Source organism: Moorena sp. SIO1G6, assembly GCF_010672795.1.
GTDB lineage: Bacteria > Cyanobacteriota > Cyanobacteriia > Cyanobacteriales > Coleofasciculaceae > Moorena > Moorena producens.
In genome coordinates, this window is the sequence record NZ_JAAHFZ010000010.1 from 1 (window position 1) to 56,997 (window position 56,997).

57 protein-coding genes and 2 pseudogenes (1 of these 59 only partly in view) are annotated in these 56,997 nt (G+C 43.0%); 28 read left to right on the forward strand and 31 right to left on the reverse strand.

Going from position 1 to position 56,997, the window contains the following annotated elements; genetic code table 11:
• Nucleotides 1-238: 238 nt before the first annotated feature.
• From F6K63_RS11450 to F6K63_RS11465, 4 genes are all read left to right on the forward strand, one after another.
• Nucleotides 239-406, forward strand: a complete 168-nt coding sequence (locus F6K63_RS11450) for a hypothetical protein (protein ID WP_287312143.1) — start codon at nucleotides 239-241, stop codon at nucleotides 404-406.
• A 42-nt stretch (nucleotides 407-448) separates the two neighbouring features.
• Nucleotides 449-733, forward strand: coding sequence for a hypothetical protein (locus F6K63_RS11455; protein WP_287312314.1), 285 nt, complete (start codon nucleotides 449-451; stop codon nucleotides 731-733).
• A gap of 216 nt (nucleotides 734-949) precedes the next feature.
• Nucleotides 950-1,897: a DUF4351 domain-containing protein gene (locus tag F6K63_RS11460; RefSeq protein ID WP_287312145.1), complete on the forward strand. Its 948-nt coding sequence runs from the start codon at nucleotides 950-952 to the stop codon at nucleotides 1,895-1,897.
• Between the two features lie 74 nt (nucleotides 1,898-1,971).
• Nucleotides 1,972-2,871, forward strand: coding sequence for a DUF4351 domain-containing protein (locus F6K63_RS11465; RefSeq protein WP_287312147.1), 900 nt, complete (start codon nucleotides 1,972-1,974; stop codon nucleotides 2,869-2,871).
• Between the two features lie 202 nt (nucleotides 2,872-3,073).
• On the opposite strand, the gene F6K63_RS11470 is transcribed toward F6K63_RS11465, so the two are convergent.
• Nucleotides 3,074-4,066: an N-acetylglucosamine kinase gene (locus F6K63_RS11470; RefSeq protein ID WP_287312149.1), complete on the reverse strand. Its 993-nt coding sequence runs from the start codon at nucleotides 4,064-4,066 to the stop codon at nucleotides 3,074-3,076.
• A gap of 33 nt (nucleotides 4,067-4,099) precedes the next feature.
• On the opposite strand from F6K63_RS11470, the gene F6K63_RS11475 reads away from it, so the two are divergent.
• Nucleotides 4,100-4,264, forward strand: a complete 165-nt coding sequence (locus tag F6K63_RS11475) for a hypothetical protein (RefSeq protein WP_287312151.1) — start codon at nucleotides 4,100-4,102, stop codon at nucleotides 4,262-4,264.
• Nucleotides 4,265-4,278: 14 nt separating this feature from the next.
• Here F6K63_RS11475 and F6K63_RS11480 read toward each other — a convergent pair whose 3' ends face one another.
• The gene (locus F6K63_RS11480) at nucleotides 4,279-4,491 is read right to left on the reverse strand and encodes a hypothetical protein (RefSeq protein WP_287312152.1); all 213 of its coding nucleotides are present in this window, start codon (nucleotides 4,489-4,491) and stop codon (nucleotides 4,279-4,281) included.
• Between the two features lie 162 nt (nucleotides 4,492-4,653).
• Between F6K63_RS11480 and F6K63_RS11485 the strand changes: the two genes are divergently transcribed.
• From F6K63_RS11485 to F6K63_RS11500, 4 genes are all read left to right on the forward strand, one after another.
• Complete coding sequence (locus F6K63_RS11485; protein WP_287312154.1) at nucleotides 4,654-5,313, forward strand: RNA polymerase sigma factor; 660 nt, start codon at nucleotides 4,654-4,656, stop codon at nucleotides 5,311-5,313.
• Nucleotides 5,314-5,349: 36 nt separating this feature from the next.
• Entirely contained in the window at nucleotides 5,350-6,279 is a 930-nt protein-coding gene (locus tag F6K63_RS11490) for a DUF1822 family protein (RefSeq protein ID WP_287312156.1), read from the forward strand.
• A gap of 274 nt (nucleotides 6,280-6,553) precedes the next feature.
• Nucleotides 6,554-7,504 carry a hypothetical protein gene (locus tag F6K63_RS11495; protein ID WP_287312158.1) on the forward strand — a complete coding sequence of 317 codons (951 nt, stop codon included), beginning with the start codon at nucleotides 6,554-6,556 and terminating at the stop codon, nucleotides 7,502-7,504.
• A gap of 157 nt (nucleotides 7,505-7,661) precedes the next feature.
• Nucleotides 7,662-7,826: a hypothetical protein gene (locus tag F6K63_RS11500; protein WP_287312315.1), complete on the forward strand. Its 165-nt coding sequence runs from the start codon at nucleotides 7,662-7,664 to the stop codon at nucleotides 7,824-7,826.
• Nucleotides 7,827-7,938: 112 nt separating this feature from the next.
• Here F6K63_RS11500 and F6K63_RS11505 read toward each other — a convergent pair whose 3' ends face one another.
• On the reverse strand, nucleotides 7,939-9,666 hold the full coding sequence (locus F6K63_RS11505; RefSeq protein ID WP_502708304.1) for an RNA-guided endonuclease InsQ/TnpB family protein: 1,728 nt from the start codon (nucleotides 9,664-9,666) through the stop codon (nucleotides 7,939-7,941).
• 556 nt (nucleotides 9,667-10,222) lie between these two features.
• Here F6K63_RS11505 and F6K63_RS11515 point away from each other — a divergent pair.
• A complete protein-coding gene (locus F6K63_RS11515; RefSeq protein WP_287312160.1) occupies nucleotides 10,223-10,390 on the forward strand; it encodes a hypothetical protein in 168 nt (55 codons plus the stop codon).
• A 408-nt stretch (nucleotides 10,391-10,798) separates the two neighbouring features.
• Here the strand turns inward: F6K63_RS11515 and F6K63_RS11520 are convergent, their stop codons facing one another.
• A complete protein-coding gene (locus F6K63_RS11520) occupies nucleotides 10,799-11,560 on the reverse strand; it encodes a bilin-binding protein (RefSeq protein WP_287312161.1) in 762 nt (253 codons plus the stop codon).
• 817 nt (nucleotides 11,561-12,377) lie between these two features.
• Here F6K63_RS11520 and F6K63_RS11525 point away from each other — a divergent pair.
• The gene (locus F6K63_RS11525; RefSeq protein ID WP_287312163.1) at nucleotides 12,378-12,746 is read left to right on the forward strand and encodes a hypothetical protein; all 369 of its coding nucleotides are present in this window, start codon (nucleotides 12,378-12,380) and stop codon (nucleotides 12,744-12,746) included.
• Between the two features lie 353 nt (nucleotides 12,747-13,099).
• On the opposite strand, the gene F6K63_RS11530 is transcribed toward F6K63_RS11525, so the two are convergent.
• From F6K63_RS11530 to F6K63_RS11540, 3 genes are all read right to left on the reverse strand, one after another.
• Nucleotides 13,100-14,605, reverse strand: a complete 1,506-nt coding sequence (locus tag F6K63_RS11530; protein ID WP_287312164.1) for a UbiD family decarboxylase — start codon at nucleotides 14,603-14,605, stop codon at nucleotides 13,100-13,102.
• 41 nt (nucleotides 14,606-14,646) lie between these two features.
• A complete protein-coding gene (locus F6K63_RS11535; RefSeq protein ID WP_287312165.1) occupies nucleotides 14,647-14,796 on the reverse strand; it encodes a hypothetical protein in 150 nt (49 codons plus the stop codon).
• A 141-nt stretch (nucleotides 14,797-14,937) separates the two neighbouring features.
• A complete protein-coding gene (locus tag F6K63_RS11540; RefSeq protein WP_287312166.1) occupies nucleotides 14,938-15,072 on the reverse strand; it encodes a hypothetical protein in 135 nt (44 codons plus the stop codon).
• Nucleotides 15,073-15,244: 172 nt separating this feature from the next.
• Between F6K63_RS11540 and F6K63_RS11545 the strand changes: the two genes are divergently transcribed.
• Nucleotides 15,245-16,660: an NYN domain-containing protein gene (locus F6K63_RS11545; RefSeq protein ID WP_287312168.1), complete on the forward strand. Its 1,416-nt coding sequence runs from the start codon at nucleotides 15,245-15,247 to the stop codon at nucleotides 16,658-16,660.
• A 550-nt stretch (nucleotides 16,661-17,210) separates the two neighbouring features.
• Nucleotides 17,211-17,909 (forward strand): HAD family hydrolase, encoded by a 699-nt coding sequence (locus F6K63_RS11550; protein WP_287312169.1) that lies wholly within the window; start codon nucleotides 17,211-17,213, stop codon nucleotides 17,907-17,909.
• A gap of 371 nt (nucleotides 17,910-18,280) precedes the next feature.
• On the opposite strand, the gene F6K63_RS11555 is transcribed toward F6K63_RS11550, so the two are convergent.
• Both F6K63_RS11555 and F6K63_RS11560 read right to left on the reverse strand, forming a co-directional pair.
• On the reverse strand, nucleotides 18,281-18,424 hold the full coding sequence (locus F6K63_RS11555; RefSeq protein ID WP_287312171.1) for a hypothetical protein: 144 nt from the start codon (nucleotides 18,422-18,424) through the stop codon (nucleotides 18,281-18,283).
• A gap of 30 nt (nucleotides 18,425-18,454) precedes the next feature.
• Nucleotides 18,455-19,081 (reverse strand): CPP1-like family protein, encoded by a 627-nt coding sequence (locus F6K63_RS11560; RefSeq protein ID WP_287312172.1) that lies wholly within the window; start codon nucleotides 19,079-19,081, stop codon nucleotides 18,455-18,457.
• Nucleotides 19,082-19,621: 540 nt separating this feature from the next.
• On the opposite strand from F6K63_RS11560, the gene F6K63_RS11565 reads away from it, so the two are divergent.
• Nucleotides 19,622-20,350 (forward strand): response regulator, encoded by a 729-nt coding sequence (locus F6K63_RS11565; RefSeq protein ID WP_008178873.1) that lies wholly within the window; start codon nucleotides 19,622-19,624, stop codon nucleotides 20,348-20,350.
• A gap of 273 nt (nucleotides 20,351-20,623) precedes the next feature.
• Here F6K63_RS11565 and F6K63_RS11570 read toward each other — a convergent pair whose 3' ends face one another.
• A complete protein-coding gene (locus F6K63_RS11570; protein WP_044492070.1) occupies nucleotides 20,624-20,926 on the reverse strand; it encodes a TatA/E family twin arginine-targeting protein translocase in 303 nt (100 codons plus the stop codon).
• 270 nt (nucleotides 20,927-21,196) lie between these two features.
• Nucleotides 21,197-21,400, reverse strand: coding sequence for a photosystem II reaction center phosphoprotein PsbH (gene psbH / locus F6K63_RS11575; protein WP_008178875.1), 204 nt, complete (start codon nucleotides 21,398-21,400; stop codon nucleotides 21,197-21,199).
• 1,277 nt (nucleotides 21,401-22,677) lie between these two features.
• On the opposite strand from psbH, the gene psbN reads away from it, so the two are divergent.
• Nucleotides 22,678-22,809 carry a photosystem II reaction center protein PsbN gene (gene psbN, locus F6K63_RS11580; protein WP_008180512.1) on the forward strand — a complete coding sequence of 44 codons (132 nt, stop codon included), beginning with the start codon at nucleotides 22,678-22,680 and terminating at the stop codon, nucleotides 22,807-22,809.
• A gap of 138 nt (nucleotides 22,810-22,947) precedes the next feature.
• On the opposite strand, the gene F6K63_RS11585 is transcribed toward psbN, so the two are convergent.
• Complete coding sequence (locus F6K63_RS11585) at nucleotides 22,948-25,380, reverse strand: sensor histidine kinase (RefSeq protein WP_081431866.1); 2,433 nt, start codon at nucleotides 25,378-25,380, stop codon at nucleotides 22,948-22,950.
• Between the two features lie 355 nt (nucleotides 25,381-25,735).
• Here F6K63_RS11585 and F6K63_RS11590 point away from each other — a divergent pair, with 355 nt between their 5' ends.
• Both F6K63_RS11590 and F6K63_RS11595 read left to right on the forward strand, forming a co-directional pair.
• Nucleotides 25,736-26,407 (forward strand): HEAT repeat domain-containing protein, encoded by a 672-nt coding sequence (locus F6K63_RS11590; RefSeq protein ID WP_008180506.1) that lies wholly within the window; start codon nucleotides 25,736-25,738, stop codon nucleotides 26,405-26,407.
• 121 nt (nucleotides 26,408-26,528) lie between these two features.
• Nucleotides 26,529-27,101 (forward strand): phycobiliprotein lyase, encoded by a 573-nt coding sequence (locus F6K63_RS11595; RefSeq protein ID WP_008180504.1) that lies wholly within the window; start codon nucleotides 26,529-26,531, stop codon nucleotides 27,099-27,101.
• Nucleotides 27,102-27,407: 306 nt separating this feature from the next.
• Here F6K63_RS11595 and F6K63_RS11600 read toward each other — a convergent pair whose 3' ends face one another.
• The 6 genes from F6K63_RS11600 to F6K63_RS11630 all read right to left on the reverse strand — a co-directional run bounded on the left by F6K63_RS11600 (nucleotide 27,408) and on the right by F6K63_RS11630 (nucleotide 31,417).
• The gene (locus F6K63_RS11600) at nucleotides 27,408-27,914 is read right to left on the reverse strand and encodes a hypothetical protein (protein ID WP_008180502.1); all 507 of its coding nucleotides are present in this window, start codon (nucleotides 27,912-27,914) and stop codon (nucleotides 27,408-27,410) included.
• A gap of 278 nt (nucleotides 27,915-28,192) precedes the next feature.
• Nucleotides 28,193-28,993 carry a hypothetical protein gene (locus tag F6K63_RS11605; protein ID WP_008180500.1) on the reverse strand — a complete coding sequence of 267 codons (801 nt, stop codon included), beginning with the start codon at nucleotides 28,991-28,993 and terminating at the stop codon, nucleotides 28,193-28,195.
• Nucleotides 28,994-29,383: 390 nt separating this feature from the next.
• Nucleotides 29,384-29,761 (reverse strand): S-layer homology domain-containing protein, encoded by a 378-nt coding sequence (locus F6K63_RS11615; RefSeq protein ID WP_008180496.1) that lies wholly within the window; start codon nucleotides 29,759-29,761, stop codon nucleotides 29,384-29,386.
• A 12-nt stretch (nucleotides 29,762-29,773) separates the two neighbouring features.
• The gene (locus F6K63_RS11620) at nucleotides 29,774-29,887 is read right to left on the reverse strand and encodes an S-layer homology domain-containing protein (protein ID WP_353736736.1); all 114 of its coding nucleotides are present in this window, start codon (nucleotides 29,885-29,887) and stop codon (nucleotides 29,774-29,776) included.
• The gene (locus F6K63_RS11625; protein ID WP_229414341.1) at nucleotides 29,839-30,438 is read right to left on the reverse strand and encodes an S-layer homology domain-containing protein; all 600 of its coding nucleotides are present in this window, start codon (nucleotides 30,436-30,438) and stop codon (nucleotides 29,839-29,841) included. The genes F6K63_RS11620 and F6K63_RS11625 overlap by 49 nt, the downstream gene beginning before the upstream one ends.
• Complete coding sequence (locus tag F6K63_RS11630; RefSeq protein WP_287312174.1) at nucleotides 30,368-31,417, reverse strand: DUF1565 domain-containing protein; 1,050 nt, start codon at nucleotides 31,415-31,417, stop codon at nucleotides 30,368-30,370. The genes F6K63_RS11625 and F6K63_RS11630 overlap by 71 nt, the downstream gene beginning before the upstream one ends.
• Nucleotides 31,418-31,591: 174 nt before the next feature.
• On the opposite strand from F6K63_RS11630, the gene F6K63_RS11635 reads away from it, so the two are divergent.
• Together F6K63_RS11635 and F6K63_RS11640 are read left to right on the forward strand one after the other, a co-directional pair.
• Entirely contained in the window at nucleotides 31,592-32,581 is a 990-nt protein-coding gene (locus tag F6K63_RS11635; protein ID WP_287312176.1) for an ABC transporter ATP-binding protein, read from the forward strand.
• A gap of 255 nt (nucleotides 32,582-32,836) precedes the next feature.
• Complete coding sequence (locus F6K63_RS11640) at nucleotides 32,837-33,634, forward strand: ABC transporter permease (RefSeq protein WP_008180488.1); 798 nt, start codon at nucleotides 32,837-32,839, stop codon at nucleotides 33,632-33,634.
• A gap of 55 nt (nucleotides 33,635-33,689) precedes the next feature.
• Here the strand turns inward: F6K63_RS11640 and F6K63_RS11645 are convergent, their stop codons facing one another.
• Entirely contained in the window at nucleotides 33,690-33,839 is a 150-nt protein-coding gene (locus tag F6K63_RS11645; protein WP_154659694.1) for a hypothetical protein, read from the reverse strand.
• A gap of 429 nt (nucleotides 33,840-34,268) precedes the next feature.
• Here F6K63_RS11645 and F6K63_RS11650 point away from each other — a divergent pair, with 429 nt between their 5' ends.
• A complete protein-coding gene (locus F6K63_RS11650) occupies nucleotides 34,269-35,204 on the forward strand; it encodes a pyridoxamine 5'-phosphate oxidase family protein (RefSeq protein WP_287312177.1) in 936 nt (311 codons plus the stop codon).
• A gap of 170 nt (nucleotides 35,205-35,374) precedes the next feature.
• On the opposite strand, the pseudogene F6K63_RS37770 reads toward F6K63_RS11650, so the two are convergent.
• Nucleotides 35,375-35,488 (reverse strand): annotated as a pseudogene (locus F6K63_RS37770) (toxin-antitoxin system HicB family antitoxin); the annotation flags it as partial.
• Nucleotides 35,489-35,576: 88 nt separating this feature from the next.
• The gene (locus F6K63_RS11655; protein ID WP_287312179.1) at nucleotides 35,577-37,493 is read right to left on the reverse strand and encodes a protein kinase domain-containing protein; all 1,917 of its coding nucleotides are present in this window, start codon (nucleotides 37,491-37,493) and stop codon (nucleotides 35,577-35,579) included.
• 789 nt (nucleotides 37,494-38,282) lie between these two features.
• On the opposite strand from F6K63_RS11655, the gene F6K63_RS11660 reads away from it, so the two are divergent.
• Nucleotides 38,283-39,857, forward strand: coding sequence for a GldG family protein (locus tag F6K63_RS11660; RefSeq protein WP_071107783.1), 1,575 nt, complete (start codon nucleotides 38,283-38,285; stop codon nucleotides 39,855-39,857).
• 197 nt (nucleotides 39,858-40,054) lie between these two features.
• Nucleotides 40,055-40,738, forward strand: a complete 684-nt coding sequence (locus F6K63_RS11665; RefSeq protein ID WP_287312183.1) for a restriction endonuclease subunit R — start codon at nucleotides 40,055-40,057, stop codon at nucleotides 40,736-40,738.
• Between the two features lie 64 nt (nucleotides 40,739-40,802).
• Here the strand turns inward: F6K63_RS11665 and F6K63_RS11670 are convergent, their stop codons facing one another.
• The 3 genes from F6K63_RS11670 to F6K63_RS11680 form a co-directional block, all read right to left on the reverse strand.
• Nucleotides 40,803-41,030, reverse strand: coding sequence for a hypothetical protein (locus tag F6K63_RS11670; RefSeq protein WP_071104197.1), 228 nt, complete (start codon nucleotides 41,028-41,030; stop codon nucleotides 40,803-40,805).
• Nucleotides 41,031-41,189: 159 nt separating this feature from the next.
• Nucleotides 41,190-42,173 carry an RpnC/YadD family protein gene (locus F6K63_RS11675; RefSeq protein WP_071104196.1) on the reverse strand — a complete coding sequence of 328 codons (984 nt, stop codon included), beginning with the start codon at nucleotides 42,171-42,173 and terminating at the stop codon, nucleotides 41,190-41,192.
• Between the two features lie 103 nt (nucleotides 42,174-42,276).
• Nucleotides 42,277-43,218, reverse strand: a complete 942-nt coding sequence (locus tag F6K63_RS11680) for an RpnC/YadD family protein (protein ID WP_287312185.1) — start codon at nucleotides 43,216-43,218, stop codon at nucleotides 42,277-42,279.
• 441 nt (nucleotides 43,219-43,659) lie between these two features.
• On the opposite strand from F6K63_RS11680, the gene F6K63_RS11685 reads away from it, so the two are divergent.
• From F6K63_RS11685 to F6K63_RS11695, 3 genes are all read left to right on the forward strand, one after another.
• The gene (locus F6K63_RS11685) at nucleotides 43,660-44,961 is read left to right on the forward strand and encodes a P-loop NTPase fold protein (protein ID WP_287312187.1); all 1,302 of its coding nucleotides are present in this window, start codon (nucleotides 43,660-43,662) and stop codon (nucleotides 44,959-44,961) included.
• A gap of 150 nt (nucleotides 44,962-45,111) precedes the next feature.
• Complete coding sequence (locus F6K63_RS11690) at nucleotides 45,112-50,016, forward strand: WD40 domain-containing protein (protein ID WP_287312188.1); 4,905 nt, start codon at nucleotides 45,112-45,114, stop codon at nucleotides 50,014-50,016.
• Nucleotides 50,017-50,403: 387 nt separating this feature from the next.
• Complete coding sequence (locus F6K63_RS11695) at nucleotides 50,404-50,604, forward strand: hypothetical protein (RefSeq protein WP_083373691.1); 201 nt, start codon at nucleotides 50,404-50,406, stop codon at nucleotides 50,602-50,604.
• A gap of 195 nt (nucleotides 50,605-50,799) precedes the next feature.
• Here F6K63_RS11695 and F6K63_RS11700 read toward each other — a convergent pair whose 3' ends face one another.
• The 6 genes from F6K63_RS11700 to F6K63_RS11720 form a co-directional block, all read right to left on the reverse strand.
• Nucleotides 50,800-52,581, reverse strand: a complete 1,782-nt coding sequence (locus tag F6K63_RS11700; RefSeq protein WP_287250960.1) for an ABC1 kinase family protein — start codon at nucleotides 52,579-52,581, stop codon at nucleotides 50,800-50,802.
• Nucleotides 52,582-52,930: 349 nt separating this feature from the next.
• A complete protein-coding gene (locus tag F6K63_RS11705; RefSeq protein ID WP_008180463.1) occupies nucleotides 52,931-53,170 on the reverse strand; it encodes a hypothetical protein in 240 nt (79 codons plus the stop codon).
• Between the two features lie 43 nt (nucleotides 53,171-53,213).
• Nucleotides 53,214-53,339: a hypothetical protein gene (locus F6K63_RS11710; RefSeq protein WP_267871993.1), complete on the reverse strand. Its 126-nt coding sequence runs from the start codon at nucleotides 53,337-53,339 to the stop codon at nucleotides 53,214-53,216.
• Nucleotides 53,327-53,743, reverse strand: a complete 417-nt coding sequence (locus F6K63_RS11715) for a helix-turn-helix domain-containing protein (RefSeq protein WP_008180461.1) — start codon at nucleotides 53,741-53,743, stop codon at nucleotides 53,327-53,329. The genes F6K63_RS11710 and F6K63_RS11715 overlap by 13 nt, the downstream gene beginning before the upstream one ends.
• A 535-nt stretch (nucleotides 53,744-54,278) precedes the next feature.
• Entirely contained in the window at nucleotides 54,279-54,617 is a 339-nt protein-coding gene (locus tag F6K63_RS37195; RefSeq protein WP_008180458.1) for an ISAs1 family transposase, read from the reverse strand.
• Nucleotides 54,586-55,467 carry an ISAs1 family transposase gene (locus F6K63_RS11720; protein WP_353813008.1) on the reverse strand — a complete coding sequence of 294 codons (882 nt, stop codon included), beginning with the start codon at nucleotides 55,465-55,467 and terminating at the stop codon, nucleotides 54,586-54,588. The genes F6K63_RS37195 and F6K63_RS11720 overlap by 32 nt, the downstream gene beginning before the upstream one ends.
• 481 nt (nucleotides 55,468-55,948) lie before the next feature.
• On the opposite strand from F6K63_RS11720, the gene F6K63_RS37775 reads away from it, so the two are divergent.
• The 3 genes and pseudogenes from F6K63_RS37775 to F6K63_RS11730 form a co-directional block, all read left to right on the forward strand.
• On the forward strand, nucleotides 55,949-56,137 hold the full coding sequence (locus F6K63_RS37775; RefSeq protein ID WP_438941757.1) for an IS1/IS1595 family N-terminal zinc-binding domain-containing protein: 189 nt from the start codon (nucleotides 55,949-55,951) through the stop codon (nucleotides 56,135-56,137).
• Nucleotides 56,138-56,482: 345 nt separating this feature from the next.
• A complete protein-coding gene (locus F6K63_RS11725) occupies nucleotides 56,483-56,605 on the forward strand; it encodes a hypothetical protein (protein ID WP_267871994.1) in 123 nt (40 codons plus the stop codon).
• A pseudogene (locus F6K63_RS11730) lies at nucleotides 56,599-56,858 on the forward strand (IS1 family transposase); the annotation flags it as partial. The gene F6K63_RS11725 and the pseudogene F6K63_RS11730, both read left to right, overlap by 7 nt.
• Before the next feature lie 60 nt (nucleotides 56,859-56,918).
• On the opposite strand, the gene F6K63_RS11735 reads toward F6K63_RS11730, so the two are convergent.
• Nucleotides 56,919-56,997, reverse strand: the 3' portion of a protein-coding gene (locus tag F6K63_RS11735) for a hypothetical protein (RefSeq protein WP_287312191.1). 59 nt of this gene lie beyond the right edge of the window; only the last 79 of its 138 coding nucleotides appear in the window; its start codon lies beyond the right edge, outside the window; its stop codon occupies nucleotides 56,919-56,921.

The window sequence follows — 56,997 nt, forward strand, 5'->3', positions numbered from 1 at the left end:
ACTGCGTCAATATCGGAATAGTTAGGAAATCGGGAATCGGGAATCGGGAATTGGGAATCGGGAATCGGGAATCGGGAATCGGGATTGGGAATGCGATCGCTTTTAGCGTGGCCTACGGCCAATCGCGTAGCGTGACCTACGGTCAATCGCTTTTAGCGTGGCCTACGGCCAATCGCGCAGGGGAGCCAATCCCTATGGCAATATTTATTTAACTGAGTTAATTAATTAATCATTAAGCTTGGTACACAGGATTTTGCCCCACTCCACTACTCCCTGCTCCCTGCTCCCTGCTCCCTGCTCCCTACTCCCTATTCCCTATTCCCTATTCCCTATTCCCGATTCCCTAAAAAAATTTGTTACAAAAGTTTTCAAAAAATGTTATAATGAAATATTTTTTGTGTTATAATAAAATTACCGTGGGCGCTAAAGCGATGCAGAGGTGCGACCCGTGGCGAATTTAATTCGCCAACGGAAAGCGCACCTAAGCGGTCTTGGGGGTTTCCCCCACTCGCTATTGCATCAAGAAACGTTCCACGGTAAGAGCCAGCCTATAGTTTCTCCAGGCTCTCAGGCTGGCTCTGGAGCCCCAGTTAAGGAGATACCTAATATTTTATGTCGTACTCTCAACGCCTATATCCATGGGCGCTCATTCGTCTATTGCCGAAGATGCAGCGAGTGGTTGTGCGTCGTTTTCGCAACCGATCAGATGCGGAGGGGCACTTGCAGGCTGTGAAACGACTGATGCCCGATGAAAAATTTATTATTATCTTCGATTTAGAAGACCCTATAGACGGCGATTCTATAGACGAAGAATCTTAAAAAATAGGAAGTTTGGGAAGTCTGAAAAGCCCAGATCTTCAGTAATCAAATTTTAGTCTGACCCCAGAAACAGCTCTGCAAACTGGGGTGCGTGTAACTCAAAAATTAGTCTTGATTTGGTCAATTGTCTATGGCAAAACGTGCAGATATTGGTAGCAAACGCCTCATCAGTCTCGCTCCTAATGCTTGGGTGCAATGGGTAACCGGCAATTCCCAAGTGCGGGCATCTCAGTTACTGGATGCTGAGTTTCAATGGATTAGTCGCGAAAGCGATGTGATTGTCAAAGCTTCTAGTCCTGAACACTCCGAATTTCTGATTCTCAATGAATTACAACTACGCTATGACCAGAACATGCCTCAGCGAATGCGCAATTATGTGGCTTTAGCTGAGGAGAAATACAACCTATCGGCTTATCCGGTATTAATTAACATCTTGCCGCCCCCAAGCACGGTCACCATTGAAAATTGCTACGAAAGCGAATTCATGGGATTAAAGGCGCGTCAAGATTATCGGGTAATTAATCTGTGGGAAGTAGATGCTGAATTAGTATTAGAACAACCATTACCTCCCCTATTTCCATTTGTACCGATCTTAAAAGGAGGTGGTAGTGAATCGAAATTGCGCTCAGCGGTGCAGGCGCTACGAGCGGATCAAACCTTGAATCAACTAGAGCCATTGTTAGCTTTCTTCGCTAGCTTTGTTTTAGAGATACCTTTAATTCAACAAATCATGAGGTGGGATATGACAGTATTACGAGAATCGCCCTGGTATCAAGAGATTTTACAAGAGGGTCTTGCTCAAGGCATTGAACAAGGAATCCAACAAGGCATCCAACAAGGGGTTGCTCAAGGCATTGAACAAGGCATTGAACAAGGGATTGAACAAGGCATTGAACAAGGGATCCAACAAGAACGTCGAGGCAGTTTAGAGCGCATCCTTAAACTGCGATTTTCCGAGATTCCTGTCGAGATATCCGTGAGAATTCAAGCCTTAACTCTCGAACAATTAGAAGAGTTGATGGCAACAGCATTAACGGTTAACTCCCTAGATGAGTTTACTCAACATTTGCCCAATTAATTAAATAAGGCCACACCCCACATCGACCGTGGGGTGGGCGTAAGTCAATAATTAGTCTTAATTGGATCAATTGTATGACAAAACGTGCAGATATTGGTAGCAAACGCCTCATCAGTTTAGCTCCTAATGCTTGGGTGCAATGGGTAACCGGTAATTCCCAAGTGCGGGCATCTCAGTTACTCGATGCTGAGTTTCAGTGGGTTAGTCGCGAAAGCGATGTGATTGTCAAAGCTTCTAGTCCTGAACATCAAGAATTTCTGATTCTTAATGAATTACAACTACGGTATGACCAGAACATGCCTCAGCGAATGCGCAATTATGTGGCTTTAGCTGAGGAAAAATACAACCTATCCGCTTATCCAGTATTAATTAACATCTTGCCGCCTCCAGCCACCGTAACCATTGAAAATTGCTACGACAGGGAATTCATGGGATTAAAGGCTCGTCAAGATTATCGGGTAATTAATCTCTGGGAAGTAGATGCTGAATTAGTATTAGAACAACCTTTACCTCCCCTATTTCCATTTGTACCGATCTTAAAAGGAGGTGGTAGTGAATCGAAATTGCGGTCAGCGGTGCAGGCTTTACGAGCCGATCAAACATTGAATCAACTAGAACCGTTGTTAGCTTTCTTCGCTAGCTTTGTGTTAGAGATACCCTTAATTCAACAAATCATGAGGTGGGATATGACAGTATTACGAGAATCACCCTGGTATCAAGAGATTTTACAAGAGGGTCTTGCTCAAGGGATTGAACAAGGAATCCAACAAGGTATTGAACAAGGCATTGAACAAGGGATCCAACAAGAACGTCGAGGCAGTTTAGAGCGCATCCTTAAACTGCGATTTTCCGAGATTCCTGTCGAGATATCCGTCAGAATTCAAGCCTTAACTCTCGAACAATTAGAAGAGTTGATGGCCACAGCATTAACGGTTAACTCCCTAGATGAGTTTACTCAACATTTGCCCAAGTAATGTAAGCATTCAGCGGTCAGCGGTCAGCCGTCAGCTTTGTGGCACAGGCTTCTAACCTGTGACTTTCGTGACTATTAAACGAATGCTTGCCTGTTTTATTCAAAAGCTGTTCCCGTAGCGTGCCCATAGCCCATAAGCTGATAGCTGATAGCTGAATGCTGACAGTGCCACACCCCACCTCGACCCTGGGGTTAGGGGTGGGTTACTCTTGCCTATTGCCTAGGCTCAGCAACCCTAACAAACCGGCTCCATAAGCAGGCTCATGGCGAGGCCAAATTACTTTAACATTAGGGCTAAGCATGACTAGAGATGATTCAAATTGCTGACGGATTGAGGAAAGACCATGCCATACACTTCCGGTGGTTACTACCTCACATGCTGAGTCAGGAGCAAATAGGCTTTCAATAACAACTTGGGTAGCTTTGGCTAGTTGATTAACGGTATCTTCGATAATGCTAATGGCTACCTGATCCCCTTCAGCGGCTGCTTGATCCACAATTGGTGCTAAGGATGCAATTTCTTTAACTCCCCACCCTGGCTGATATATGATATCTGTGATCAAATTAAAGTTTGATAAGTTAAAATGGGTGGTGAAGCGCTCCTGAAGACTAGTTGCTCTTAGACTAGTTACTGCGCAGCCATCATAGGCGTTGATAGCGGCTCGTAATCCAGACACGGCAATGTGATAGGCACTGCCAACATCTCCTAGGATATGCCCCCAACCACCAACTCGCTTGGTATTTCCCTGGGCATTGCGTCCAAAAACGATTGAGCCGGTGCCTGCGATCGCAACCACACCCACAGGCTTACCGACTCCCCCCACTAAGGCAATCAAAGCATCATCACAAATCACAACATTAGAGGGGAGTAATGCCCAAGTGACCGGAATTGCCCGACTTGACAACAACTGTTGGACGAAGCCTCGCACCACTTCTTGATCTCGTGGGCGACCAACACCGGCTAATCCCAAACAAATGGCTTCCACTGTGACCGATTCCATGGACAGTTTAGCGGAAGCCTCTTGGGTGGCTAGGCGAATAGCTGATTCTATGGAGACGAAAGCGGTTTTGATACCAACGGTGTGATAATTGGAGGCGTCGGCTTCTCCTCGACCTAGGATTTGACCTTGGTGGTTGAGGACTACACAAAGGGTTTTAGTGGCACCGCCATCTATTCCGATTACACAACTGGTCATTTATAGTTAGTTGATTATAATGAAACTGGCAAGATGCCAGTTCTACGCAAATTGAAACTGGCAAGATGCCAGTTCTACGCAAATGGAAACTGGCAAGATGCCAGTTCTACGCCTGATGCCAGTTCTACCCAAGATGCCAGTTCTGGCAAGATGCCAGTTCTACCAAGATGCCAGTTCCACATCAGCATTCAAAAGTAGCCAAAAGCTCACAATTATTTATTGTCTGAATCTTCTTGCTTGAGAAGGGCATCGACTAATACGGTGACTTGCACCAGGGAATTGATCACATCACTGGCTTGGGTGAAGGGTTTACCTTCATACTCGCAGTAGGCTGACCAAATTACAGGAATAGCAATCAGTCCGACTAGCCAACGCTTGATGGTTTTAGGATTATACATGGGCAGGAATAAAAACAACAGCCTCATCTGTTTTTGTTAACTTTCTCAAAGACCGATTCCATGCCAAATCGAGCTAGAGAGCCCATTTCAAAAATTTTTTCCGACTTTGCATAGAATCCGGGGTTAACCACCGTTAGTTATTTAGAAACTAAAGTGCATCAAGGAGATGGATTGAGATGGAGTTAACCCATGAACGAACTGGAGGAACGACTACAACAGCTAGCTTTGGAAGCTCAAAAGCATTCCCCAAAAAGCCGTGGCCGTGGTCTCGTCCTGACTCGGCTGATTCATATGATTCAAGCATCTGGCAGATTATCTCGCAGGAGATATGACACCCCTCAGGAGGTTTACGATGAAGCACTTCAAGAGACTTGGTTGTATGTGTTCAAAAAAATTGACACTTATCAACCGAGAGGTCCGGTGATTAACTGGATTAATAGTGTCCTCAAGTGGCGGTTGATTGATGCCAAGAAACGACATACCAAAGGGGGACGGGAGTACTCACTAGATGCACCAATAAACTCTTCCGATGGGGGTAAAGTCAATCAATCAGGTAATATGACCTATTTAGATACCGTTGCCCAACCGGAAGAAACTCCTTTACCTTCACAGCTTATACGTCAGTGTATTGAAGAAGACTCTGACGGGCTGTTTGCCAGCAAACACGTTAAAGGACATCCTAAGGCCAACTTCAGAACCATTGCTCTTTTATACCTCGACCGGAAGAGTTGGCAACAGACTGCTGTCGCGGTTGGGTTAAAGCCAAAGCAAGCGTCAACGGTGCAAAGTTTCTACTGGCGCTGTTGCAAGTATTTTGCTGACAAGTTTAAGGAATACTTGCAGGAATAACTGACTAATAAGATTCAATTTATGTAGAGAGTAACCATGAATAACTTAACGGAAAAATTAGCATTTTCTGTGCCTATTACCAGAGATTGGTATCAACTAGCAGAAACCTTTAGTCAGGAACAGCACGAACCGGATAAAGCTCAAGATGTTTACCTCAATACATTAGCAGTTTATGCGGTAAATTTCTACTTACAGTGTCTGGAAGTAGAAACTGATTTAGCAGCAAGTGATAGCAGTAATCCAGCCCTGCGATCGCTGATGAATGTATCCGACTTGATGGTTAAAGATTGGGGTAAATTGGAATGTCGTCCTGTTTTACCTGGTGACATAGTTTGTCACATCCCACCAGAAAGTCGCCAAGACCGAGTTGGTTATGTGGTAGTAGAAATTAATCAACCAAGTAATCAAGCTAAACTGCTAGGATTTGCAAAAACTGCACTGGGAGGAAGCTTGGAGATTAGTAAAATCCAGTCTCTTGAGGAGTTAATTAAGCAATTACCAGAGCCATTACCAGAGCTAGAATCAAATGTCGTGAACTTACGGGAATGGTTTAAGGGTAATTTTGAAGTAGGTTGGCAGTCGCTTAGCGATTTGCTGTCTCCACAACAACTGAGACCAGCATTTAGAAATACCGAAGACCAGCAAGAACGAGCTAAACTGATTGATTTATTTGATTTAGGGCTAGAACTAGCGGGTAATCCTGTCGTTTTAATTATTACTATCCGGAAAATCGACAAGGAAACTGCCAGCGTTCGAGCCCAGATTTATCCCAAGGGTGAAGCACTAACCTTGCCTCCGAATTTGAAACTATCCGTACTAACTGCAACCGGTGATATTTTTACCGAAGTAACCGCTAGAAGTAATGATGAATTCATCCAATATCAGTTTGATGCGGAACACAGAGATAACTTCGGAATTAAGGTGTCTTTAGGTGAAGCCTCCATTATCGAAAGGTTTCAGGTTTGATCGAGAGAGATATAGCAATTATTATTTGGGTGAAAAGCTTTTTAAGGCAAAAGGCAAGAGGCAAAAGGCAAGAGGCAATAGGTTTTTCAGGGAATCAGCCTTGCCCTTAATAAGGGGCACTTTTCCGACTCCCCCCTTATTAAGGGGGGCTGGGGGGGATCGACCATTGGGAATTTTGTTCAGGCTTTTGATCCCCCTAAATCCCCCTTAATAAGGGGGACTTTTCCGACTCCTGCTATTCTTGGGAACACTTAAAATTGTCAAACATAGATCAATGAAGAGGCTGTTAACGTTAATATTAGACGGAGAATTTGAACAGGGGTTTGATGCAACCCTGGAAATTCGGCAAGGGGATATCCATTCTCCGTCCCAAACTCGGATTAAAGGGCGGTTGTCAGGGAATCGAGAGTTACTCAACTGTTATCGCCATTGGCAGCAACGGTATCTGAGTTTGGAAATGCTATTTCGTGCTCTGAGTGCCAATCCCGAACAGGTGACTAATTCATCCCAGCGGGGGAAAGCCTTTGCGGCTTGTCGGCAAGCAGCTGAAGTTTTGGAAGGGAGTCTTAATCACTGGCTCAATAGTGATCCAGAGTTTCGCGGGATTCGGGATAAGTTATTGCGCTCTGGGAAAAAATTTCAACTGCTGTTACAGACCAATAATCCCTGGCTGCGCCGGTTTCCCTGGCACCGCTGGGATTTACTGGCGGAAGCCCAGGCCGAAGTTGCCCTGAGTGCCATTGAATACGATTGTCCCAACCCCCTTAACCGGCAGCCTACCCCCAAGGGCAAGGTCAGAATTCTGGCAATTTTGGGTCAGGGTGCCAATCTTAACCAGCAAGCTGATCAGCAGGAGTTGGAGGAGTTGGCGGGAAAGGCGGGGGCACAAATTACCTGGCGGCAGGAACCCCAGGCATCGGAGTTGAATCAGCAGTTATGGGAGCAGGGGTGGGATATTCTGTTTTTTGCTGGTCACAGTGGCACTTCCCAAGAGGGGCAGCGGGGGGAAATTCAACTCAATCAGACGGAACGGTTGACTATCGACGATCTGCGGTTTGCCTTGAAGAAAGCGATTGGCCGTAGGCCACGCTACGCGAACGCACGAGGGTTGCAGTTAGCTTCATCCGCTCTTATGCCCCACGTCCGCACTGAAAGTCGGCGTGGGATGAATGGCGGACAGGATCGAAGATCGTTTATACTAGATATAGTAGGGAAGACAAAATAAGAGCTAACCGCCACCTACTAATTAAAAATAGAACTTATTGTATTGTTCCGGCGCGGAGGGGCATCCCGTGTCGTTAATAAAGCTTACCGAGTATCCGAAGCGATGGCTGGAGTTGGTAAGAAGCCCACACTGTAATCTTCGATGAGCGTGTGGGAGTATGTCACCTATCTTTAATTCCTGTGATGGTCTCGGCTTAGCCTACCAGTTGGCAGCACAGCAGGATTTGTATTTGCCCCAGGTGATTGTCATGGCCGAGAAAGTGCCAGACCCAGTATCACCCAAGTTTTTGCGGTATTTTCTGGAAGCTTACATCCGGGGTTGACCCGAGGCTGTTAGTGCTGGAACTAACTGAAGAGGATTTTCAGGATCAGTACCAGGATGACCAGGAATAGCCTTTGGGTAGTGCAGCATTTAACCAGCTCAAAACGCTTGTTTCAAGCATCTTGAACAAGTATGGCATCACCATTGCTGGTGAAGGCAGCTGCCTGCAAAGACCGAATCATGATGTTTCGGCCGCCACCGATGTCCCTGGGCAATTCCATCTTGCATTCAGGACATCGAAAAATTTTCGAGCCACCTAGCTTGTTGTGCCGATGACCACAGTTGGTACAAGTTTTACTGGTGTAGGATTCGTTGCACCGTACCACCAGTACATTCTTCCTAGCTGCCATCTGAGTTAAATGCTGGGCAAACTTGTAATGACTCCAACTCAACATATTCCTAACAGTTTTCCGGTTAATCTTCCTCGATGACTTGAGTACCATTTTACTGGTAGCAAAAGTTGGCAGGAAGATTAACTTGTATTTGCCAATCAGGAATGATGCGACCTTGGAGTGCAAATCTTTGACCAAGCACTGAATCTTTTCCCTGATCCGGTCGGCAGCTTTCCGCATTTTGTGCCGTTGCCGCTTGAAAGGAGACTTGGTAGCACGAGAAAGGAGTTGGTCAAGGTGTGAGCATAGTCGGTTGATACGCCCAATGTCGCCCTTACCAATCTCCAAGACATTCTCACCGTCGTAGCCCGTCAAAAAGGCACGGTTTCCAGGGTCGAGAGCAATTACCCTTTCTTGTTTGGTAGGTTCGGTTTCCACATGAAGGGGGAAACAGCCATACCACTTGCCCCGCTGATAAACCAATTCAGTACCATACTCGGATTGACTAGGCAAAGGTTTGGATGCTTTAAAGGTCAAACCCTTGGTTTTCTTGGGATACCAAGTACCGTTCTTAAAGTTCCCTACCTTGAACTGAATGGTTTGAGATTTACTTTGGCAGGACTTGAACTTGGCTTCACCGCCATTAGCTTTGCCTTGCCTGTAAGCGTCTATCGCCTCATCGCAAGCTTCTTGAGCTTGATGCCCAGGTAACTCCCTAACCCAATCTGGTATTGTCAGACTAGTTCGGTAGGCTTTTTGTAGGTCATCTTTCAGATTGAATCCGTTTTTTAACTGCTCCAGTGCCCAGTTAAAAACTTGCCGGTAGGCTGCCAGCCATTGCTTCCAAACCTTGTGCAGTTCAGCAGTTGGATACAGCCTAATTTTCCTGACACTATTTGGTGGTAGTTTGGTGGATTTTCGCGAGTGGCTGTGCCTTTTTGTCTGCTTGTAACGCTTCCCGGAATTTCTTTTGGTATTTTCCCAATCCGTAAAGCCTATAACTGAAGCAATGGAGGATGGACAGCATATCTTCGACCAATTCTTGATCCTTGCTGAGCTTGCACTCACCCCAAACCATGAGTTGGCACTGATTTTTTTCACAGAGCTATCTAACCAGTTCGATGGCAAATCTGAGCAATCGGTCTGGGTGGGCAACCACAAGGCATTGGAGATCGCCTCGGAGAAATCTGTCCAGAATGGCGAGGACTTGTCCCCTCCTAAAATTGAGTCTGGAGCCAATTTCTGATATGTGTTCTGCTTCTGGGAATCTTGAACGTAGTAGTTCAGCTTGTCTTTCAAAATCATCGCGCTGGGAATAAGTTGAGACCCGCGCATAGCAAACAGTGACAATTGGTCAGGATTTTCCTGCTGCTTCCTCGATTTATTCAAGGTTGTAGCGCCTTTGACCCTTTGGCTTCCTGATTGCTTTGAGCCTGGCTTCTGTTTCCCATCACCTGAGTGTTTTTGAGTTAAATCATCGAATTGTGGCGGCTTTTTTCGGCGTGACATCTCTCCTTAATAACCGCTTAAATTTTCTCTTACTAGTATAGTCAAAAATCAGTGGGCTAAACGATTAATCCATGATTTGATTATTTAATGCTACGTCACATCAACAGTGAGGCCATTATTGGTTTAGTTTGTTCCTTCGTTACAGCCTGTTTTCCCATTGTGATGGTCTCGTTATGGTCAATACCTGACGGTTTTTTTTTGGAAAAATCTTTGAAAACCTCTCTAGGAGGAGGTTAAGGGGAGGGCGGTGGAGACGTTGGGGTTTTGAGGGGATTGCTTCCAGGGACAATGGTGGAACTTATTTGTGATTAGTTCCGTCAAGAGTAATGTAACTGATGAGCATTTACCACTGGGTTACTCCAGATATTGGCTACAGTTAGGGGTTCTAAAAAAAACTTTAGCTATATCCGGATATCTAATTTGAATCCAGAAAAAATTTATAGGATATGGAAAACCAGAAATCACTTCTGGATAATTTATCATCTACCTGGTATTGATTGTCCCTTGGGGCAAACCAGGGTTATTTATTCCAAAACCAAAACTCAAGTAATTTAATATGACACTACCTAATCAGAAGTTTATAAGCGCATTAGAAAACCTTAAAAAAACTTACACAGAACATGCCGAAATTTTGGACTTATTGATTGATAAACTTAAAGAAGGAAAAGAAGAACAAATCAAAGCAAAACTCAAAAAATTTGATAATGATAATGACTGGAAATAAGGCTATTCTACATTTCTATTTTGATTAGATTTAAGTTTTATTTAAATCTAGTTAAAAACTAATGAACTATAAAAATAAAGTTAGGGACAGAAAAATACACTTAGTTATCTGTCTCTAACTTTCCTGGATTTTATAGTTTATTTTAAACTAGTTTAGCTAGAGTAAACTTATAAAAAGCATAAAATAAAAATGCCACGATTTCCTCAAAACCAATTCATTTATGACTTATATCAACTTATTCAATCATTTCCAGAATATGCCGAAATTTTATAATTACTAATCGACAAATTTAAGCAAGGAAAGGAACCCGAAATCACAATAATCCTTCAAAGGCTAAAGTATGAGGATAAATACTGGTAAGCATTCCTGGAAAAATTTAACACTTTTTCTATAAGCGTTAAATCAAAACTAGGCTTCTAATTTTATAGGGATTATCTGGATGAGATAGTCCAAGCAAAGGGTTAGTTCTTTAGCTTCTTCGGGAGCAAAACTTAGACTAACCTTTTGGGTTTTGATAAAATCTAGTGCATCTACATAAAGCTGTAAATCCCTATTCACAGGAATCTTTGATTCCTTTATTGCTCTATCCATCAGCTCCCAATCTCCTACGTCTAAACAGTAATATATCAACTTCAAGTATTCTCTAATTTCTTGAGAAAATACCTCAATATCCCCTGAGTAATCTGTATCTACATTGTTTGGATTCTGGTCATAATGCTTCCTTAAAGCTGCTTCGGCAGCTTCTTGGGATAACGCTTTTCGGTTAGCCTTGAGCCATTCCATAGCTTCAAGGCTAGCCTCTTCACTTTTTTTTAACTCACTTAATGCTGTCTCTAGTCCCTTAATTAACTCCCCCGCACGCTCCGAGTCTCCCGTATCCTTGGCTTGGATTTGTTCTATAGATTCTAATAGCAAGGATTCTTCTGAAAATAGTACATCTTCCGGTTTTAGACCTAAAGCTTGGATAATTGCGCTCGCAGAATGCCAATCTACACGTTTTTGCTTGAAAAAGCGCTCAACTGTTTTCTTGCTGATCTGGGCTTTTTGTGCAAGGCCCTCATAACTTAGGGACTTACCTTCGTCATCTCTTTCACTGACTCTAGCTTGCTCAAGACGCATTATTACTTCAGGACTGGCAGTAACGCCACGGGGCTTGCGCTGTTTACTCATATATAACAAATCTGTGTGATTGTCGTTGTTGAGAAGGACAGAAAAGGACACTTATTGATCCGAAACTGCTGCTTGACTGACTTTTCTGGCTTAGTAGGTTGGGTGGAAAATAGGGAAATCGAAGGCTGGCAAGGGTTTGGTTGGGTTTCACTACCGGGTGCATCTGATTAAAGCTGTTTGACCCGGTGGGTGGAACGGGCATCAGGCATGGAACAGGCATCACGGGTGAAATGGGCATCTTGCCCGTTTCATTTCCGGACGCACTGTCCTAACACTGGCTACCGACAAAATGAGGGCGAGCCCGTCCCTAAAGCACCACTAGCAAAATTTACAAAAGTGAGATGCACCCTCGCTACCGATCCACCGCTCTAGGTAAAATCAAGGGTTTTAGGAGTAAAGTCAGTCAATAAGTCCAAAACTATGACTCAAGAGCTTAGAAAAGGACACTTATCTATCTTTGCTTTACTGTTGCTGAACTATTTTAGCGCTCAGCTTGCTCTTGGTGCAAGGCGCTGATAAGTTAGGGGCTTACCTTCGTGATCTCTTTGACTGGCTCTAGCTTGGTTAAGACGCCTTATTCCTTTAGGAATGGCTCTAATGCTACCAAGCTTGCCCTTTTGACTCATTGATAATTAATCCGTGTGATTCTAGTTGTTAAGAAGGACAGAAAAGGACACTTATTGATCCGAAACTGTCACTCAAGAGGTTAGAAAAAGACACTTATTATCTTGCCTTTATCTTTCCTTTACTGTCCTTGATACACCCATCTGCAAAATCTAGGATGGTGTTATAAGCAATCAAGCATCAGGACAAAACCATGACCAACTTACTAAAGCAATTTACTAGCACTTTTAAGGCACAGAAGAATACGCAACAGAATAGAGAAAAAACTACTGTAGTCACAACTCCAGCAACTGATAAAAACGGTGAGTCCCCAGTAGTAAGGCAATTTTCCATCTGGGGAATTGCCTTCCTGCTGATATCTGTATCTATAATTTTTAACCTAGGACCTCACTTGATTGCCAAATCTAAGTTCACAGGGAAATATAATAGCAAGGTAGAGATCAGCGTAGAGGGAATCACGGTAACAACTGAAATAGACACAAGAGAAAGTAGTGGAGCAAATGACAATACCGAAGAAGAAGAAACTGAGGAAACCAGCCAGCTAAGTTCATCCTCTCGTTAACTGGTTATGTATAAGAATTATGGGGGCGATCTGCCCTTAGGCAGCCCCTTTCAGCGATCGCCAAAGGCGATCGCTCCCTCCCCAGTTCCCATACAATAACCAGGATACTGAGAATGATTCGCCTTAATAATGGCTATCCACAGCATAGGCTATTACATACAGGACTTACCCATTGCTCCCATTATCCCCTGCCCCCGTGATCCCCTCAACTGTAGAGGGTGAGGGGATCCAGATTTTGACCTGGTATTTTACCTTGTCTGATTAGTGGTGAGTTAAAGCTTGCTGGGTAAACTACCTATGCTTAATGGGTTAGCTGACCACTGACCACTGACCGCTGACTGCTGATGTATAAATTACATATCATACCCAAACAAATTCGGATCAACATCCTTCAAATCCAAATCCCCTAACCCATACTCAGCCCAACGCCTATCTACCATCGCTGCTACATCCCCATCTGACTCCAAAGTTGCGCCCCATTCATGTTCCGTTTCCGGTGGAATCTTAGTAGTAGCATCAATACCCATCCGTCCCCCTAAGCCAATCTTTTCACTAGCAAAATCCAAACTATCAAAGGGAGTATTGGGCAAAATAAAGACATCCCGCACCGGGTCAACCTTAGAACTAATCGCCCACACCACTTGACGGGGGTCGCGAATATTAATAGTCTCATCCACCACAATCACAAACTTGGTGTAGGTAAATTGAGGCAAGGCACTCCAAAACGCCAAAGCAGCCCGTCGCGCTTGTCCTGGATAGGCTTTCTTAATAGAAATAATGGCCGCTTTATAACTCAGAGCTTCCATGGGCAAGAAGAAATCCACAATTTCTGAGACTTGTTGCCGCAGGATCGGGGTATAAATCCGATTGAGTGCGATCGCCATCATCGCTTCTTCTTTCGGTGGACGCCCACTAAAGGTAGTTAAATAAATCGGATCCTTGCGGTGAGTCATACAGTGGAAGCGAATCAACGGGGAATCCTCCACTCCACCGTAATACCCCATGTGGTCACCAAAGGGACCATCTGGCAACATTTCCCCTGGAGTAATCGTGCCTTCCAGGACAAACTCCGAATCCGCTGGTACTTCTAAATCTAAGGTTTTACATTTGGCTAGGTTCACCCCAGACCCACCATAGAGTCCAGCAAAGAGCCATTCCGACAGGTCAACCGGTATGGGAGTAGCAGCGGCCAGAATAATCAGGGGGTCAACACCGAGTGCGATCGCAATTTCTAATTTCTGTCCTCTCTCCACCGCCTTGCGCAAATGTCGTGCTCCACCCCTAACCGAGAGCCAATGCACAGTCATCGTAGTCTTAGACTGCAGTTGTAGCCGATAAACCCCCACATTAGGAATACCGGTCTCACAATCTTTGGTAATCACCAATCCTAAGGTGATAATCTTGCCAGCATCACCGGGATAAGGGCGAATCAGGGGTAACTTATTCAAATCCAAATCATTTTCCTCGACCACCACCTGGTGACAAGGAGGGAAAAAGTCTCGCCCTGGTTTAGCTTTCACCACATCAAACAAAATTTTGCCAAATTCCACCGCCTGGGAAATTTTCTTAGGTGGCTTTGGTTGTTGCAGCATCCCTAGCTTCTTGCCCAAAGTTTCCAAATCTTCCGGGGTTGACCGGTTCATCGCCCAACAAACCCGTTCTTCTGTTCCCATTAAATTAATCGCAACCGGAAAGGATGACCCTTTTACATTCTCAAACAGCAAGCCAGGTCCACCCGCTTGTAGCATCCGGTTTGATATCTCAGCAATTTCCAAATCTGGGTCAACTAAAGCCTTAATCCGCCGCAATTGTCCCTTCTGTTCTAGCTCTTGGATAAATCCCCTTAGGTCTCTGGCCATGATTACAATTTGTTAAGCTGAGTCCCTCTTACTATACCAGTTCACAATTGCCTGAAGGAGTTTAGTCTTGGGTTAATTGGGAGTAGGGAGTAGGGAGCAGGGAGTAGGGAGTAGGGAACAGGGAATCGGGAATCGGGAGTCGGGAGTCGGGAGTCGGGAGTCGGGAGTCGGGAGCAGGGAATCGGGAACACGGAATAGGGGAAAAATTATGTATACCTGATTACTCCGATAAGCGCTATAATAGCAAATTTAACCCCGTCAAAAAACCAAGTTATCGGAAAACATTTCCGTTATCAAGGATTCTGACTCCTGGCTTCTGGCTGGAAGCTCCTTCAATCTACCAATAGCTGAGTTCTATGGAACTCAAGTTTTTCCACTACCCACTGCTGATCCTTGAGGGATCCATTCAGGAATTGTGGGAATTTTTGTTCCCTACTCCCTGTTCCCGTCTTGATGCAGTCGCTCATGGGGGAAACCACGGCAGTCGCTCATGGGGGGAACCCCCAAGACCGCGCTGCCTCCCCAAGACCGCGCTGCATCGCTGTTCCCTGTTCCCTTTGCTATTCACATATACTGGGTTCATAGATCTGCTTTTGTATTCTGCTCAAAATTACTCACCAAATCTACCAGAAACCATTCGTGAATGACTCTGCCGCGATCAACGAAATTAGCCTTTACCTCTACCAAGCAATCCTTGAGGTTCAGCAGCAGCAGTCCGAATTACTCAAGGAAAAATACCGAAAAATCGCTTGGGATAAGCCCCGTCATCAATCGGCTTTCCTGACCAAGTTCAAATCAGAACTCAGCCAAGAGCAAGATTGGCCCCGACGAATTATCAAAGTCAGGAAATTACTGCAAGTTCTGTTTATTCCTGGTTATTTCAACTCCCTCAGCTTTAGGAAACTGACCCAAAAACTTCGTCACTCTATCCGACCCAAGCCAGCCAATAATTCCCATAACTTAGCTGTCTCTACTAATAATAAAACCCCAACATCGGTTTCCCCTTCGCCAAAGCTAGGCACAGGAATTGCCATCTTACTGCTAGATGCCGAAAATTTACGGCTCAATAGTGAAACCGAAAAGTTCCTAGCTCAAATTTGTTCCTACCCGATCCAAATCAAAATTGCTGTTGCCAATTGGCGTGCTATGGGTAAGTATGACACTGAACTGCATACTCGTGGCTATGAGCTAATTCATGTCCCACCAGGAAAGGACAGCGCTGATTTTAAGATGGCTACCGTTGGCGCTTCTATCTTTATCCATTATCCAACCGCCAAGGAAGTCTTAGTCTGTTCCTCTGATGGGGTAATGACTCATCTTTGCACCACCCTACAAACCCATGGACTAACAGTCTATTTGGTGCGTAAGCAAAACGATAAGATCATTGTTTTAAATAACAAGACTCGTGAAACTCAAGCCCATTCTCTGGTTTCTGTACCAGAAATTCCCACCCTTGAGGAATTTATTAATCAGCTCAAAGACATCCTCAAAGCTGAACAAAAACGCACTTCCAATGCTTGGATAAACCTGTCTAGACTCTCTTATCTATTTGAATCTAAGTATCAGCTTACCATCAATCAAGTTGTCTCCCTGCGCTTGCCTGGAAAACTAACAACCGATATTTTTAGTGATTACCCCAAGGATTTTGTGACTCATCACATACCGGGGACTTCAAATTTTTATGTAACTCTATTTGAAAAGCCAATTTCTTTCATTAAAAAGACATCTCCTTTGAAGACTATTCAGTTAAAACCTACTGTTAAGCCTTTATCTAAAATTGAATCTAAATCAGATTTGGAAGAGATACTAGTTAAACTCCTCAAGGATTTGAAGACAAACTATAAAGATCCTTATGTTCCGATCGCTCATATAGCTACTGAATTTAAAAAACAATACTCTCGACCAATTACTCAGTTGATGAGAGACTTAAATTTAAAAGGTACATTCCCCAAATTTTTGCAATCCTTAGGAGCGTTTAAACTAAAGAAGGTTGGTAAGGCTTATCAAGTTGCTTTACGGTTAGACGGGTTGAATGCACTAGTGATTGAACACTAAAAACTCTAGAGTAGTCGGGAATCGGGAATCGGGAATCGGGAATCGGAAGTCGGGAGTCGGTAAAAAATCTGGCATTGCTGAATCTTTGGATCAATATGAATGAGTGGGCTGGGCATCCTGCCTGCCCGACAAGATCAGTAACGGGCAAGATGCCCGTTCCACACAATATGCTCGTTCCACGCAATATGCCCGGGTAGGTTTTTAACTTTGGGGGGAGTACGTACTTTCATTGCCTAAAAACTCCAATACATAGATATCCAAATCTACAAAAATTTAAGGGACGGGTGCGCCCAGCTTAGGGCGTTTCCCCCATTCGTGACTGCATAAGGTGCAACAGACAGAGAATTCTCAGCATCTCCCCATTTCCCCATCTCCCCATCTCCCCATCTCCCCATTTCCCCATTTCCCGACCCAAATCTCAAAAACCTACCCCTGTCAGGGGTAATTGGTAAGTCCTCAGAGAGGGTAAATGTTACAAATTCGTAATCTTAGTCATAAATACTCACGGGATGAGATAATAATGTAAATAAATATTACATTTTGTTAGATAATGATTAGAGTATTTACAGATTTTGACGGTCCGATCATGAATGTCTCGGAGCGTTACTATCGGGTTTACCAGTTTTGTCTCAAAGAAATCCAACGCCCTAACCAGCCAATCCTGCCCATGTCCAAGGCGGAGTTTTGGCAGTGCAAGAGGGGGCGTGTTCCGGAGATAATTATTGGTATTCGTTCTGGTCTCGATCCCAGCCAAGCTGAAGCATTTGCTCAGCTGCGCCGTCAAACTGTACACACTCTGCCCTACTTAGTCCATGATCAACCGGTTCCCGGAGCTATAGATGCCCTGGAAAAATTACAACAAGCAGGTGTAGATTTAGCCGTCATGACCATGCGTCGGGTGCGAGAGCTTGATGAAGCCTTCAGTCGCTTAGACCTGGAGAAATTTTTTCCCCCTAACCGACGGTATTGCCTGAGTAACGACTATGTTAAGACCGGTGACACTAAGGATAAACCTTTGCTAATGGCAAAAGCCCTCAAAAAACTGCCAGCTGCGTCTGATGTCTGGATGATTGGGGATACAGAAGCGGATATAGTGGCTGCCAAAACCCACGGTATTAAAGCAATTGGAGTTTTATCTGGAATACGCGATCGCGCTCAGCTCAATCTCCACGAACCAGATTTTATCGTCAATAATCTCGCTGAAGCGGTAGATTTAGTTCTAGACAAAGCACTGCTACAAGCCGTATGATTGTGCCATTTTAGCTAATCCGGCTATAGCGCGCCCTACGCCTGACCAAGGGTCAAGGTGGGATGAAATGAACTGTGAAAGTTCATTTCATTTTTAGTGTTCAAAAAGCTATGGCTATGGTGGTGAGATTGTCTCAAAATTCAGGTAATTATATCACTAACTAGCTGTGCAGACAAGGGAAATTGGGATCAGGTAACAGACAGGGTTTGATAAACTTTAATTTTCTTAACACAGTTAAAAAAATTGGGTCTCTAGCCTGTGGCGATGATAAATAGTTAGAAAATAATAATTTTTATAAAAAAATCGCGCTAAAGTCTTGGCTTACAAGGCTTGTGGTTATTTAAAAAAGCAATTTTCATAAAAATTGCTTTTCATGGCCATGATGCAGTCGCTCCCCATGAGCGACTGGCGTGGTTTCCACCGGGCAAACCCAGGCAAGGGTAGAGACGTTTAGGAGATATCACATCAAGGGGAAAAGCACCATTACTACACCAGGAACGTGCTTTTGGAGGCACATCCTGATCCCCAATCCCCCATCCCCATGTTCAACGTAAAAAGCAACTAATCAGCCACAGCAATACAAATGTCACCAATGTAGCCAGTTTTTCTGGTGTCAAGTCTAGGTTGGTGAATTGGATTCCCAGAGAATTCCCCAGCAAACTCCCCAATCCCACACCTAAAAACAGACCTGCCAGGGTTAGCAACACCGCACGACCAAATTGTTGTTCTTTCCGATTGAGAAAATAGATCGTGAATCCAAAGCCTATAGCCATCACCAACGGCAAAATCGACTCTGCCGATGAGGTGTAAAGCACAGTAGCACTGCTTAAGATTAAGAACACTGCACTCGGCCAGATCATGTCTTCTCTTGTCGGAGTATCCCACAAGCGTTTAAGCCACTCAGGAGAGTTATTAACTGGTGTTTGGGGAAAACTCGGTGGAGCTTGAGAAGCCTTCTCTGGGAAACGAATGCGATCAGGAACTTTAATCTTTCCTTCCTGGCGCATCCTAAGTCGATCCATAATAATGGCATCGTAGGCCGCCTCTACGGTATCTAAAAGCTTTTGGTTACCACGATGCTTTTGCATCAGGCGACCTTTGGCATCCTGAATTTCATCAAAGGACGCTTCTTCCGTAACCCCAAGCTGATCATAGGGATTGTTATCACTCATTCAAGACCTCCGAGACATCCCTTCTTTTCACATCCCTTCTTTTCATTAGTATGACAGCAACTTTAAACTAGTTATGTATATGTTAAGGTTAGGCACGAGAAACTCTCAACCTTACTCTGGGTAACCACTGGTCACAGAGTAGCCTTGGTTGAGGGTGGTGCTAATGCCCCTGGGTGCTAGTGTAGCTTGATCTTCAAACAGCAGTGCCGCAGTGAAGTCAACACAATGCCGGTGCATCTCAGTTTTTTGGCCAAATCACCGGAGAATTCCTGAATAATGTTAGAACCGTTAGTAAATCCATATAGACTCATCAAGGCTATGGGTTTTTTGCTCTTTAGAACAAGAAAAAAAGACTTTTTGCCGTGGTTCGGGAAGTCCTACTGTGGGGGAATTTTGAAAATAACTGATCTGCCTATGCGATTGACCAACTATTGGCATTGCCTAATAATCTGAGGATAATTGTCTACAATGCCCAACAGCACCGTTGGTGTCAAAACACTCTGCGTCTTAAATTTGTGATCCCGTTTTCCGTGGAAAGTTATGACCGCCGCCAAGATTCTTGTCGTAGATGACGATCCGGCAATCCGAAATTTAATTCTACGCTTCTTAAGTCAAAAGAATTTTCAAATGCAGGCTGCTCAAGATGGCAAGACGGCTCTTGCCACATTTGAGCAATTTAATCCAGATTTAGTCATTCTAGATGTGAATTTGCCTGACGCCCTTGGCTACAACCTGTGTCAGCAAATGCAGAGCCGCACTGATGTCTTTGTCCTCTTGCTCACCAGTCGGTCGGATGCTGCTGACAAAAATCAAGGATTTCAACAAGGTGCTGATGACTACATCACCAAGCCCTTTGATTTACAAGAGCTGGAAAATCGAGTTAGAGCAATTTTGAAACGGAAGCGGGCTGTTACTGCTACTGAAGCAGAACGCCTAGTCTTCGACCATTTAGTCATCGACCCAGGGCGCAGGGAGGTAACTATAGACGAAATACTTATCCCTCTAACTGCTCTGGAATTTGATCTACTCCATTTTCTGGCCTGTCATCCGGGTCGGGTCTTGCGCCGTTCTGAGTTAATCCAGGAAGTCTGGGAGTACGATTATGTGGGAGATCAGCGAGTAGTTGATGTCCATATCGGTCAAATTCGCCGTAAAATTGAGGTGAATTCCAGTGACCCTTCCTTGATTCAGACAGTTCGAGGTGTTGGCTACAAGTTTGAGGCACCTTCTACTAAGAAGAATGAGAAAAATGGTAAATCCAGTAGCTAACTCATTGTTGACACTCCACGACTATTCAAACCCCTTGCTCGTGGAGCGTCAATGGTTGCCAAGGCAATCGACTACTGAGTTACCGGACTAGAGTTAAAGAGTCGTCTAGTAGAGCACGGCGGAAATAAAGATAGGATTCAAAAATAGCAAAACGCTTATGTAATAAGCATTCAAGAATTGTTAATACCATAATTTTTAATTCCCCGCAGCAGTACTAGTCATCATCCCTGCTTTGGTCTAGCCTCTTGCTGAAATGGCTCGAAGTCCCTGGGATTAGCTTTTTTGAGAGGGAGTCGTAGCATGATTGTTTGATTCTGCTGTATCAACTTCTGCTGTAGCAACTTCTTTGGTGGTAATTTGATCAGATTCACTTGGGGTAGGGGTGTTCAGCCCTTGCTCTATCTGTTGTGCCTCTAGCTTAAACTGATTTTCAAACTCCTTGGAGGCATCTTGAAAGCCTCTAATCGCTTTACCCAGACTACGACCAATTTCTGGCAACTTCTTAGGGCCAAATACTAATAGGGCAATGACCATAATCAACGCCATTTCCGGTAAACCCATACCAAAAACGTTCATTATATAACCTCCTGGGATTTGTCAAGTGCTGGTTTGCTGTTACTAGTTTGCTGTTATTAGTATTCCACATTTGACCCAAATTGACCGCTGTTCCGTTGAACTAAGCCAGTTGAACTAATCCAATTTAACCAAATTATTTTAACTAAAGGTATTAATCCCAGGGACTTCCTAGCCTATCCATTGCTGTCAACAGCATTAAAAAACCCGGACAAGCCGGGAGGGAGCTGAAATATTTGAAATGTTTGATTAGCAGTTGAGCCTGGCAGTATACTACTGCCCTAGGCTTGTCCAATCAACATTGAAACCTTGAATGAGGATTGATTTGTTGTAAATCTGCAAAATAATCAGCAAAAAGACGAAAAATAGCCCCATAAAGACTCCCATTACAGGAGTAGTGCCCCAACCTGGGGCAACTTTACCATATTCCGAGTTAAGGGGTTTGAGAATATCTCCTAGCCGAGTTCTTTGTGCCATGGGTAAATTGAGTTTATGGTAAATTTAGATTTATGTTAATAGATATTGTGACTACTCCCACATCAAATTAAAGATTATGATGTGGGCGCGCTCTTACTCACGAATGAGAATTGCTGCTCCTCGGCGGAAGCCGACGCGGGGCGCGTTCGATATCCTGTACCGATTTACCACAGCCATTGAGCGGCAGTCCAACCGCCATTAATCCACGATTCAATAGGTGCATTTTCCAATGGCCGGGGAACCCGGCCTTGGGTCGCACCTCAATATTGATACCACTGTTTCAGTCCAAAATCAAGAGACCCCGTCAGGCAATTCCCCGGAGACGAAACCTTAGATAGGGTCGCCTTATTACAAAAGACTTAACCCTTTTATGCAAGACGGTTCGCGGAGCGGCTATGGGCGAGCATCACCTATAAAGGCGACCCTATCTTACGGTAACTTCTAACCCGCTAACCCTTACTGGCACTGCCAGACGCTGCTTAACACGGGTATAACGGGAGACCCCAAGCCTTGTGTAGGTTGGAAATTTTGTGAGCTACCGACCTTAGTCGATGGATACCATGTATCAGCTTACACTAAGGAGGCACTAAACCAAAGACATTTATGCTCAACAAGCCGCTTGAATTCAATGAATCCAGACTCGGCAATAGTTTGAGAGAGTTTGCGCCAGCTGCACATCCTTAAGACATGTTTAACTTGCAGGACTATCAAAGCGTGGTTTTTGCCTAAGTACCTGGTGAGGTAAGGGTCGTGGAAATTACAAATTTATATTTGCCGGATGTGGGGCTACATACCCAGTGATGACGCGCCACGTCACCTTTTCCCAAGACAATTAACACATTATTAACACAGTACCTTATATTTGTCAAGCCTGCCGTTCACCACAAGTAATCTTTTTGAGGGACTAGGATTTTTTTATCAACAAACATCAACAAAAGTACACGAAAATCTAAAATATTGTCGAACACTGTCTAACACTGTATAGTATTTATCAGTTTGGCCATGTCTGTTAACAGTGTTAAGATTATGTGCTATTCTTAAAAAAAAGCAATAAAACTAAAATTTGTTAAGACAACATCAAAAAAAGCTACCATTGACTCTGATTCTACTCCTAACAATAGATCCCCTTTAGCTCGCGTTTGGCCTGATCGTTAAAGCACAGGTAGGGGTAGCTGCTCCCATGCTCTCCCTCAAGTAGTCAGCTAAATGTGGAGGTTTGTCGAGGTTTTAGAGAGCAGAGTCTCAAAAAGAAAACAAACTAATATTTTATTTCAGCCATGGAACCCGCAATAGTCCTTAGCATTGTTATCCTTGTTTTTGTGATCGGTATCACTGGTATATCCATTTACACCGCTTTTGGACCCCCTTCAGCGGAATTAGTAGATCAGTTTGAAGAACATGAAGACTAAGAAAATGGTGTTCCATTCAAACCGGGAAAGTCACAAGCGATTAGGGTAGCACAACTCAACTATCAGTTAACCGCTACCCTTAGGCAAAACATAGCCTTGGGCAACAGACCAAGCATTCCCTTAAGCATAGAAGGTAGATTAAAACTTGATCGTCAAACTGTTGTCGTGTCCATTGAGTTCGGAGCCTTGAGGAGCCGGAATTTGCACGGTAAATGTAGTCCATCTCTGAGAGCTTTCTACCTGAATGATGCCGTCGAGCTGCTTGACTAGCTCCTTTACCAAAGCTAGACCTAATCCTGTACCACCTCTCTTCCAAGGATCAGCATTAGGAATGCGATAGAACTTATCGAAGATGTGGGGTAATTCCGTATCAGCAATCTCAGCTTGATTGCTGATTTTAAATATTACCTTGGGTACGGTATATGATCCGACCAAATCCTGATTGTTTTGGTAAAAAAACTCAAGAATAATCTGCCTGTTGGCTGGAGTATATTTACAAGCATTGTTGAACAGTTCTGTCACAATTCGCCCGAAGCTGGTCTTGTCAATCAAAACCGATGGCAAATTATCTGACAGAGTCAACTTCAGGATTTGCTGTTGTGCCTGGATACGGGAGCAAAAGGAATCAATGATTTGGTGTAACCAGATTTTCAAGTCTACTACTGTTCTCGAAACCTGATAAGAGGCGGTTTCTAAACGCTGCAAGTCGAGTAAATCGTTGATTAGTTCAATTTCTCTGTAACACTCAGATTCTAAAATCTCTGTATAGCGCTGTCGTCGTTGACTCTCCGGAGCAATTTTGAGCATCTGTATTGCCATTTTCATATTGGATAGAGGTGTGCGCAGTTCATGAGAAACGGTACTTAAGAAATCATCTTTGAGCATGTTTAGTCTCTGTAGTTCCTGGATTCTCTCTCGTAGTTGTTGGGTGCGCTCAAGTACTTGCCGTTCTAAGTCGGTGTTGAGGTTAGCCAGACGCTGATAAAGCTGGCCTTGCTGAATTGCGATCGCAAGTTGCTCAGCCATCGACTGCACCAAAGTCACTGCGCCATCAGACCATTGGTAATCACTATCAATCTTGATCAGGCACAGTTTTCCCCAAAGGCGGTTTTGAAACCTTAGTGGTACAAGTAACCCATGGCAACTATCCTCAAGGTTTAAGTTGCAGCTATTGTTAATACGCACCACTTCGAGATTTTTGATCTTGCGATTAATCTCATTGTCCGCATCGGGAGTTTCAGCCCCCAAAGGGCTACTCAAGTTAGGGTGTTTACTACATTGAGATACCGTTAACCAAACCTGCCGCTGTGGCAGATATTCTTGAATTTCTACTAGGTCAACGTCCAACAGCTGACTAATTCCTTGAGTGGCTGTGCTAAAAATCTGCTCTAAATCAAGAGAGCTACGAATCTTTTGAGTAAACTGATTGAGCGTTGCTTCCCGTTGGGCTTTGAGTTGGTTTTCCTGATAAATTTGAGCCTGCTGAATCGCAATTCCTACATGGTCTGCTACTGATTTCCACAAATTTCTTTCCCAAAACTGCCACTGTCGTGGTCTACTACACTGATGGGCAACCAGTAGTCCCCACAGAGGTGAGTCTTTAGGTTGGTTTTGGTCTAGTTGAGGGTCACAAATGATCGGAACTACCAAGTTAGCAACGACTTGAAACTGAGCTAGGCAATTAACTTCATAGGAGGACAAGCCCCCAGAATCAGAATAGATATCTTCAATCGCTTGGATTGGAGCATACCGGTACTGATTAGCATGGGTTTCCCAGAAGTGGGGATTATACATTTCCCTACCTGTAATCGGCTGCCAGGGTGATTCTACAGACTCTACTGTGAATCTACCTCTCCAATCCGACTCGAAGCGATAAACTGCTACCCGATCTGCTTGTAACAATCGACGAACTTGATTAACTGTGGTATTTAGAATTGTCTCCACATCTAAAGACTTACGAATGCGGGCTGCAAAGTTTTCCCGAAGGGAATCACCCATTGCCTGCCTCAGCTTATCTTGAGCCACCTGGTTAGACAGTGCGTTCGCGTAGCGTGGCCTATGGCCAATCGCGTAGCGTGACCTACGGTCAATCTCTGCCTGTTTGCCCTCTTTAGCATCAACGACAGTTGCTACAAAACCAATCTGTTTCCCTACCTGATCTTCCAGGACACTAATCCTAAAATCCCTAGCCAATTGGCTACCGTCTTGGCGTTGAATGAGCAACTCACCCTGCCAAAACTCTAACTGGGACAATTGAGCAAAAATTTCTTTGATGGCAGCATGACTTCTAGGGGGAAACATGATCTCGGATAGCTGCGACCCAATAACATCTTGGGCTTGCCATTGATATAGCTTACAGGCATAACTATTCCAATGGATAATTGTTCCATCCATATCTATGGCAATAACCCCAATAGGTAAGTTATCTAATAAACAAGCCTGAAAGTGAATTTGCTCTTGTGCCTTTTGGTATTTGGTTTCCTGAGCTAATAAAATTTCTTGAAGCTGCTCACAAGCTGCTTCATCGACTGTAAGCTCACGTAGAATCTGGAACTGCTCTAATCTCATCATTGATGTCTCAAAATCGAACGATCAGCTCTCAATTCAACAGTTACCATCAGCAAATGTAGCTGTAGTGACTGGGGTGGTTGTATTTCTCACATCAGCCTGTTTTCTATTCTTACCTGTACTCAGATGCAGAAAGTTGAATTGATTTGCCATAGCTAGTTGACTAAAAAATTTCCATATATACAGCCATAGCATTCCCAAAACTATGACTCAGAGCGACAATTGTGTAGAAACATTGATCTAGCAAGCAGGTCAGAACGATTACTTTACCAGACAGCTGAGTAGATTCTTAACGGATCACAACCGTTGCTCATACTCCCCTGAGGTTAATTGTCAACCAAACCCCCAACAAACTACGATGTCCTCTAATTTAGAACAACTTTCGGCTCAGCTGGAAAGCCCTAACATGCGCGATCGCTTGATGGCTCTGGCATCACTACGGGATGTTCAAGCCAGTGATGCCGTGCCCCTAATTAAAAAGGTACTTGATGATCCCAATTTACCAGTTCGCTCTATGGCTATATTCGCCCTGGGAGTCAAGCCTACGGAAGAATGCTACCCAATTTTGGTCAAATTCATGGCAACTGACCCAGATTACGGAATTCGTGCTGCTGCTGCTGGGGCTTTGGGATATCTAGGTGACCCCAAAGCCTTTGAACCTCTAGTTAGGGCGTTCTACGAAGATACTCAATGGTTGGTACGTTTTAGTGCTGCTGTTTCCCTAGGTAATCTCCAAGATCCCCGTGCTCGTGATGTGCTGACCAAGGCGTTAGATAGTCAGGAAGTACTAGTCCAACAAGCTGCTATTGCTGCTTTGGGGGAAATCAAAGCTACAGAAGCTATAGACGATATTCTACGCTTTGCCCAGTCAGAGGATTGGATAGTGCGTCAACGTTTAGCAGAAGCCCTCGGTCAACTGGGTCAGGACAAAAGTATCTCGGCATTAAAGTATTTGGCAAAAGACAGCCATCCTCAAGTGTCTGAAGCTGCTCAAATGGCTATATTGCGTTTGTCTGAAGCCTCAAGCTAGTGTAGCATCCTGGTAATTGGGCTAATCATAGCGCGATAGAATCAACAGTGCACCACTTGATTCCAATTACCAACATCACTGATCTACCACGATCTACCACAAATTTTTACAATCTTAGCCAATGGATATTAAAGAGTTTTTTGAGCAGAGTGCTGGCAGATGGTTTTCTCAACGTACTAGTAATCATATTACCTCTCAACCCATGAAAAATGGTAAGTCCAACATCACTATGGAAATGCTATCTGGTGATGCCCCAGAGGTGATAACACTCTGTAAACAATACCAAATAGAGCCTGGTATGGCTATATTTGGTTTAAAAGTGATTTGGGACGGTACAGTAGTAGGAGAGCAGAAAAAGCAAACTGGTTCCACTGTTGTTGTAGCTGTTCCCAACCCAGAAAATCCTGACATTGGCAAACTATTGCGAACTAATGGTGATGTTGAAGAAACTTCCTTTCTTGATGCAATAGCGAGTGGGGGAAACCCCCTTTGGCCGACTGCATCGCTAAAATGTCGTTACAGTATCAGCCAGGATGATGTTTTAACAATGATTACAGAGGGGAAAACTCTATATGCTGAAGAACGTTTTTGGTTTGCTAGCCCTAACTTTCGCTTACGAACTAACGTTCTCCAGCAGGGGGGGCAATTAACCATGGCTTCTTTGGCCACAGAAATTCGTCTTGGTGTTACCTGAAAGGTAAGCATTCAGTCAGCTATCAGCTATCAGCTATCAGCTATCAGCTATCAGCTATCAGCGAACAGCGATTAGCGCTACGCGCACGCTGTCTTGATGCAATAGCGAGTGGGGGAAACCCCCTTTGGCCGACTGCATCGCTACTTGAGGTGCTTTTGAATAAAACAGGTAAGCATTGGTTTAATCTGAGTTACCTCCCAGGGTCGAAGCCTGTGCCACAAGGCACCTCAAGTAGCGTGAGCCAAAAGCTCACGGCTGACCGCTGACCACTGACCACTGACCGCTGACCGCTGAATGCTTATAGTCTCAATTATTAGTATTTATGTTATTGACTACAAAAGGCTTATCGATAGGTTTTGGTTCTTTACTGTAAGCACTTTCCAGGACTTTGTTCCTGACTAAATTTGCCTCATATTCAGAAAAATAGCCAATCAGGGTACCTCGCCACACTTTCCTGAGCATATATCTCTCTGATGGCACCTGTATATAACCGGCTGGGGCATAGTTATCTTTTATAAATGAATCAGACTTAATCACCTGAGAATTTTTAATATAATCATGTTTTGATTTAAATAGCTTACAATTGTAATTGTAAGCCCATTTGTTAGATATAACGACTCGTTTAAGATTTATTTTATTCAATAAATAACTTGTTGGTACAAAAACAGCAAATTTGCCATCAGGAATCTTAGCACAGGCTCGGGCAGAGTAGTTTTCAAAAATTATTTGGGCAAATAATGTCAGCTGTATTCCAAAAATTAGTCCGGCTATTAAACCAGAAAATAGGGGAAAATAAAAACTTTTTTCATGCATCCAATTTACCTCTATTTACTGTGACTAAAGGACTTTATAATGGAATTAATTATATAAATTAATCGCTAGATATATACCTAATATATTAAATATTAATGAAGATTACTTGATAGTTTGATGAAAGTTTATAAAAAATAATTTAATCACAATGGGGTATGCCATAGGGGGATCAGGGAGGATTTGGTATGATTAGCTCCGAACGCGCCCCGCGTGACCAAAGGTCAATCGCGTAGCGTGGCCTACGGCCAATCATCCCACGGGGATTAATCGTGGGATGGTTAACTTTGATCCAAGTTAACAGTGGCCTGAGAAAGACTCTGTGCCTCTGACCTATTTTCAACCTCCTGATCTTCCGCTGAATCACTGACCTGCTTATCGACTACGGTAGCTGTGACTGTACCAGAGTCTTGGTGCTGGACAACTGCCTTCAGCTTTTGGTAGACATCTGAAGAGTCTGGTGGTGGATGAAATTGGTGAATTGGCTTCTTGTTAAGCTCATAACTTGACCAATCTACATTGTAGCTAGGACTAGCACGGGCTTTGGTCAGAGGCTTTGGGAAGCTTTCTCTGGGCTTGACTGATTTTTCAGGTATTTTGGATGATATGCTCTTGGCTGGGGGGGAAGTGTCCTGTTGGCCTGTTGGTGGTGCTTGGAGTGTCTTTGACTCAAGCATCCCTTGCTCTGGTGTAGTTTCATCGGAACTAGTACCTAGAGAGGTTTCAGCAACATTGTCTACCCACTGTAAACTTAGTTCTAAGCTCTCGGTTGTGGATCTACTATCAACCGGAGCGGTTAAATTTTGGGGAAATTTACGACAAACCATCCGCTCAAACTCATGATTAAAGCGATATATAGGCTGTCCTCGTCGTAACCAGACTGCCAAAATTTGCTCTACAGATATCGCTTTGTAACGCCCTTGATAAAGTGCCTCAATCACCGCTAGACGCACCCAATTGGCAGGATAGTTCTCAAGCCATAGATTGACTAATTCTTCTACAGTGTAACCCCTGAGCTCAAACCCATAGTGACTGAGCAAGGCAAGGGCATAGGCAATGGCTAAATCTGAGTCATTGGTCATGGGTAAAAGGGCTCAAGGTGGGAAGGTGGTACGATTCCAGGTGGAAAGGTCGCACATGTGGCAAATTATTGACGCACAGCGGCTTCTGGCAACGTCGCTTGGTAATATAACCTATATCCTGCAACCAGCAACCTGCAACCTGTAACCTGCAACCTGCAACCTGTAACCTACAACCTGCAACCTGTAACCAGCAACCAGCAACCAGCAACCAGCAACCTGTAACCTAGAACCTGCAACTAGTTTTGGTAGTGAGTTGGTTGGTCAGTGAAATCAGGACTTAGGACTTATGACAACACTATACGGTGAGTTGAACTCAGTGACACGTCCTGTCTTCACCAAGGCCTGATCGATAAATGCGAACGCGCCCCGCGTGGCCTACGGCCAATCGCATCAGCTCGCTTTGGCTTCTCCCTTGGGATGGAACAGGGTTGGGTTGGGGTGGTTAACGACAATTTTGGCGATGGTAGCGTACGCAACTGCTTCGGTAGCATAAGCAGGAATATCCTTCCAATCTTCATAAATTTTAGAAATGTCAGAAGACTCTTTCACTGACTTCCCTAGAGTTTTGGCTAAAGACAGCCCATTGACTAGAGAGGCAATCAAATCAACACGGCGCAAGGTCTGCTGAGGATGGAAGGTTTGGTCTGGGTATCGAGAGAGAAAACCACCACGATAGGATTGGTTGATAGCTGGTAATGCCCAGAAATTCAGGGGGACATCAATAAATTGGGTAACTGGACGGATTGGATTGGGGTCAAACACTTTCACCAGTAGGGCAGCTTAATCAGCCCAAGTTAGAGGGGCATCTGGTTGAAAGCTGCCATCGGCAAAGCCACTAATCAGGTTTAGACTACCGAGGCGGCGAATAAAATCTTCTGCCCAGTGTCCAGGTATATCGCTAAAGGAGGTAATGTCAGGGTTAGGGTTAACAATATAAGGAGATGCGAACGCGCCCCGCGTGGCCTACGGCCAATCGCATCTGCAGAGCCTGTGGCTACCAATGCTTGGTAAATCAATGCTGCCACCTCAGCACGGTTAATCGGCCTCATGGGATTGAGCTGATTGGGTTGGGGATAATTCACTACCATTCGTCTTTGAGTTGCTGTGGCTACCGCTTGGGTAGCATAACTGGGAATTTGAGTGCGATCGCGATAAAACCCGAGTTCGCTAGACTCACCACCTGTTAACCCCAAACCCTTCACTAGGGATACCAGACCTTGCACTCTGGTCAGATTTTGCTGGGGGCGAAATGTTCGATCGGGGAATCCGGAAATAAAACCCATAACTGCTGCTTTCCGAATTGCCTGTGATGCCCAAAATTTCGCGCTCGAATCCACAAACTCCCCTCTGCCTTTACCCACCTGCCGTGGGCTTTCAAATGTTTTGGCAATAATTGCTGCATACTGTGCTAAGCGTGAGGTTGGCTTCTGGCTTGAATGTGCCATCTCCAAAGCCACTAACTAGTCCTCTAATCACTAATTCTCCAATAAACTGGCTTGCCCAATGACCTGCCAAATCACTGAATTGAAATGGACCAGTCTGTCGGACTGGAACTTGAGATGAACGTAACTCTACCGCACCCTCAATTCTAGATGGATTGAGCTGATTGCCCACCGAAACTAAGCTGACAGAGGTGCTATTTTGGAGATCAGCCTTACCATTATTGCGCAGGATATTACCCGCTGGGTCTTGAGAATTGCCTAAATCTGGTCTAGCCCTACCATTAACCACTAAACCACCATGAGTATTGTTCTCAATCAGATTACGACGCAATACTGGTTGCACCTGACGCATCAAAACGATTCCAGCTCGGTTACCTAGTATTTTATTATCTGCTATTAACGGTGCAGCCGAGTCGCTGATGGCAATCCCATAACCAGTCTTTTGACAAACATTGCCTCGCACTTCCCCTTTGGCATTACGCACCAGAAAGATGCCACTGGAAGCGTTAGCGATCAATACATTATCCAGAATCATGGGTTTGGCTGTGCCAGTAACAAATATCCCTTCACGACCACAGCGAGTAAAGGTATTATTGGCAATAATCGGTGAGGTAGATTCAATCCAGACCGCTGTCCCCAATTTGCCCGGATTAGTAACCGTTACTCCTCTTAATTGGGCCTTGGAATCCAAACGGATGGTAATATTTTGACGATTAAACGTGGGGCTGACATAGTTCCCACTGCCGGAAATCACAATATCCTTACCTTTGGTCGGTTCATTGCCGAGAACCATTACCATCTTAGGAATAACTAGAGGAAAAACTTCGACCCTAGCAGCATTATAGGTACCAGCGGCTAAGTGAATGGTAGTTCCAGCAGTGCCAATAGAAAGTGCCTTAGTCAAGGTTTTAAACGGAACAGTATCACCAGTATCGCTATCCTTACCAGTGACTGGGTTAACGTGAATAATAGATTTAACCATATTAGTCAGTAAATGGCAATTAACAATTCACACGTAATACTTAACACCTAATATTTAACAGGTAATAATTTAAACTTAATAGTTTATTAACAATACTTAATAGTTAATATTCAACACCTAACATTTAACAGATAATACTTAATACCTAATACTTAACACGTAATACTTAAAAATATGATAGAAGTAGAGCATCTAAGCAAAATCTATGGCACCACCCCAGGGATAGAGAATGTTACTTTCAGGGTTGAACCAGGAGAAATCCTAGGGTTCCTTGGACCGAATGGTGCAGGGAAAACCACTACCATGCGAATTTTGGCAGGTTATTTACCAGCAACCCATGGTACTGCCCGAATTGCTAATTATGATGTTCATGAAAATTCTATGGCAGTACGACGCCGAATTGGTTATTTACCGGAATTTCCGCCACTGTATCCGGACATGACCGTTGAAGGATTTTTGCACTTTGTTGCCCGTATTAAAGGTGTTGCTGCAGGCGATCGCACTACTAAGGTCAAAACTGCCATGGAGCGCTGTAACATAACGAGCAAGGCCAAGCTACTGATCCGCAAGCTTTCTAAGGGCTTCCGTCAACGGGTGGGTATCGCTCAGGCGATTGTACATGACCCACCGGCCATCATTTTAGATGAACCTACAGTCGGTCTTGATCCTCGGCAAATTATTGATGTCCGTAACTTAATTAAGAGCCTTGCTGGTGACCATACTATTATCCTCTCAACCCACATTCTACCAGAAGTGAGTATGACCTGTAGCCGGGTAGCTATCATCAATGAAGGCAAAATTGTAGCAACAGATAGTCCAGAAAAGTTACTGGCGGAGTTAACCGGGGGATCAGGTTATGAATTAGAAATAGATGGTGATGCACAGGAGTTACAGAAATTATTACAAGTTATACCAGGAGTTTGCCTGGTGGAACTGGTTAATGATCACAATTTACCTGGCGGACGATCTTTATTCCACATCGTATCAGCACCGGGAGCAGAACCCGCACGGGATATTGCAGCTGTGACTGTGGGAGCTGGTGTAGGGATATACGAAATGCGACGGACTCGCGCTACTCTGGAAGATGTCTTTTTGAAACTGACTACCACCGAAAAACCACTGCCTGAACCAGATCCTGATTTACAGGAGTCTGATGAAGGATGAAGGATTAATAATGAAGAATTAATAATGAAGGATTAATAATGAAGGATTAATAATGAAGGATGAAAGTTATTTTTAACCCCTTTCAAGAAGTAACATTAAACTAAATAATAGTAATCGTTTAACTAACTAACCTTCAACTTTAAACCTTCAACTTAATTAACTAACCTTCACCATTGAAGCTTCACCATTGAACCTTCAACCTTAAACCTTAAACCTTAAACCTTCAACCTTAAAATTACTCTATACAATAAAAAAATGATTATAATTAGCAATATATTAGCCATTTTTCGTAAAGAATTACAGGGCTATTTTGCTTCACCATTCGCTTATGTGATCGCTGGTGTATTTTGGTGGCTGTCTGGCTCCTTTTTTGTGGAAATTCTTTTGGATCAAGAGGGCATTATTAACCAAGTGGCAACGGCAGAACAATTGGGTTTACCGATACCACCAGTGGATGTTGCCTATGTATTTTTGCGTCAATTCTTGGAAGTGATGGGTTCACTGTCGTTATTTGTGTTACCAATTCTGTCGATGGGACTCTATGCTGAGGAACGCAAGCGCAGGACTTTGGAACTTTTGGCAACTTCTCCACTAACGAATTGGGCTGTAGCCGTGGGTAAACTCTTGGGAGTGGTGACATTTTATAGCTTTATGGTGCTACCCTTACTTGCCTATGAAGCGATCGCATTTAGTGCTACAGACCCCCCCGTTCAACCTATCCTACCCTTACTAGCCCACGTTGGATTAATTTTACTGGCAGCATCGGTGCTTTCTCTGGGGATGTTCATTTCTTCCCTAACTGATAGCTCAATTTTGTCAGCAATCCTCACCTTTGCTTTGGTTTTGGGACTTTGGGTGATTGATTTGATTGCTAAAAATGTTAGTGGACCGCTTGGAGAAGCCTTAGGTCATTTATCGTTGTTGGAAAATTATAAAAATCTGATTCAGGGTGTTTTGGATACTAGTAGTATAATTCTGTTTTTGAGTTATATCTTTATCGGTATTTTTCTAACTGCTCAGTCTATTGATGCATTGAGATTTCAGCGTTCTTAGTATGTAAGTATTCAGCGGTCAGCGGTCAGCGGTCAGCAGTCAGCGGTCAGCAGACTTAACTCAGATTAAACGAATGCTTACCTGTTGTCTTGATGCAATAGCGAGTGGGGGAAACCACGGCAATAGCGAGTGGGGGGGACCCCCAAGACCGCGCTGCCTCCCCAAGACCGTAATGGTGCGTTTGACCCGTAATTAAATTCGCCACGGGTCGCACCTCTGCATCGCTTATTCAAAAGCACCTCAAGTAGCGTGGCCATTCCCGTAGCGTGGCCAAAGGCTGATAGCTGAATGCTTTCCTCAAAACCTACCAATTTCTTACAGCAATTTCTGACATCGAACTAAGACTAGTCATTGTCAGTTAAACAACACCAGACAAAACTGAGACAAAAACTGAGACATTTTGCTCTTGTCTTCCTAGTAGTCTGACATTATAGAAAGTTCAGGGATAGGCAACTATTGACCTAACACCCCTGACTGGTTGTATCCTGTCCGGTGCTGGGTGATAGTGTTCTTTAGCCCAAATCTGGACAGTTTTATATTTTAAAGACAGACAGATTAGATACAGAAATATACAGAAATTCTGTGTATAAGAAAACTGCTGTTTTCTGTCTCACTATCCCCACAGGAGTAGATTATGAGGTTTCACACTGGAGAGATTGCTGTTCAAACTCGGGCTGGGGTAAGGGAAAAAGCGGAGCAACTCAGCTCGATGATTACTCCGGTGATTAGACCTGCTGCTCAGATGCTCCTGACAACCCAACAATTAGCGATCGCTAGTAGTGTGGATACCAATGGCTTGGTTTGGGCATCACTGCTGACTGGTCAACCTGGTTTTGTCCAAGTTTTAGATAATCAAACTGTTGAGATTAACTGTATCCCGATCGATGGGGATCCGTTGTACGAAAACTTGGTGAAAAATGGAGTACTGGGACTTCTGGTGATTGACCTGACTAGCCGTAAACGATTGCGGATGAATGGCTTGGCTAGAGTAGAAGGCCAAGGGCAGATTATGATGCAGACCACTGAGGTATTTTTCAACTGTCCCAAATACATCCAGCTGCGTCATCTAGAGACTGATACCCCTGAGTCAACGCAGCCAAATGAAATTCGCAGCTTTGAGGCTTTGACCACAACCGAGCAAGACTGGATTACCCAATCTGATACCTTTTTCATTGCCAGTTTCAATCCAGAAACTGGGGCAGATGCCTCTCATCGGGGTGGATATCCGGGATTTATCCAGGTGATCAGTGATCATCAGCTAGTGTTTCCCAATTATGCTGGCAATAATATGTTTCAAACCCTAGGTAACCTGACAGTGAATCCCCATGCTGGTCTGCTGTTCATCGATTTTGAGCGAGGCAATACCTTACAACTAACAGGAACAGCCGAGGTGATTTGGGATCAGTCACGATTCACTACCGTTCCAGGAGCGCAACGGTTAGTGGAGTTTCATATTGACCAGGTCTTAGAGACAACTAATGCTAGCCCTATACGCTGGCGCTTTGGAGAGTATTCTGCCGCTAATCCTGCGGTTAAGAAGGAGAGTTTACCAGATGCCCTGGTTGTTTAACACAGGCAACAGGGAACAGGCAACAGGCAACAGGCAACAGGCAACAGGCAACAGGGAATGAAAAAGCTGATCACATAGCGCTGCATCACTTTTATGATCATGTTTTCGTCAATTCTTCATCCGAATTTCCGAGAGCCGAAGTTCTCTGTTCCCGACAACTGCCGCGAAGTCTAGTCTGTCAGAGCATCAATCAAAGCATCAAGTTTAGCCAGTATTCTTAAGGCTTCTTCTGGGTTGCCAGTTGCACTCATTGGTTTAAATCTGGTATGGGCATCAAATTCTGCTCCCCTCTCCCCAGACTATTCCCCCTGTTCCCTATTCCCTGTTCCCTATTCCCTGGGCACAGCGCTATAGTTTTTAGCTAACCTGCCACTACTTAACTCTTATTCCTTGTGTTTTGAGAGTGATTAGTCTAATTCCTGGATTATAAGTATAAACACGTCGAAAACTAAGTGTAATCACTGATGCATTAGGAGCTAGTGGTTGTTTTAAGGTGATATAACCTTTAGTTGGTGTCCTAGAAGGCATGACTGTTCCATCCCAACTAGAGCCTGAATAACCTCTATAATTATTTCCTAAGTTATCAACGGCGATAAAATCTGAAAATCTGCTATCTTTATTATTGTAATTATAAGCTTTAAAATAAATTTTTAATTGGCCATTTTTCCACTTTTCTATCTTATCAACGACGAAGCGAGCGCCATTAACTTGTGGGGATGACCAATAATTTCTAAAAACTTGAGGGATTTGGCTTTGCCATTCAGCAATTAATCGTTGTGCTTCTTGATAAGATGGCGTAGGGTTATGAATCCGTTTGGCGATGGATATTGCTTGACTATACTGTCGCTGATTAGCATAGTGATTTGCCTTGATAATCAGGTTTTCTCCTTGTATTTCTAATTCAGCAGCTAGTCTTTCTAATTCAGCAGCTTTTAGTTTGGTTTCAGCAGTGTTAATAATTTGGATTGCTTGCTCCTGGAAACGTTCAGCCTTAACCTGTGCTGCCATTGCTTTGGCTTGTTGCCATTTACGTTTCTTTAGGTCTTGTTGAGCTTGTTGAATTAAATTTTGCTCACTTTGCCATTGCTTCCATTGAGTAATTAACTGTTGTGCTTCTTGGTAACTATTACTCTCAGAAGGTATTTTTTTAGCTTCAGTAATTGCTTTATAGATAAGTCTGGGGTTCTCTACTAGTTTAGTGGATTGATTTAGTTGTGCGACAGAACAGTCATTTAAGAGGCATATCGATTTTTCATTGATGCTCAAAAAATCCGGAACTTCTTGAGCTAAGTTAATACATTTTTCATAGTCTCCATTGCTCCAATGCTGTTGAATTTTACTTACTACTAGTTGCTCAATTTGGTTTAATCCGTAGGTAAGACCTAACCCTAAACTAATTACAGTAACTATAGCAGAACTTAGTCGTTTATTCAGGTTCTTTACTTTCAGTTTATTGCTAAACTCGGCTATTACTTTTCTTTGAATTGACTGTGGTGATGGAACCGATTTAAAAATACGTTCTAGATTGGCAAGACGCTTTTTAGGGTCAGGTTCTACCATTTTGTCTAGGTATTTAAGAAATTCTTTGCTATAACCTGAAGCTAAATGCTTGAATTTTATACGATGATTGCTTAAATCAATTAAATTACTAATTTCCGCCGTTTTAATTCCGGTTACCAAACAAACAAGTGTCACTCCTAAACTATAAATATCTGATGCTTTATTGAGGGGGTGATTATATAATTGTTCTGGTGGCATAAATCCAGCTGTGCCAGCCATAGTAGTACTTCCATTAATTGAACCATAGGCAAGTTTTGATAAACCAAAATCAATTAAGTAAACCCGCATTTTGTAATCTAACAAAACATTTTCTGGTTTAATATCTCGGTGAATTATCGGATTATAAAAATGCTGGATATAATCCAAAATTCCGAGCATTTGAACGGCAATTTGCTGAATTTGCTCTGGTGTAAAGCTTGGGTATGCAGACAAAGGTTGAGCATTTTTGTACTCCTGTACTAAACAAAAACCACCTTCAGGAGCAAAGGAGTCAAGATAGCGAGGAATCCTAGGATGGTGTAACTGTTTTAGTACCTTAATCTCATTTTCAATGGATTGGTAACCATGCCAGCTACTGTTATATTGAGCAAATTTAAATAGCTTGATTACAACTTTTTGCTGAGTTTTAAGATGAATGGCTTGATAAGTTACTCGACCACTGTGATAGTTCTGACCTAATGTTTTTTTGACTTGGTAGCCATAGTTATAAAAATCAGGAAATTCACTCATCGAATGTAGGTTTGTGCATCAGTTACAAAATGTATACGGTTTATAGTACTCCAACTTCAACAAAATAATAACGGATTGAGTTTTAAGTAATTGAAAGCCCAAGTCTATTTAGAGTTTGCGCTGATAGTGACCTGAAAGCTAGAGCTGGTAAGTATTGTGGAGCACTTGTGGCCCCCCAGTAAGTTTATACAAACTTTATATTTAAGCAAAGCCTTTATACAAAGTTTACAAAAAAACTATGAATGATAATCTTTTTATGGATAAAAATATTGTCAACTTATTCACCAATTTATAAACCGAACTAATAGTGTGGCTGGATGTGTGGAATCACTACTGAATGCTGAGTACTGAGTGCTGAGTGCTGATACCTGATAGCTAAATAATTATCTGATAGCTAAATAATTAGGACTTATGAAAATTAGTTATTTTAATTTTTCAATCTATAGCTGTCCTATGATTACCCGCTGAAGTTCCATGGGATGCTAACCATTGAGCCGCTACGCGATGCTAACCATTGAGCTGCTAAGCGATCGCATAATTACCATCTTAAGTTCGATGCGATCGCATAATTACCATCTTAAGTTCGATGCGATCGCATAATTACCATCTTAAGTTCGATGCGATCGCATAATTACCCTCTCAAATTCGATGCGATCGCATAATTACCCTGTGAAACCCCCTAACGCCTAACCCCTAAGCCTAACCCCTAAGCCTAATGCCTAATACCTAGGGGGTTAAGCTGAATGCTTACAATCAGTAATGATAGTTGCAGCTCCCGTGAGGTTTGAGATGAAGACAAGCAAAACCAAGAAGTATCTCCTTTACCTTTTCTGGCTCGGGCCACTACTGACCATGGCGGGAATCACTGTCAGGATTATTACTGAAAAATGGTCCCCAGACGCATTAGGGTTACTGATTGCTGGTATTGTCATTAGTCTTGTGGGGCTAGTATTTTTAGCCCAGTTGGCCCCGAAATTTTGGCAAAGCCGTTCTACCCAAGTCGGAACCAATGCTATTATTTCTACCGTAGCTATGTTAGTGATTTTAGGGCTGATTAACTTTTTAGGGGTGCGCTATACCCAACGCATCGATTTCACAGAAAATCAGTTATATACTCTGTCACCCCAGTCCCAGCAAGTGGTGCAAAATTTACGACAGCCCCTTAAGGTTTGGATCTTTAACCCACAACCCAATCCAGATGACCGAGAGTTGTTAGAGAACTTTCGTCGGTATGGGTCAAACTTTGAATTTCAGTTTGTTGACCCTCAGCTAAAACCAGCACTAGCTCAGAAATTTGGTGTTCAGTCTATCGGAGAAGTTTATCTACAATATAAAGACAAGCAACAATTATTGCAAGCTGTTAATGATACCCAACCTCTGTCAGAAGCTAGTCTTACTAGTGGTATCGAAACCCTGACTCGGGAAATTTCGGTTAGGGTTTACTTCCTCCAAGGTCACGGAGAAAAATCCTTAGCAGAAGTAGAAGGAGGATTATCTGAGGCCGTACGTGTTCTAGAGGATAAAAATTTTACGGTTCAACCCCTTAACCTAGGTGAACGCTCAGAGGTTCCAGCCGATGCATCAATCGTGGTTAGTGCAGGTCCGATGCGAGCATTTTTAGAAAAAGAAGTCAAAGGGTTACGTAACTATCTATCTAAGGGTGGTAGCTTACTATTGATGCTCGACCCTGATACTAATCCTGAATTGGATAGCTTTCTCAAAGACTGGGGAATTAAGCTAGACAGTAGGTTAGTGATTGACCCGTCTGCTCCAGAACGTTCCTTAGTGCTTGGTGCAGCAACTCCCATGGTCACCAGCTACGGGAATCATCCTATTACCAACGAATTTGCCGACGGATTTTCCTTTTATCCCTGGGCGCGATCGCTCTTAATTACCCCAGTAGATGGTATCCAGGAGACTCCTCTGCTGATTACCAATGACAGAACTTGGGCTGAGAGCAATCCTAAACAGCAGCCACTGGAATTGAATCCAGAAAGCGATCGCCCTGGTCCGTTAATCCTAGGTGTAGCCTTAAGCCGCCAAGGGGAAGGGATTGATCAAGCTACTCCTCAAGAGGATGGTAACAAAAAGACCTCTTCATCTCGTCTAGTAGTCTATGGTAACTCTAATTTTGCCACCAATGGTTGGTTTGATCAGCAATTAAATGGTGATGTTTTTCTCAACACCATTAGCTGGTTAAGCAAGCAAGATGATCAAGTCCTATCTATCCGCCCTAAAGAACAAAACAATCGACGGATTAACCTAACAGCAATCCAGGCTGAGTTACTGGGTTGGACTGCCCTGTTACTTATGCCCTTAGTCGGGTTTACCACAGCTGGGTTGGTATGGTGGCAACGCCGTTAGCATTGATAACTGATATAACTATAGGAAAGGGAACAGCGGATGTGGGAACAGCGGATGTGGGAATAGGGAGTAGGGAGCGGTGCGACCCTAGGCGAATTTAATTCGCCTAGGGAAAGCGCAGCGTAGGGAATATGGCATCAATAATTTTCACAATTCCTACACGGATCCCTATCAACCTATCATAATCCTATAAACCTATGATAATTCTACAAGCTAGTCACCTATCTCTAGAAGATGTGCATCATACCTTTGGCTTTCAACGGCAATACAATAGTTCATTAACTTCCCGGTTATCCCTAGACACTATCACTGAATTTGAGCAACGGGAATTGGAACAAATTAGGACTGATTTTGATAATTACTTGATCGCAGGTAAAGTATCTGAAGGACTGGTAAAAGCCCTAACTGTTTTTCCCTTACTGCGATTAGCTGGCTTCTATCGCTCTCCAATAAAGATTTCCTTGGAAGAAGGGATTGCTGATATTGATATTCAAGACCAGGATCCCAAAATTACTGGCAGACTAGATATTCTAGCAATTAACAAAGCTCAACAGACAGTAGATAAAGTATCGTTTTGGGTCTTAGTTATCGAAACTAAAAACAGTCTAGGTGCGCTTTCCGTTGCCGAATTAAATTCGCCACGGGTCGCACCTGCTGATGTATCCGTTGGGTTACCTCAATTACTGACCTATGCCTATAAGAGTTTAGACCATCAAGACTCAGTTTGGGGACTATCGACTAACGGATACATTTATCAGTTTATTTATATCCAAGCTGGCAATCCTCCGATTTATCAGTTGATGCCAGTATTAAACCTGATGGAATCGGAGTCATCGATTAAATTACTACAAGTTATTAAAGCTATAGCGCTTCTAGATTAACTCTCAACTTAAACGGCTATAGTTTTTAGTTAAACTGGGATTTTTTAGTCTGTTCAACCCAATTTTACTGCCGAAAGTAGGCAACAATTCCATAAACTGAATTGTCACCACCTCCTAGGGGTGCTGTTGAAACAAGTTCCCATTTCTCTTGAGCCATGTGGGTTAAGAAATTTACCCACAGTTGATCCTTCCATTCAGGACGTTCTTCACCCTCTATACGAAGCCATCTAATTTCTTGAGTCAAGCCTCTTCCCTTCCAAGCATAAACTACGCTGCAATACTTTGTTGACATGACGTTTTAAAATTAAAATAGCATTTCCCAATCAATTAGAAAAACCGATGCAGTGCCGCGCTGCCTCAAGATAAGGATAACCGTTTTTTCCATTACCCAAATTTCTTGCCTGTTGCCTGTTGCCTCTTGCCTCTTGGCAATATCCAAGCCCGACTATGTTCACTCTCCAAATCTAGTCAATAATTCTAGTCGAGACAATTGTAATAGTAGGGGGGTAAATTCTTCTGGAGAGAGTGCCATCAATGGCTCAATGATTGCCAGCAGTTCCTGGTCTAGTTCACCAAAACGGCTACGCAATAAGTAAGTGACCATACTACGGCGTTCGTTTTGCTTGCCCTGGACTAGTCCTTCTTCTTTGCCCTGGACTAGTCCCTGGACTAGTCCCTCTTGTTTGCCCTGGACTAGTCCTTCTTGTTTGCCAAGCTCGGTAGCCAATTCCAGTCGTTGTTGATATATCTGAGATAATTGCATGATTAACTCCCGGTCATCTTCCTCAAGGTCTTGATTTTGTTTGATACGTGCCTCTAAGATCGCCAGCATGTCATATACTAATTCTAGGATATTGTCTTTGTGCTGACTCCCGTTCGGTAGGGATTTCAATTCCTCAATGGCTTGCTGTTGCACTCTACCTCTACCGAGAATTCTCAACCATAAGGTTTCCGGTATCACTGGTAGTTGGTGAATCGCCACAATGGCGGTATACAAGGATTTCCCTAGAAAGTAGATACCCTTGGGATAATTAACTAGATCTGGTTGAACATTGAAGCTTTCTAAAAACTCTTCCGAAGCGGTTGGGGAGAGAATCCATAAACGAGGCAGTTGGGTGACCCTAACTTGGGCATTAGTGCGTTTAGCCTGACGAAAAACTTGACCATGAACCTGCGCCAGTTTACCGATACAACTGAGCACCTCAAATTTACTAACTGGGTTGCGGAACGGTTCAAATATAGCAGGAGTTGTGGCCAGTTTTCCGAGTAATCCTAGGCTTTGTCCATTAGTGGTTAGTGGCTGGGATGGCAAAAAGTAAACATCAATTTCTTGAACTTCCCCAGGCACTTTCCAGCTTGTTTCCACTTTTCCCAATGGGTCGAGGAGTTCTTTCAGACATTGTTTGGCAAATTGGTCATGGACGTTTCTGGTCATGGAACACCCTGATAACTATTGATTTAATTAGTATTTAATTAGTAGTTAAGTAATAAGCGGATGATCGAGCTAGTCCACCGGCACGACATTGGTGATTAATCACCTAATTTTCCTCTCTAAATCGAGTCAATAATTCTAGTCGAGACAATTGTAAGAGTAGGGGGGTAAATTCTTCTGGAGAGAGTGCCATCAATGGCTCAATGATTGCCAGCAGTTCCTGGTCTAGTTCACCAAAACGGCTACGCAATAAGTAAGTGACCATACTACGGCGTTCGTTTTGCTTGCCCTGGACTAGTCCCTGCACTAATCCTTCTTGTTTGCCAAGCTCGGTAGCCAATTCCAGTCGTTGTTGATATATCTGAGATAATTGCATGATTAACTCCCGGTCATCTTCCTCAAGGTCTTGATTTTGTTTGATACGTGCCTCTAAGATCGCCAGCATGTCATATACTAATTCTAGGATATTGTCTTTGTGCTGACTCCCGTTCGGTAGGGATTTCAATTCCTCAATGGCTTGCTGTTGCACTCTACCTCTACCGAGAATTCTCAACCATAAGGTTTCCGGTATCACTGGTAGTTGGTGAATCGCCACAATTGCCGTATACAAGGATTTACCCAGAAAGTACATCCCCCTGGGATAATTAACTAGATCTGGATAAGCATGGAAGCTTTCTAAAAACTCTTCCGAAACCGTTGGGGAGAGAATCCATAAACGAGGCAGTTGGGTGACCGTAACTTGGGCATTAGTGCGCTTAGCCTGACGGAAAACTTGACCATGAACCTGGATCAGTTTACCGATACAACTAAGCACATCAAATTTAGTGACTGGGTTGCGGAACGGTTCAAAAATAGCAGGGGTTGTGGCCAGTTTTCCGAGTAATCCTAGGCTTTGTCCATTGGTGGTTAGTGGCTGAGATGGCAAAAAGTAAACATCAATTTCTTGAACTTCCCCAGGCACTTTCCAGCTTGTTTCTACTTTCCCCAGGGGGTCGAGGAGTTCTTTAAGACATTGTTTGGCAAATTGGTCATGGACGTTTCTGGTCATGGAACACTTTAAAGACTATAGGAAAGGGAGTAGGGAGTAGGGAATAGGGAGTAGGGAGTAGGGAGTAGGGAGTAGGGAGTAGGGAGTAGGGAGTAGGGAGTAGGAAAAAATATCGCTTATTTATAATTAGTATAAGCGATAATTATTCAGTTTTTTTTAATAAACTTTAAATCATAAAAACTGTTATTTTTAAAATAAATTACCATGAAAATCAAGGGTAATTTAGCATCATAATAAAAACTGGCCAGATTTATTTCCTACTCTTCCTTCCTGTTACCTGTTCCCTGTTCCCTGTTCCCTAGGACCGACTATTTATAAATTTTCAACCGAAAATGATCTAAAATAGAGTGGGTGCATAATGCCAGCTAGGATGAACGGTTCCATGTTCCAACCGCAGCTTGGTACAGAATAGGGAAAAAACTCTACCAATATAAAATTAATATGACCGATTTACAAACGTTTTACCGAGCTACCAACCCCAGTAAAACCTTAGCGGTGGACAATGAGGAGGATCGCAAGTATTACATTGATTTATCTTCAGTACGCGGCGGTCAGATTATTGAAAAACTTAGAAAAAAGATTGCTATCTTTTCATCTAATCAGCCTACCTGTGAACTGTTTACTGGACATATTGGCTGCGGCAAGTCTACGGAGTTGCTCAGGTTAAAGCTGGATTTAGAACGGTCAGGATTTCATGTGGTTTACTTCGAGTCAGATCAAGACTTGGAAATGAGCGATGTTGATATCAGTGATATTTTACTGGCGATCGCCCGTCGAGTTAGTGAAAGTCTGGAAGGCGCTGGCATTAGCCTTCAAGCAGGTTACTTCCAGAAGTTATTTGGCGAAGTCAAAGATATCTTAAAAACACCGATGGAGCTATCGGATGTAGAATTTTCTGTAGGGATTGCCACCATTACCAGTCAAGCCAAAGCTAGCCCTAAGCAGCGGGATAAGTTGAGAGGATATCTAGAGCCTAGAACCACTGGACTTATTGAGGCCATTAATCAGGAGGTGCTGGAGCCTGCTATCAAGAAATTGAAACAGACCGGGAAAAAAGGACTAGTAGTAATTGTCGATAACCTTGACCGCGTGGACTCTATTCAAAAGCCCTTTGGTCGTCTTCAGCCAGAATATTTGTTTGCGGATCGAGGCGCACAGTTGCGGGGACTGGGCTGTCACGTGGTTTACACTATTCCACTGTCCCTGCGCTTTTCCAATGACTTTGGGATGGTGACTGAACGGTTTATGACCGACCCCAAAGTCCTGCCAATGGTTCCTGTAAAGTTACGCAACGGTAGTAAACATGAACAGGGAATGGCACTGCTGCGACAGATGGTGCTGGCAAGAGCATTCCCAGATTTAGAGCCAAACCAGCGTCTGACTAAAATTACAGCAATTTTTGACAGTGCTGAAACCTTAGACCGTTTATGTCTTGCTAGTGGCGGTCATGTGCGCAATTTGCTCCGGTTTCTCAATGAATGGATCATGGAGGAAGGAAAACTACCCCTTTCCCGTAATGGTCTAGAACGTATGATTAAGGCTCAGCTTCATAAACTTGTCTTAGCGATCACTAATGATGAGTGGGATTTACTGGGTAAAGTAGCTAAGGAGAAGAAAGTGACTGGAGATGATGGATACGAAATATTAATCCGCAGTCGCTTTGTTTATGAGTATTATGATCAAGAAGAACCTTGGTTTGATGTTAATCCGATTTTGGCAGAAGCTAAAGAACTAAAGCTATAGCATTTATAAATAGTTTGACCTGGTGGTGCGTTACGGGACGGACTATCGCAACGCTGGCGCTTGAGCGAAAAATAAGGACAAGTCCGCCCCTAACACACCCTACGCACCTCCCTGTTCCCTGTTCCCTGTTCCCTGTTCCCTTTGCGATATATGAGTGCCTCCGATAAAACCAAAGAGGTTGCTGCCTACAACGACCGTGCGTTGCAAAGATTGGCTTGGGCAATTGAAGCTTCTCAGGGGCAATTTTCGCTGATTTTTGCACACTGTAACTATACCTATGTACAGCAGCAAATGACTGAGGGGCTCCGAGAAACCTGTTCTGTTCAAATCCGCGACGTTGTGCTAAAAAAGTCTGATAGCAGACTTTATAGCAAGATTCGGCAGGAATTAGGTGATCAGCAGCCAGGGGTTGTGATGGTCTTTGGCTTAGAGGCTGTTGATGATATTGATAGCTTGCTGGCTGCCACTAACCGAGTGCGGGAAGAGTTTCGGAAAAATTTCCATTTCCCCCTAGTGCTGTGGATTAATGATCAGGTTCAAACCAAATTGCTTCGGGTTGCTCCTGATTTGGAGAGTTGGGGCACAACTAGGGAGTTTCAAACCCCTCCTGATTCCTTATCTTATGAATTAATCTATACTCTCTCTCAAAAAGCCAAGGAGATATTGACTAACTTTCCAGACTCTGATCCTGACAAATTTTTGTATGAGCTAAATCGGGGGATAGATGATCTATCAGAATTTGAGTCAGCTTGGCAAGATTTACAACATCACAACCAGGAAATAGAACCAGAGTTAGAAGCTAGTTTTTACTTGATGGTAGGTCGCAATTACTATGCTAAACAACAGTTTGAAGAATCCTTACGTTACTTTCATAAAAGCTTAGATCTATGGCAAAGACTAACCCGCTGCGATTGGCAAGGCATGGTTTTATTTCATATCGGGTTGTGTCCTTATGGAAAACCTGAACCACAAAATTTAGTTGAACAATGTGTTGATAGTTTAGCTCAGATATCTGATCAGGATTTAGCTAACCGATTGATTACTCAATTTGCCAGAGTCTTGCAACGCTTACAACGATGGGCAGACTTGGAAACCTTAGCCCAAAGGTCTCTAACACTGCATAGTGCCAATGGTAAGTCAATTGAGTTAGCGAAAGATTATGGTTTTCTGGCGGAGGTGGCTTTAGATAAATTAGCTTGGACTGAAGCTAAGGGATTAGCAGAGCAAGCACTCTCCATCCTGAAAACTAGTTTGTCGCCTGAATCAACAGCAACCTCATCCAAACAAAAAGCAAAATTAGATGGGATTCAATCCTTTGATAAAGCTTGGTATTTATTATTATTAGCAAGAGCAGAAAAAGGTCTTTGTAAGTATCAAGACAGTATCAAGTATCTCGAAATAGCTAAAGCAGAAACTCCAGCCCATTATGCTCCAGAGCTTTATATTATGATTTTGGCAAGCTGGCGAGAATTATACCTTGAAAAGGGTGACTATCTAGCTGCTTTTAGAGTTAAACAAGAACGAATATCCATTGAGCAACAGTTTGGCTTGCGAGCTTTTATCGGTACAGGGAGATTACAGCCAAAACGCAGAAGAGCTAAGTCTCAACTTCCAGCCCTTGAGCAGCCGGAAATGGTTGCAGATGAAATTATTGCTTCTGGTAGACAACAAGATATCAATAATTTGCTCGAAAGAATTGGCAATACTAGTTGTAAATTAACTGTTATTCATGGACCATCTGGAGTTGGAAAAAGTTCCTTAATCTATGCAGGATTAGTTCCAATTCTCAAGCAAAGAGCTATTGGTCAACGAGATGTATTGCCAATTGCCATACGAGTCTATACTGACTGGGTTAGGCAGTTAGGCGAGTTATTGGTTAATGCACTAAGAGCAAGAGGGCTTAGTCTTTCTGTTGAAGCAGATTCAGTAACTAGCATCTTGCAACAGTTGCAAGAAAATGGTGACCGAAACTTACTAACAGTTTTAATTTTTGATCAGTTTGAAGAATTATTTGTTGCTGTCCCAGATATAGTCGATCTTAATCTTTTATTGGAATTTTTAAAAACAGCAATTGACTATATTCCTTATACTCAAGTGATTCTGTCATTAAGGGAAGACTATCTACACTATCTCTTAAAATTTCAACGTTCAAAAAAAATAGATACTATCAATTACATATTAAGCCAAGATATACTTTATTATCTAGGAAACTTTTCTCAAGAAAATAGTGATAATTTTATACAACATGTAACAACTAAACTTCATTTGTATTTGGAAAATGCTTTGATTAATCAACTTGTAAATGATTTAGCAGGAGAGCTAGGTGAAGTTCGTCCCATTGAGTTACAGATTGTGGGATTACAATTACAAGAAGAGAAAATTTATAAACTGGTTGAGTATCAAGCAATCGGTTCTAAACAAAAGCTATTGGAGCGATTTTTAGCTGGAGTTGTTAAAGACTGTGGTTATTGGAATGAACGTGAGGCAAGACTAGTTTTATACCTCCTAACAGATGAAAATAACACTCGACCACTCAAGTCAAGGGCAGAGTTAGGATCGGGTTTATTCGATCTCGGAGTAGGAGAGATAGAAAACCTAGATTTAATATTAGAGATCTTCGTCAACTCAGGATTGGTTTTACTTTTGCCAGAATTTTCGACTGCGCACTATCAATTAGTACACGACTATCTTGTTCCTATTATTCGTCAATCGACAGGAGCTTTAATAATCACTGAATTGGAACAGGAGAGACTAGCAAGAAAAGAGGCGGAACGAAGTAAATTAAGACTAGAAGAGGCGTTTTTTAAAAGCCGATTTAGAGCATCAATTGTCAAAAAAATGATTATTATGGTAGTATTAATACTATTGACCGGACTACTATTTGCGAGACAAGTTAAAATACTAAAGACTCTTGCTCTTGCTCAATCCTCAGAAGCCCTATTTAACAGAAATAGGGAGTCACTTGATCCACTCATATTAGCTTTAAAGGCAGGAACACAACTTAAGTCAGCAATCGCAGTAGGAACCAATACCCGCACTCAGACTTTAGCTGCATTACAGCAAGCCCTTTATGGAGTCAGAGAGCGCAATCGTTTGGAAGGTTATGACAGTTGGGTTAATAGCGTCACTTTCAGTCCTGATGGTGAAATCCTTGCCACTAGCATTGCTGATAGTACGGTCAAACTTTGGAGGGGAGATGATGAAATACTAACCGTTCTCCCAGGGCATACAGATACAGTCAATAGCGTCAGTGTTAGTCGTGATGGTGAAATCCTTGCCACTGGCAGTGCTGATGGCACCGTCAAACTCTGGAGTATAGACGGTCAATTACGACACACCCTCCAGGGGCATGAAACTGAGGTTACAAGTATCGGTTTCAGCCGGGACGGTCAGGTGATTGTCAGTGGTAGTCGCGGCGGAATAGTAAGATTGTGGGACAGACAGGGCAACCCAATTGGGCAACCCTTTGCAATACAGAACGCTAGTATTACGAGTCTCAGTTTCAGTCCTGACGGTAAGGTGATTGCCAGTGGTAGTAGCAACGGAATAGTAAGATTGTGGGACAAACAAGGCAACCGAATTGGGCAAACCTTTATGGGGCATAAAGCTGATGTTACAAGTATCAGTTTTAGCCCTGATGGTCAGACCCTTGCCACTGCTAGTCTGGATGGAGCTGTTAGACTTTGGAATCTTCAAGGAAAGGAAATTCTTACTTTCCAGAGTTCTGGTGCCACAATCAACAGCGTTAGCTTCAGTCTTGATGGTCAGACAATTGCCACTGGCAGTTTAGATGGAACTGTTAAGCTTTGGAGTCGGGAAGGTCAGGAACTCCAAATCTTGCGGGGTCATAAGAGAGGGATTGCAATTATGAGCTTTAGTCCCGATGGCAAAATTTTAGCCACCGCCAGCAGAGACTTGACCGTCAGACTCTGGAGCGTTGAGGACTATGATCTCAAAACCCAAACCCTATTTGGACATAAGGCTGTGGTTGATAGCGTCAGCTTTAGTCCCGATGGTCGCACAATTGCCACTGCTAGCTTCGATGGAACTGTTAAAGTATGGGAACGAGACGGTACACTAGTCAGTACCTTAGAAGGACATCAAGGTGCAGTCATAAGTCTTAGTTTCAGCCCTGATGATAATGTCATTGCCAGTCTTGGTTTGGATGGAAGTGTCAAACTCTGGAAACTAGACGGTACACTAGTGAAGACCTTAGAAGAAAATCAAAATCCAATCATAAGTTTTAGTTTCAGCCCTGATGGGAAATTCCTTGCCAGTGCTGGTTTGGATGGAACGGTAAAGCTATGGAGTCTGGAGGGTAAACTAATCAAAACTATTGATGCCCATAAAGCTAGTGTTTACAGCGTCAGTTTCAGCCCTGATGCACAATTATTTGCCAGTGCTAGTAACGATGGAACCGTAAAACTCTGGAATTTAATAGGTCAACAACTGGCAACTCTCAAGGGACATAACGATGATTTTGACAGTGTCAAGTTCAGCCCTAATGGCAAAATCATCGCTACTGCTAGTAAGGATGGAACCCTTAAACTCTGGAATTTGAGCGGTGAAGAACTTGAAACTCTCAAGGGGCATAGTGCTGCGGTGATTAGCCTCAGCTTTAGCCGTGACGGTCAGACCCTTGCTACCGCGAGTCTGGATGGAACTATTAAACTTTGGAATTTGCAAGGTCAACAACTGGCAACTCTTAAGGGACATAGTGGTGTAGTCAATAGCCTCAGTTTTATCCCCTACGGTACCATACTTGCCAGTGGTAGTAGTGACGGGACAGTCAAACTCTGGAGTCTTCCGGAGGGTAAAGTACTCCAAACCCTCAAGAGTAGTGGTGCTGCGATCAATAGTGTTAGCTTCAGCCCTGACGGCAAGACTCTTGCTACGGCTAGTGAGGATAAAACTGTAATGTTATGGAATATCGATCTAGCTCTAAGTAGTCTAGATGAGCTACTGCGACGTGGTTGCGATTGGGCTGGGGATTATCTAAGGAATAACCCGAATGTAAGTGAACGCGATCGCACTGTTTGTGAAGGCATCAACTAAAACGCGATTGACCTTTGGTCACGCTTCGCGATCGCACTCTTTGTCGAGGTATCAACTAAAACGCGATTGACCTTTGGTCACGCTTTAGGCTTTGCCGACGCTGCTTGAGGTGCGAACGCACTGGTCCGATTGTGATTAATCCGTTGGTGGGCAGTGCCTACTTTGGCGATTGCTAACCACATGAATCGGTCGAAAGCACTGCCCACCCTACATCAACTACTAAAACGCGAATGCACTGTTTGTCGAGGCATTCACTAAAACGCGATTGACCTTTGGTCACGCTTTAGGCTTTGCCGACGCTGCTTGAGGTGCGAACGCACTGTTTGTCGAGGTATCAACTAAAACGCGATTGACCTTTGGTCACGCTTTAGGCTTTGCCGACGCTGCTTGAGGTGCGAACGCACTACGGGCATCTTTCCGATTGAGTTGCAGCAAGAACTGCTGCGGGAACTGGGTGCCATTGAAGTAGGAGTGGGAACTTTGGTCGCTACCAATGCCAGAATGGCAGAAGCGGTCAAAGGTAGCGTTGACCGCTTGCGGGAATGGGTGAAAGGACAGCTAATGGTGCATGTAGATGAATCTCCTTGAGGTGCTTTTGAATAAAATAAGCACCTCAAGCAGCGTGAGCCTTAGGCTGACTGCTGACGGCTGATGGCTGAATGCTTACAAGCCAAAGGCCGAACAATCAAGGTATTCGGTGCATTCATTGGGGACGAAGCCTTTCATCCCCTAATAACTTGATGACGCCAGACCTGAATCCTTACATTTTAACTACCCCCTTACCTATTGAGGAAAGTCTTTACGCTCCAGAATTTTTGCTCCCGCAAGCAGTGTTCTAGCACTGAGGCCAATCAGTATAAAAATACCAATCCATTCCAGATATGGAAGATGGGGAATTTGTTGAACAAACTCGTCAGCCCATTGAGTATGAATAGGTTCAATCGCCTTAAAATAATGTTGATAAAGGAAACTATAAACTACAACTGCTTCAGTTATTAGGAGTAAATATGCGAGAGAACGCAAACCTACTACCAGTAACAGTGCAAAAATATTACTGGTTAACTCAAATGCGATGGTTCGTTGTCGCAACTCAGGTAAAATCAGGTTATTGTACTCGCTAATAGTGTCAAAGAACTGGTTAATCGAAGTTCTAATACTTTTTGGCTCTAAACTTTGTTTGAGAGCACGTCGATCTGCCTGGCGATTATATTTTCTAGATGTCTTGAAGAAATCAAAGTCAGGTAATAGGTACTGCATTGTACCATCTAGAGTTAAAAAAGATCGAGTCACTTTGAGAAAAGTCCAATTATTTGGGATACCATATCTGGCAATCACTTTAGATAATTCAGCCGTTGCCCCACCAAAAGACTTTTCTTTATACTCTATCCCTTTAAGTTGGGCTTTGGAGGACCAAAAATCTATAGCACGCGACATCTCTGCCCTGACTCTAGGTATATTAACTCTGGGAATATCAACAGCCAACCGCAAGATATAATCACTCGCTTTGCCAAAATCTCCATTTGTCAATGCATTCGTATACTCATTATAAGTTTCCCTCAAATCTCTATCCAGGGATCCCACGCTACCCATGTCAATGAATGCGACTTTGCTCCGACGCAATAAAATAATATTGCCTGGATGTAGATCTCCATGGTACAAGTTATCTTCAAATACTTGTCGAAGCAATGAAATAAACATCTTTTCACCTACTTTTTCAGTATCACAGTCATTTTCATCCTCCCATTGAGAGGCTCTGACGGGATCCCTAGCAAATACTTTAATATAATCAGAGGCAAGAACCCCATCGATATATTCCATAACTAAAACTCGACGTTTAGAATATTTGTCATAAATCTTTGGAACATATATTTTATGGGATTTTAGTGTTTTTCTCATCTTACGAGTATTAGATGCTTCATAGCGATAATCTAATTCCTCATTAAAAATTTTCTCTAACTCCGATACTGCTTCATCTAAACGTAGGTAACTCAAAACATTAAAAGCAATTAACAGTTTGGCAATGACTTTAATTAAATCCAAATCTCGCTTGAACGCTTCTTCTAGATTTGGACGTTGAATTTTAACGACTACCGGAACATTTTTTCTTTTCCTTCGCAACGTTGCTCGATGAACCTGACCAATTGATGCAGCTGCCAAAGGAGTCTCATCAAAATCTTCAAATATTTTTTCTAGGGGTGCTCCTAGCTCTGACTCAATTGTTGATCTAACTAAAGCCATAGGAAATCCAATGGCTTCAAACTGAAGACGTAATAACTGCTCACAAACCTCTTCTGGGAAAAGATCGGTCCGCAATGCTAACAACTGACCCGTTTTTACCCAGAAGCCTCCCAAATCTTGAAAGATATCACGCAGCTCGTTCGCAGTCTTTTGTATGTCTGGCTTATTTGTAATTCTGCGACGTTGTATACCTAAATAGTAAATAATAAATCGTTGGATAATGTAGATAGCAGGAAAACGACGAATTTTAAAGTTTTCAGCTATTTTAACTTTTTTTCGTTGTTTGTTATCAATAATAGGAGTAGGAATATCTTTTTTATTTATCATATAGCAGGCAAAAATAAATTTCAATAATAATCATTGATCTCTGGTAGTCCTCCTATCATGAAATCCTGAATGTAGCCTGATCAAAAACTAGTTTTAGGCAGTCCACGATAGTTTCGCTACTGAAACTGTTACTCTTTAAAAAGTACTGCAGTGCATCTTGGATGAGTTTGCGGTATTGGCAGACATAAATAAAGAAACTGATCAACATCAAAATAATTACCAACGATATAATAATATCAATTTTTCCTTGAAGGAGATTCAGAAAATTACAAAGTTCAAAGTTCAAAAAAAAACATAACCTGGTGCAAAAATATGTGCCTAGTGCTGTTGATACCATTATATACCAATCCTAAATGATATCAGAGAAAGCCTCATAAGTACTTAAATCAGGCATAGTGAATAAATGATACTCAATAAATAATTCAAAGAGTTTATTTGTAATGGTGAAAGAGCGACACCATAGATGGATATGGCGTAAAAGTTGCTTGATATGCCCCCAAATATTTTCAATGGGATTTTCTCCTGGTGCATAGGGAGCAAATCTGAGACAGTGAACTTCCTTTTGCTCACTATTCCTTTTGCTCACCATGATTAACTAATGTCTTGATCATGGGTGAGGAACCAATCGGCGATCATCTGGTTTTGTTCCTCCACCACAGAGCTATTTTATCTGGGACTTTGTCTTGATGCAATAGCGAGTGGGGGAAACCCCCAAGACCGTAATGGTGCGTTTTCCGTAGGCGAATTAAATTCGCCACGGGTCGCACCTCTGCATCGCTTTTTTACCTTTATGCCAACTCATCCCAGCTTTTTTGAGTAATTCGTAATAGCTTTGTAATGAGCAATACACTACACCATAACTCTGTTCGATGTAGTCCATTACCTCCCATACAGTTGTTTGGGTTTTAGATTTAATCCGCTGGATTACTTCTGTTGACTGTGAGTGCTTTAAATATCCTAAACTCTCTTTATAGGCTAGTTCTAAACCTTTCACTCCTTGCTCACGATTGCGACGTTCCCAACGACTTATATAGCTTGACTGAACTCCCAATACTGGTTGAATTTCCCGATGCTTGAGACCTTGAAGGCGCATCTTCATCGCTATTGCTCGTTTGAGTTCTATGGGATCCCGATTACTGGCCATTAATTCTTCCAGGGTCATAATATTAATATATATTCATTACACCAATACACTTTAAATTATAACCCATTACAGCACTCTTTTCTCCAAATTCATTTAGGATTGGTATAGTCCAGCTCAAAGTCTCGGAAGAATCTTTGTAGCAGTTTGTAGTTCGATGCTGTTTTTGCTGTACCCATAAACCCCAGGGTAATCGCAGCTAAATTAAGTCTTCCTAGATATAGCATTATTTGAGCTTGTTAGGACTAGAAAATGGTGAAGTGGTCGGACCGGTGCCCTCAAAAATGTCCTAACTTATGGGCAAGGGTGCTATATCCCAAACCCAGAGTCAATTTTCACACCTTTGATTTATAGCAGAAGTCATTTGTCAGAAGTCATTTGTCAGAAGTCAAACTCTTGCGCTTACAAAGGGTGTGAGACTTTTGTCATGTCCTAACTGCCCTGGCGACTGCTATAAATTTATGACTGGCTTCAAGGGTGATTAATATAGGCCGTAATGAACTTGATCAGGCTTTCCTCCTTTGTCTTCTGAAGGAGTAACAATTTCTGGGAGTCTCTAGACAACATCATGCCCCAACAAAACACTCAGAGCATAGTCATTATCTAACGCAGCACTATAGCGTTTCATCGCCAGACTCTGTTTTGAGGGTTCTTGGTTGAGTAAATTGATACACAAGTGGTGTAATACAGCCATATTCTCAGGCCCATGTCCAGTGCGAATCCGACTAGCATCTTGATGGAAGGTCATATCAAGCACCCAATGCAAGCTATTTTCAATGCCCCAGTGAGAGCGAATCGCTTCGGCCAAGACTAAGGCCGAAGCTCCTAAACTGGTTATGTAGTAACAGATCTGTGTGGTTGTTTTATTCCACAGTTGTCGCTCTCGTTTGACCATGACTACTGTCGTGAAACTTTTCCACTGTTGGGCACCCCAAAACCGCTGGACATTGGTTGATGGACACTGCCCAAACCTGACGATGTTCGATGGGATGATGCCCTGCCTCTGTGGTCTCGGTGTAGCTGTAGTCTATTCCTTGCCAATCGAAGGCTTGAGCTTGCTTGAAAAAGGCTTTGACATCCTTGTAAAGATTGTCCTGATTACCCTTGAGCATCAGAACATAGTCCCCACCCTGTGACACAATTTGGGCAGCTATCTTCTTTTGTGCTCCCATCGCATCAATAGTGATAATTGCTCCAGTTAGATCTAGCAACTGTAATAGTTCCGGGATAGCTGTAATCTCATTGGACTTCTGCTCCACTGCTTGTTGGGCTAACACCAGATGATGCTCACTCGCCCATGCAGTGATGGTGTGTAAGGCTGTGATTCCCTGATTTCGGTCATAGGAACCTCTCGAGGTCTTACCATCAATGCTGATCAGGTTGATGGCAAGCTTTCTACTCAAGTGACTAACCCACGATAAAAAACATTCACGCATCTGCTGTGGGTCGATCTGAGCCAAGACTCTTGAAAACGTCTCATGGGAAGGAATCCCATAGGGTAACTCCAAAAAGGTCTCTAACCACTTCTGCTTGCGTTTGCCATAAGTCTCTATTGCTACCATGCTATCCGAGCCGCTTATGACTGCCAGTATCGTTATTGTCAGGATATCAATGAGTAGATGTTGAGGTTGACGTTTCGTTCGTGGGTCATCCAAGCCAATGAATTCTTCCATAATGCTTCCCTTGAGCTTTTTGGTGGTGGCGCAAGGCCAGGAAGAAGTAATCGGAGCAAAACCTTGGGACATCAAGATTGGCCTCGTTCAAAGGGTTCTCCTCTAATCTCCTGGATTTCCTTGTTGTTGTCTAGACTCAAAATCGGGTTCTTCGGAACTTAGTCTGTAAAAGATCGCTCAAACCTATGCTGCGCGGTGTTTTAGGCTAAAACTGCTCAAAACTGACTTCAAATCTCGCCATCCATTACCAGATTAGGGCTACAGGGTTTTATCCAGCACACCAGGTTCGGAAGAACCCAAAATCGAGAGCTACTCACTCGGTTCAAGTCAAGTACATTTTATTCAAAATAGGGTGGTGATAAACATGTAGTGATACAACATTTACTTTAGCCTAAATAAGACATTTGTTAATCAAAAATAGAGTCAGTTGACTGTAAATTTATTAGCAATACTTATATAATCTATTATAAATATTGATTGAATAAATCTTATGAAACTGCTATTTTTTTATTAGTAATAAAATGCTTTTTTGATCAACAATTCCTGGTAAACAATGAATGCAAAACCTGATTTAATAACCCGACCTAATTGCCCTTACTGCAATTGTGAGCGAACAGTTAAAAATGGCAGCACTCATCATAAAAAGCCAAAATACCTGTGTAAAAACTGTAAGAAGCAGTTTATAAAAAATCCGACAAAAAAGCCGATACCCTTGTCGAAAAAAAATAAAGATAATAGATGACCTCTTGCTTGAAAAAATATCTTTAGCTGGCATTGCACGATCAGTTGGAGTTTCAAAAACATGGCTCCAAAATTATGTTAATAAAAAATATGCCGAAACTCCCCGAAAAATCAAGGTGTCCGAAAAACCATGCATGTAAAATTACCATAGAATGTGATGAAATGTGGTCTTTTGTTAATAATAAAGATAATCAGCATTTGAAGTTACCGTAAGAGAGTGGTTTGAAGTTACCGTAAGAATAAAGGAGCCTTTCTGGTTGCTCGGCTATACATAAAAGGGTTAAAACTTATTGATTAAGGCTCCTTTATTCTAAGGTTTCATCTCCGGCCTTTATAGGGACAGGTTATGGGTAAGAGTTTTAAGTTATATGAAATAAGGCGACCCTCTCTAAGGTTTCGTCTCCAATGGATTTGGTTGGCAATTGATGGCCGTTGGCCACGCTACGCGAACAAAAAACTAGAGAAATAATTGGAGTTTATATTGGTGATCGTACTCGATACTCGGCAAAAAAATTATGGCAGTCTTTCCCTCCAGCTGACAATGTGCTGTGTGTTATACAGATTTTTGGGAAGCTTATAAAACAGTAATACCACAAAAACGTCACAAACCAGTAGCAAAAAAAACTGCTAAAACTAATCATATTGAAAGATTAAATAATACCTTAAGACAAAGGATTAGTCGTCTGGTAAGAAAAACTTTGTCATTTTCAAAAAAATTATAAAATCACTTAGGAGCTATTTGGAATTTTATTCATCACTATAATCAATGTTTGTCGGTTTGATTAGGCCATCACTACATGTTTATCACTACCAAACTTTCCTTGTTTTCTCAGTTTTGTTAATTGATCATAATCAATTCCT

Excerpts from the sequence above, each read along its gene's own strand:
- F6K63_RS11675 (WP_071104196.1), bottom strand. The coding sequence starts at position 42,173 with ATGACCAGAAACGTCCATGACCAATTTGCCAAACAATGTCTGAAAGAA.
- F6K63_RS11540 (WP_287312166.1), bottom strand. The coding sequence starts at position 15,072 with ATGAGCGACTGCATCAAGACGGGAACAGGGAGTAGGGAACAAAAATTC.
- F6K63_RS11470 (WP_287312149.1), bottom strand. The coding sequence starts at position 4,066 with ATGACCAGTTGTGTAATCGGAATAGATGGCGGTGCCACTAAAACCCTT.
- F6K63_RS11500 (WP_287312315.1), top strand. The coding sequence starts at position 7,662 with ATGTCACCTATCTTTAATTCCTGTGATGGTCTCGGCTTAGCCTACCAG.
- F6K63_RS11590 (WP_008180506.1), top strand. The coding sequence starts at position 25,736 with ATGTCCTCTAATTTAGAACAACTTTCGGCTCAGCTGGAAAGCCCTAAC.
- F6K63_RS11595 (WP_008180504.1), top strand. The coding sequence starts at position 26,529 with ATGGATATTAAAGAGTTTTTTGAGCAGAGTGCTGGCAGATGGTTTTCT.
- F6K63_RS11525 (WP_287312163.1), top strand. The coding sequence starts at position 12,378 with ATGACCAACTTACTAAAGCAATTTACTAGCACTTTTAAGGCACAGAAG.
- F6K63_RS11700 (WP_287250960.1), bottom strand. The coding sequence starts at position 52,581 with ATGATAAATAAAAAAGATATTCCTACTCCTATTATTGATAACAAACAA.
- F6K63_RS11465 (WP_287312147.1), top strand. The coding sequence starts at position 1,972 with ATGACAAAACGTGCAGATATTGGTAGCAAACGCCTCATCAGTTTAGCT.
- F6K63_RS11720 (WP_353813008.1), bottom strand. The coding sequence starts at position 55,467 with ATGTCCCAAGGTTTTGCTCCGATTACTTCTTCCTGGCCTTGCGCCACC.
- F6K63_RS11635 (WP_287312176.1), top strand. The coding sequence starts at position 31,592 with ATGATAGAAGTAGAGCATCTAAGCAAAATCTATGGCACCACCCCAGGG.
- F6K63_RS11530 (WP_287312164.1), bottom strand. The coding sequence starts at position 14,605 with ATGGCCAGAGACCTAAGGGGATTTATCCAAGAGCTAGAACAGAAGGGA.
- F6K63_RS11630 (WP_287312174.1), bottom strand. The coding sequence starts at position 31,417 with ATGGTTAAATCTATTATTCACGTTAACCCAGTCACTGGTAAGGATAGC.
- F6K63_RS37195 (WP_008180458.1), bottom strand. The coding sequence starts at position 54,617 with ATGGTCAAACGAGAGCGACAACTGTGGAATAAAACAACCACACAGATC.
- F6K63_RS11665 (WP_287312183.1), top strand. The coding sequence starts at position 40,055 with ATGATAATTCTACAAGCTAGTCACCTATCTCTAGAAGATGTGCATCAT.
- F6K63_RS11660 (WP_071107783.1), top strand. The coding sequence starts at position 38,283 with ATGAAGACAAGCAAAACCAAGAAGTATCTCCTTTACCTTTTCTGGCTC.
- F6K63_RS37775 (WP_438941757.1), top strand. The coding sequence starts at position 55,949 with ATGAATGCAAAACCTGATTTAATAACCCGACCTAATTGCCCTTACTGC.
- psbN (WP_008180512.1), top strand. The coding sequence starts at position 22,678 with ATGGAACCCGCAATAGTCCTTAGCATTGTTATCCTTGTTTTTGTGATC.
- F6K63_RS11585 (WP_081431866.1), bottom strand. The coding sequence starts at position 25,380 with ATGATGAGATTAGAGCAGTTCCAGATTCTACGTGAGCTTACAGTCGAT.
- F6K63_RS11680 (WP_287312185.1), bottom strand. The coding sequence starts at position 43,218 with ATGACCAGAAACGTCCATGACCAATTTGCCAAACAATGTCTTAAAGAA.
- F6K63_RS11640 (WP_008180488.1), top strand. The coding sequence starts at position 32,837 with ATGATTATAATTAGCAATATATTAGCCATTTTTCGTAAAGAATTACAG.
- F6K63_RS11550 (WP_287312169.1), top strand. The coding sequence starts at position 17,211 with ATGATTAGAGTATTTACAGATTTTGACGGTCCGATCATGAATGTCTCG.
- F6K63_RS11560 (WP_287312172.1), bottom strand. The coding sequence starts at position 19,081 with ATGAGTGATAACAATCCCTATGATCAGCTTGGGGTTACGGAAGAAGCG.
- F6K63_RS11605 (WP_008180500.1), bottom strand. The coding sequence starts at position 28,993 with ATGACCAATGACTCAGATTTAGCCATTGCCTATGCCCTTGCCTTGCTC.
- psbH (WP_008178875.1), bottom strand. The coding sequence starts at position 21,400 with ATGGCACAAAGAACTCGGCTAGGAGATATTCTCAAACCCCTTAACTCG.
- F6K63_RS11715 (WP_008180461.1), bottom strand. The coding sequence starts at position 53,743 with ATGACCCTGGAAGAATTAATGGCCAGTAATCGGGATCCCATAGAACTC.
- F6K63_RS11520 (WP_287312161.1), bottom strand. The coding sequence starts at position 11,560 with ATGAGTAAACAGCGCAAGCCCCGTGGCGTTACTGCCAGTCCTGAAGTA.
- F6K63_RS11460 (WP_287312145.1), top strand. The coding sequence starts at position 950 with ATGGCAAAACGTGCAGATATTGGTAGCAAACGCCTCATCAGTCTCGCT.
- F6K63_RS11725 (WP_267871994.1), top strand. The coding sequence starts at position 56,483 with ATGGGTAAGAGTTTTAAGTTATATGAAATAAGGCGACCCTCTCTAAGG.
- F6K63_RS11655 (WP_287312179.1), bottom strand. The coding sequence starts at position 37,493 with ATGAGTGAATTTCCTGATTTTTATAACTATGGCTACCAAGTCAAAAAA.
- F6K63_RS11685 (WP_287312187.1), top strand. The coding sequence starts at position 43,660 with ATGACCGATTTACAAACGTTTTACCGAGCTACCAACCCCAGTAAAACC.
- F6K63_RS11600 (WP_008180502.1), bottom strand. The coding sequence starts at position 27,914 with ATGCATGAAAAAAGTTTTTATTTTCCCCTATTTTCTGGTTTAATAGCC.
- F6K63_RS11505 (WP_502708304.1), bottom strand. The coding sequence starts at position 9,666 with ATGTCACGCCGAAAAAAGCCGCCACAATTCGATGATTTAACTCAAAAA.
- F6K63_RS11485 (WP_287312154.1), top strand. The coding sequence starts at position 4,654 with ATGAACGAACTGGAGGAACGACTACAACAGCTAGCTTTGGAAGCTCAA.
- F6K63_RS11690 (WP_287312188.1), top strand. The coding sequence starts at position 45,112 with ATGAGTGCCTCCGATAAAACCAAAGAGGTTGCTGCCTACAACGACCGT.
- F6K63_RS11670 (WP_071104197.1), bottom strand. The coding sequence starts at position 41,030 with ATGTCAACAAAGTATTGCAGCGTAGTTTATGCTTGGAAGGGAAGAGGC.
- F6K63_RS11650 (WP_287312177.1), top strand. The coding sequence starts at position 34,269 with ATGAGGTTTCACACTGGAGAGATTGCTGTTCAAACTCGGGCTGGGGTA.
- F6K63_RS11565 (WP_008178873.1), top strand. The coding sequence starts at position 19,622 with ATGACCGCCGCCAAGATTCTTGTCGTAGATGACGATCCGGCAATCCGA.
- F6K63_RS11480 (WP_287312152.1), bottom strand. The coding sequence starts at position 4,491 with ATGAGGCTGTTGTTTTTATTCCTGCCCATGTATAATCCTAAAACCATC.
- F6K63_RS11705 (WP_008180463.1), bottom strand. The coding sequence starts at position 53,170 with ATGGTGAGCAAAAGGAATAGTGAGCAAAAGGAAGTTCACTGTCTCAGA.
- F6K63_RS11490 (WP_287312156.1), top strand. The coding sequence starts at position 5,350 with ATGAATAACTTAACGGAAAAATTAGCATTTTCTGTGCCTATTACCAGA.
- F6K63_RS11515 (WP_287312160.1), top strand. The coding sequence starts at position 10,223 with ATGACACTACCTAATCAGAAGTTTATAAGCGCATTAGAAAACCTTAAA.
- F6K63_RS11495 (WP_287312158.1), top strand. The coding sequence starts at position 6,554 with ATGAAGAGGCTGTTAACGTTAATATTAGACGGAGAATTTGAACAGGGG.
- F6K63_RS11570 (WP_044492070.1), bottom strand. The coding sequence starts at position 20,926 with ATGAACGTTTTTGGTATGGGTTTACCGGAAATGGCGTTGATTATGGTC.
- F6K63_RS11475 (WP_287312151.1), top strand. The coding sequence starts at position 4,100 with ATGCCAGTTCTACGCAAATTGAAACTGGCAAGATGCCAGTTCTACGCA.
- F6K63_RS11625 (WP_229414341.1), bottom strand. The coding sequence starts at position 30,438 with ATGGCACATTCAAGCCAGAAGCCAACCTCACGCTTAGCACAGTATGCA.